This is a genomic window from Mastigocoleus sp. MO_188.B34, from assembly GCF_030065675.1.
GTDB lineage: Bacteria > Cyanobacteriota > Cyanobacteriia > Cyanobacteriales > Nostocaceae > Mastigocoleus.
The window spans coordinates 1-57,671 of record NZ_JASJDK010000009.1; the positions used below are offsets into that span (position 1 = coordinate 1).

42 protein-coding genes and 1 pseudogene (1 of these 43 running past the window's edge) are annotated in these 57,671 nt (G+C 36.3%); 23 read left to right on the top strand and 20 right to left on the bottom strand.

Translation table 11 applies throughout. The features are described from left to right. Positions 1-128: 128 nt before the first annotated feature. Entirely contained in the window at positions 129-422 is a 294-nt protein-coding gene (locus tag QNJ50_RS03425) for a hypothetical protein (protein WP_300631998.1), read from the top strand. 149 nt (positions 423-571) lie between these two features. Here QNJ50_RS03425 and QNJ50_RS03430 read toward each other — a convergent pair whose 3' ends face one another. From QNJ50_RS03430 to QNJ50_RS03485, 12 genes are all read right to left on the bottom strand, one after another. Continuing rightward, positions 572-1,999, bottom strand: a complete 1,428-nt coding sequence (locus QNJ50_RS03430; protein ID WP_300632000.1) for a sugar transferase — start codon at positions 1,997-1,999, stop codon at positions 572-574. A 79-nt stretch (positions 2,000-2,078) separates the two neighbouring features. Continuing rightward, positions 2,079-2,840 carry a WecB/TagA/CpsF family glycosyltransferase gene (locus QNJ50_RS03435; RefSeq protein WP_300632003.1) on the bottom strand — a complete coding sequence of 254 codons (762 nt, stop codon included), beginning with the start codon at positions 2,838-2,840 and terminating at the stop codon, positions 2,079-2,081. A 68-nt stretch (positions 2,841-2,908) separates the two neighbouring features. Next, positions 2,909-4,123, bottom strand: coding sequence for a glycosyltransferase family 4 protein (locus tag QNJ50_RS03440; RefSeq protein ID WP_300632005.1), 1,215 nt, complete (start codon positions 4,121-4,123; stop codon positions 2,909-2,911). Positions 4,124-4,368: 245 nt separating this feature from the next. After that, positions 4,369-5,250: a glycosyltransferase family 2 protein gene (locus QNJ50_RS03445; protein WP_300632008.1), complete on the bottom strand. Its 882-nt coding sequence runs from the start codon at positions 5,248-5,250 to the stop codon at positions 4,369-4,371. 119 nt (positions 5,251-5,369) lie between these two features. Then, positions 5,370-6,350: a glycosyltransferase gene (locus QNJ50_RS03450; protein ID WP_300632010.1), complete on the bottom strand. Its 981-nt coding sequence runs from the start codon at positions 6,348-6,350 to the stop codon at positions 5,370-5,372. 208 nt (positions 6,351-6,558) lie between these two features. Beyond that, the gene (locus QNJ50_RS03455) at positions 6,559-7,578 is read right to left on the bottom strand and encodes a hypothetical protein (RefSeq protein ID WP_300632012.1); all 1,020 of its coding nucleotides are present in this window, start codon (positions 7,576-7,578) and stop codon (positions 6,559-6,561) included. 147 nt (positions 7,579-7,725) lie between these two features. After that, positions 7,726-9,006, bottom strand: coding sequence for a glycosyltransferase family 4 protein (locus QNJ50_RS03460; protein WP_300632014.1), 1,281 nt, complete (start codon positions 9,004-9,006; stop codon positions 7,726-7,728). Between the two features lie 185 nt (positions 9,007-9,191). Continuing rightward, complete coding sequence (locus QNJ50_RS03465; protein ID WP_300632016.1) at positions 9,192-10,442, bottom strand: O-antigen ligase; 1,251 nt, start codon at positions 10,440-10,442, stop codon at positions 9,192-9,194. 38 nt (positions 10,443-10,480) lie between these two features. After that, the gene (locus tag QNJ50_RS03470; RefSeq protein ID WP_300632019.1) at positions 10,481-11,422 is read right to left on the bottom strand and encodes a glycosyltransferase family 2 protein; all 942 of its coding nucleotides are present in this window, start codon (positions 11,420-11,422) and stop codon (positions 10,481-10,483) included. Between the two features lie 210 nt (positions 11,423-11,632). After that, entirely contained in the window at positions 11,633-12,958 is a 1,326-nt protein-coding gene (locus tag QNJ50_RS03475) for a flippase (protein WP_300632022.1), read from the bottom strand. 45 nt (positions 12,959-13,003) lie between these two features. Continuing rightward, entirely contained in the window at positions 13,004-13,948 is a 945-nt protein-coding gene (locus tag QNJ50_RS03480; RefSeq protein WP_300632024.1) for a glycosyltransferase family 2 protein, read from the bottom strand. Further along, complete coding sequence (locus QNJ50_RS03485) at positions 13,926-16,193, bottom strand: polysaccharide biosynthesis tyrosine autokinase (RefSeq protein WP_300632027.1); 2,268 nt, start codon at positions 16,191-16,193, stop codon at positions 13,926-13,928. Before QNJ50_RS03485 ends, QNJ50_RS03480 begins: the two co-directional genes overlap by 23 nt. A gap of 928 nt (positions 16,194-17,121) precedes the next feature. Here QNJ50_RS03485 and QNJ50_RS03490 point away from each other — a divergent pair. From QNJ50_RS03490 to QNJ50_RS03520, 7 genes and pseudogenes are all read left to right on the top strand, one after another. After that, positions 17,122-17,343, top strand: a pseudogene (locus QNJ50_RS03490) (SAM-dependent methyltransferase); the annotation flags it as partial. Positions 17,344-17,450: 107 nt separating this feature from the next. Beyond that, positions 17,451-17,900 (top strand): hypothetical protein, encoded by a 450-nt coding sequence (locus QNJ50_RS03495; protein ID WP_300632029.1) that lies wholly within the window; start codon positions 17,451-17,453, stop codon positions 17,898-17,900. 676 nt (positions 17,901-18,576) lie between these two features. Further along, positions 18,577-19,962, top strand: a complete 1,386-nt coding sequence (locus tag QNJ50_RS03500) for an AAA-like domain-containing protein (protein ID WP_300632032.1) — start codon at positions 18,577-18,579, stop codon at positions 19,960-19,962. A 605-nt stretch (positions 19,963-20,567) separates the two neighbouring features. Continuing rightward, positions 20,568-22,331: a carotenoid oxygenase family protein gene (locus QNJ50_RS03505; protein WP_300632034.1), complete on the top strand. Its 1,764-nt coding sequence runs from the start codon at positions 20,568-20,570 to the stop codon at positions 22,329-22,331. A gap of 404 nt (positions 22,332-22,735) precedes the next feature. Beyond that, positions 22,736-28,960 carry an AAA family ATPase gene (locus tag QNJ50_RS03510; protein ID WP_300632036.1) on the top strand — a complete coding sequence of 2,075 codons (6,225 nt, stop codon included), beginning with the start codon at positions 22,736-22,738 and terminating at the stop codon, positions 28,958-28,960. 1,402 nt (positions 28,961-30,362) lie between these two features. Beyond that, positions 30,363-32,858 (top strand): CHASE2 domain-containing protein, encoded by a 2,496-nt coding sequence (locus QNJ50_RS03515; protein WP_300632039.1) that lies wholly within the window; start codon positions 30,363-30,365, stop codon positions 32,856-32,858. Positions 32,859-33,016: 158 nt separating this feature from the next. After that, positions 33,017-33,859 (top strand): DUF928 domain-containing protein, encoded by an 843-nt coding sequence (locus QNJ50_RS03520; protein WP_300632042.1) that lies wholly within the window; start codon positions 33,017-33,019, stop codon positions 33,857-33,859. A 72-nt stretch (positions 33,860-33,931) separates the two neighbouring features. Here QNJ50_RS03520 and QNJ50_RS03525 read toward each other — a convergent pair whose 3' ends face one another. Then, entirely contained in the window at positions 33,932-36,652 is a 2,721-nt protein-coding gene (locus QNJ50_RS03525; RefSeq protein ID WP_300632044.1) for a CHAT domain-containing protein, read from the bottom strand. Positions 36,653-36,953: 301 nt separating this feature from the next. Between QNJ50_RS03525 and QNJ50_RS03530 the strand changes: the two genes are divergently transcribed. Next, a complete protein-coding gene (locus tag QNJ50_RS03530) occupies positions 36,954-38,150 on the top strand; it encodes a glycosyltransferase (RefSeq protein ID WP_300632046.1) in 1,197 nt (398 codons plus the stop codon). 188 nt (positions 38,151-38,338) lie between these two features. Here QNJ50_RS03530 and QNJ50_RS03535 read toward each other — a convergent pair whose 3' ends face one another. The 3 genes from QNJ50_RS03535 to QNJ50_RS03545 form a co-directional block, all read right to left on the bottom strand. After that, on the bottom strand, positions 38,339-39,082 hold the full coding sequence (locus tag QNJ50_RS03535; protein ID WP_300632050.1) for an SDR family oxidoreductase: 744 nt from the start codon (positions 39,080-39,082) through the stop codon (positions 38,339-38,341). An 82-nt stretch (positions 39,083-39,164) separates the two neighbouring features. Next, a complete protein-coding gene (locus tag QNJ50_RS03540; protein WP_300632053.1) occupies positions 39,165-39,755 on the bottom strand; it encodes a TetR/AcrR family transcriptional regulator in 591 nt (196 codons plus the stop codon). A 172-nt stretch (positions 39,756-39,927) separates the two neighbouring features. Next, positions 39,928-40,512: a DUF99 family protein gene (locus tag QNJ50_RS03545; RefSeq protein ID WP_300632056.1), complete on the bottom strand. Its 585-nt coding sequence runs from the start codon at positions 40,510-40,512 to the stop codon at positions 39,928-39,930. Between the two features lie 299 nt (positions 40,513-40,811). Between QNJ50_RS03545 and QNJ50_RS03550 the strand changes: the two genes are divergently transcribed. Continuing rightward, positions 40,812-41,558, top strand: a complete 747-nt coding sequence (locus tag QNJ50_RS03550) for a PDZ domain-containing protein (RefSeq protein ID WP_300632058.1) — start codon at positions 40,812-40,814, stop codon at positions 41,556-41,558. Positions 41,559-41,902: 344 nt separating this feature from the next. Here the strand turns inward: QNJ50_RS03550 and QNJ50_RS03555 are convergent, their stop codons facing one another. Beyond that, positions 41,903-42,142, bottom strand: a complete 240-nt coding sequence (locus QNJ50_RS03555) for a hypothetical protein (RefSeq protein WP_300632174.1) — start codon at positions 42,140-42,142, stop codon at positions 41,903-41,905. On the opposite strand from QNJ50_RS03555, the gene QNJ50_RS03560 reads away from it, so the two are divergent. The 3 genes from QNJ50_RS03560 (at position 42,116) to cysW (ending at position 45,246) form a co-directional block, all read left to right on the top strand. Further along, complete coding sequence (locus tag QNJ50_RS03560) at positions 42,116-43,174, top strand: sulfate ABC transporter substrate-binding protein (RefSeq protein WP_300632059.1); 1,059 nt, start codon at positions 42,116-42,118, stop codon at positions 43,172-43,174. The two genes, QNJ50_RS03555 and QNJ50_RS03560, sit on opposite strands and share 27 nt — an antisense overlap. Before the next feature lie 155 nt (positions 43,175-43,329). Next, the gene (gene cysT, locus QNJ50_RS03565) at positions 43,330-44,169 is read left to right on the top strand and encodes a sulfate ABC transporter permease subunit CysT (RefSeq protein WP_300632062.1); all 840 of its coding nucleotides are present in this window, start codon (positions 43,330-43,332) and stop codon (positions 44,167-44,169) included. 249 nt (positions 44,170-44,418) lie between these two features. After that, on the top strand, positions 44,419-45,246 hold the full coding sequence (gene cysW, locus QNJ50_RS03570) for a sulfate ABC transporter permease subunit CysW (protein WP_300632065.1): 828 nt from the start codon (positions 44,419-44,421) through the stop codon (positions 45,244-45,246). 728 nt (positions 45,247-45,974) lie between these two features. On the opposite strand, the gene QNJ50_RS03575 is transcribed toward cysW, so the two are convergent. After that, positions 45,975-46,652 (bottom strand): response regulator transcription factor, encoded by a 678-nt coding sequence (locus QNJ50_RS03575; RefSeq protein WP_027846171.1) that lies wholly within the window; start codon positions 46,650-46,652, stop codon positions 45,975-45,977. A gap of 1,054 nt (positions 46,653-47,706) precedes the next feature. Here QNJ50_RS03575 and groES point away from each other — a divergent pair. The 8 genes from groES to QNJ50_RS03615 all read left to right on the top strand — a co-directional run bounded on the left by groES (position 47,707) and on the right by QNJ50_RS03615 (position 54,492). Beyond that, the gene (gene groES / locus QNJ50_RS03580; RefSeq protein ID WP_027846172.1) at positions 47,707-48,018 is read left to right on the top strand and encodes a co-chaperone GroES; all 312 of its coding nucleotides are present in this window, start codon (positions 47,707-47,709) and stop codon (positions 48,016-48,018) included. A 137-nt stretch (positions 48,019-48,155) separates the two neighbouring features. Next, a complete protein-coding gene (gene groL, locus QNJ50_RS03585; RefSeq protein ID WP_300632071.1) occupies positions 48,156-49,790 on the top strand; it encodes a chaperonin GroEL in 1,635 nt (544 codons plus the stop codon). Positions 49,791-50,191: 401 nt separating this feature from the next. Next, entirely contained in the window at positions 50,192-51,076 is an 885-nt protein-coding gene (locus QNJ50_RS03590) for a class I SAM-dependent methyltransferase (protein ID WP_300632074.1), read from the top strand. A gap of 40 nt (positions 51,077-51,116) precedes the next feature. Continuing rightward, positions 51,117-51,896, top strand: a complete 780-nt coding sequence (locus tag QNJ50_RS03595) for a class I SAM-dependent methyltransferase (RefSeq protein ID WP_300632076.1) — start codon at positions 51,117-51,119, stop codon at positions 51,894-51,896. Positions 51,897-52,209: 313 nt separating this feature from the next. Then, positions 52,210-52,596, top strand: a complete 387-nt coding sequence (locus tag QNJ50_RS03600) for a cyclic nucleotide-binding domain-containing protein (protein WP_300632078.1) — start codon at positions 52,210-52,212, stop codon at positions 52,594-52,596. A 150-nt stretch (positions 52,597-52,746) separates the two neighbouring features. Next, positions 52,747-53,574 carry an urease accessory protein UreD gene (locus tag QNJ50_RS03605; RefSeq protein WP_300632171.1) on the top strand — a complete coding sequence of 276 codons (828 nt, stop codon included), beginning with the start codon at positions 52,747-52,749 and terminating at the stop codon, positions 53,572-53,574. A gap of 62 nt (positions 53,575-53,636) precedes the next feature. Continuing rightward, positions 53,637-53,939: an urease subunit gamma gene (locus tag QNJ50_RS03610; RefSeq protein WP_027846152.1), complete on the top strand. Its 303-nt coding sequence runs from the start codon at positions 53,637-53,639 to the stop codon at positions 53,937-53,939. A gap of 241 nt (positions 53,940-54,180) precedes the next feature. Continuing rightward, positions 54,181-54,492, top strand: a complete 312-nt coding sequence (locus QNJ50_RS03615) for an urease subunit beta (RefSeq protein WP_300632083.1) — start codon at positions 54,181-54,183, stop codon at positions 54,490-54,492. 225 nt (positions 54,493-54,717) lie between these two features. Here QNJ50_RS03615 and QNJ50_RS03620 read toward each other — a convergent pair whose 3' ends face one another. Further along, a complete protein-coding gene (locus tag QNJ50_RS03620; RefSeq protein ID WP_300632086.1) occupies positions 54,718-55,314 on the bottom strand; it encodes a hypothetical protein in 597 nt (198 codons plus the stop codon). A gap of 277 nt (positions 55,315-55,591) precedes the next feature. Between QNJ50_RS03620 and QNJ50_RS03625 the strand changes: the two genes are divergently transcribed. Next, the gene (locus tag QNJ50_RS03625) at positions 55,592-55,801 is read left to right on the top strand and encodes a hypothetical protein (protein ID WP_300632089.1); all 210 of its coding nucleotides are present in this window, start codon (positions 55,592-55,594) and stop codon (positions 55,799-55,801) included. 641 nt (positions 55,802-56,442) lie between these two features. Then, on the top strand, positions 56,443-56,988 hold the full coding sequence (locus QNJ50_RS03630; protein WP_300632091.1) for a Uma2 family endonuclease: 546 nt from the start codon (positions 56,443-56,445) through the stop codon (positions 56,986-56,988). 300 nt (positions 56,989-57,288) lie between these two features. On the opposite strand, the gene QNJ50_RS03635 is transcribed toward QNJ50_RS03630, so the two are convergent. Continuing rightward, positions 57,289-57,671 carry the 3' end of a CO2 hydration protein gene (locus tag QNJ50_RS03635; protein ID WP_300632093.1) on the bottom strand. It continues 748 nt past the right edge of the window, so the window shows 383 of its 1,131 coding nt (coding positions 749-1,131); its start codon lies beyond the right edge, outside the window — the gene reads right to left on this strand; its stop codon occupies positions 57,289-57,291.

Genomic DNA, 57,671 nt, shown 5'->3' on the forward strand with positions numbered 1-57,671 from the left:
AAAAATGAGTTATTTGTATAAAATACCCCCGCGCCGCAAGCCAAAACTAGTGGAAATACAGGGTAACTTTGGGTAAGGCTGGGCAGTTTTGTCTATATTTTATTGAACCCCATAAACTTATTAAAGTAATGGATAATCCCCCTGGTTCATTTTCATTAGATCCTTATAGGGATTATCGATTTTCTTCCACCAGGCTACAAGAGGTACTCGATAACCTTCATAAAGCAATATATTATCGTCGTCAAATGCATCGTCAGGAAGTTCTTGAAAGTCTAAAGTTGAAGCAGTGGGAAGAGTGGGCTTCAGGTGCATTACAATCTGCAGAGCGCAAAGACATACTTCTAGTCACACTTTTGAAGTTAGAAGATTTGTGTTCTTATGCACTAAGCAAAGGTAAAGATATATTAGTTTGTGGTGATTGATCAAAGTTCAAATATCCAACCACTATAACTTTGAGTCCAAGCTCCTACTCTTAGATGAATAAAAAATGTGAAGATATCAATTAAATATCTCCACAAAACATATATGATAATTAATCTAATTCAAATAATTTAATTCAAGCTAATTTAAATTAATAAGCACCGGTTTTCTGGAGTACGACTCTCAAGGTCTGCAGCAAGATCCGGAAGTCAAATAATATTGACCAGTTTTCAATATATTTCATATCTAACTTTATTACATCCTCAAAGTTGTCGATATTAGAACGTCCGGAAACCTGCCATAATCCAGTAATACCGGGGAGAACTTCTTGACGAATGAAATGCTTAGTTTGAAATTTCTCTACATCACGCATCGGTAAAGGTCGAGGACCAATTAAACTCATTTCCCCAAGCAGAACATTAAATAATTGTGGTAGCTCATCTAAGCTGTAACGACGTAAGAACTTACCGATATTCGTTACCCTTGGGTCATCTTTCATTTTGAAGAAGACACCATCTTTCATCTCATTTTTTGTTTCCAACTCAGCTATTACTTTTTCTGCATTGGGAACCATGGTACGGAATTTCCAAATTAAAAACTGTTTCCCATGTAAACCAAGGCGTTTTTGACGGAAAAATATTGGTCCGGGAGAATCTAATTTGATTAGTAATGCAATGAGTAAGTATATGGGTGTGAATAGGATAATTAAGAACAGGGAGAAACAAAAATCAAATAACCGTTTGATCCAGAAATCAAGACCAGCAAGAAGTGGTGCTACTATTGTTGGGAAAGGTAGTTCTCCGATTAAACTAAATCGAGATTGGGAGAAAGAAAGTTGATTTTCTGTTGGGAGAACATGTACGGTAATTCCCGTATTGTAGAAATACCAGTAAAGGAAAAAGCGATTTTTAATTGAATCCCAGGAAATTAATACTTCTTCTATATTGCGATCGCGTAGAAATTGAAAAGTATCCTCTCTATTACGCAAGTCAAGACAGCTGGAGTCAGCAAAACCTTCGACTTTATAGCAGTTATCTTTTTCAATGATCTCGATTAATTCGTCTTTTTGTTGAGCATCTGCAATGACAAAAATTGAATGACGAATAATACCTTTGTGACGTAGAAAATTGGTTGATAAATCAAATAATAATCTAAAAGTACAAATACCAGTGATAGACGTTAACCAATATAGTAAGTAGGTAGAAGGGGGTATATGATTTGTTGGTTCGTCAAGCAAATTAATAAAGAATAACAGTATGGATGATACGGAAACTGCTTTGATGATACCTGCATAATCGCGACGGTGTACTCCAGCTCGATATACACCAGTAGTTGCAAGAATCGTAAATTGAACTCCTAAACTTACTAACAGAAATGATAAATTATTTGTCCAGTTCGACTGTGAGGAAAAAGGATAATTTACACCGAAATACCAAGCTGCACTGAGAGATAAGATGTCAATAAAAATTAGTATGGCTATACGTAACAACCGGATAAACAATCCTCGCTGTATGGTTGCACTTTTAGCCGAACGCAAGTCTGGTTTAAAATTATTTATTACTCGACTGCTGTTAAGCATGATACAAGCTCTCCTAATTTGTTAATATAAAACAAATCTGTATGAAATTTTGCGATTCAACTGCAGTATTTGAGTTTTTTCAATGAGAAAAACCCATAATTTCTTGGACAAATAATTTACCAATAAACCAAGGTTGAACTAAGTAACGTTTCCATAATCTTTTAGGCTCGCTCAATAAACGGTAAGACCACTCCAAACCGATTTTTCCCATCCATCTCGGTGGAGTTGGAACTGCACCTGCAACATAATCTATACAAGCACCGCTCGGTAAGATAATATTGGTATTTAATTGTTCTAAATTATCTAGTATCCAATGTTCTTGACGTGGCATACTCATTCCTACCATTAAAACATGAGGTTGGAAAGCATTAATTGCTGCGATAGTCTGTTGGTTTTCTGGACTATCTTTACGTACGTCAATATAACCATGAGCGCAGGTAATTTCTAGACCGGGGTATTTTTGGCGGAGGATATCTGCTCCTTTTTGTGCAACTCCTGGTTTAGAGCCTAAATAAAATATTCGCCAACCTTTATTTGCAGATTCTTCCATTAAATCCCATACCCAGTCAGCATAGGTTACCCTATGTTTCCGCTCGAGGGAATGACCCAATATCTTACCAATAAATACCAGAGGCATACCATCTATATGGGTATAATCAGCCTGAGCGTAAAATTCACGCATCTTTTGGTCGTGGTGGTAAATATAGAGGCTATGCAAATTATGATTGGCGATTATCCATTTTTGTTGCTTTTGAATGGACTCTGCAATTAATCCATTCAGTTGAGGGATGTCTAATGCATCCATTGCAACGCCAAGAAATTTTGAAGGTGAACGCTTCATATAAAGTCTCAGGATATAAGATTTAAGATTTAAGTATTAGCTTTGACAATCGATTAGTAAAAATTTATCTAGATAGACTTAAACTTAGTTAATGGCGAGGGTTTTTCGAGAATTTTCTCCATCCTTTCAACTAGAATCTCAATTCTAGAAGTCCAGCTATGATGATTTATGATTTCTGTCCGAGCTAAATATCCCATTTGTGGAAGCTTTTCTCGTTGCTGAAAAGCTAACAATAATTTACTTTTTAAATCAGCCTTGTCTTCGGGTTGAAACAAAAAGCCTATTTGACCATCCTCAATTAAACGTTTTGCATCTTCAAAAGCGGATGCAATAACTGGTTTAGCCATTGACATATACTCATAGAGTTTCATTGGAGAAAGATACATCTGACCCATTTGTAGTTGGACTTGTCCTGAATAACCAATATCAAACCCAGAAATATATTGGGGTACTTCTTCTCGAGAAACTCGACCAATAAAAGCTACATTTTCTGAAATACCCAGGTCTTGAGCTTGTTTTTCCCAAGTAGACTTCATTGCACCATCACCTACTACAACCAGTGATATATCTATACCTGTATTCCGTAATTCAGCAATAACTTCTAGTAGTAAATTTAATCCAGACCAAGCATATAAACTACCAACAAAACCGATAGTAAAACCTGAAAATATACGATAAGGTTTATATAATTTGGGATTAAGAAAATCAGTATCTACTCCATTATTTACTAAAACAATTTTTTCAGTTGCAATTCCGTAATCATGTACTAAAATTTCTTTCAGAGTTTCGCTTACACATGCTAAAACATCACATTGTTTATAGGCTTGAATTTCCATCCATTTAGCAATACCATCTAGTACTAATGCCTTTCGTTCTGCTTTCGCTTCATAAAAAAGTAAAGCTTCTACTTGTAAAATCCAAGGTATTCCTTGACGTTTAAATATCCAACCCAAACACTGTAAAGTGGCAGCATATTCATATACAAAATCAACTTTATTTCTTAATTCTCGCCAACTTTTCCAAGAATTAATAATACTGAGTCCCAAACGAACTAAATCTACAGCTAAAGTGCGAAAAAATCCCTTACTGATGACTTCACCAGAGCCTTTTGCAGACCAATTTTGTGGTACCCGATCGCCAACAATAAATTTTTCAACTTTCCAATTAAGTGTTTCAAAACCCTTAATAATTCCCAAAACACGGGAGCGAGGTCCTGACATCTCAGCATCAGGATGTGTGGAAATTCGAGGTGCTGCAGCTAAAAAACCAATTCTTGGCGACATTTTTACTCCTTATCTACTAATTGGTAATTGCTAATTGGTAATTGCTAATTGATGTTTGATAATACAGCGTTAATCATATTCTTTTGTTCTTGGTAATTTTTCAAATTGTAAAATCAACTAATTAGATGTAATTGTTTACCTTTTTATTACCCATTACCTATTACCCATTACCTATTACCCATTACCCATTACCTATTACCCATTACCTATTACCTATTACCCATTACCCATTACCCCATTACCCATTACTCATTACTCTCTACAAATGTAGGAGATACAGCCAAATTTTTATAACCAATTACAGCGCGTAAATAAGGAAGAATCCAATAAATAAACCAGAATAAGCCAGAGTGACGACGACAAAATACTGTCCAAGGTTTGATTGGAAAAGCTTTAATATGAGTTGCTTTTTTTAAACGTTCTAATACACTTAATTTTGTATCTACCCAACTGTTACGAATTGAGTTTTTACTACAGCTACCAATGTAACCAGGTGCTACCCATATGGAACAACCATTTTTTCGCGATCGCAAACCGTAATCAATATCTCCCATACTATGAATAAAAGCTGAATCAATATTTCCAACTTTTTCCACCACAGTACGAGGAATTAGTACACAGTTCCCAAAAAAGGTATCGCACTGTTGAATAACTTCCGTATAACCTAAAAAGTTATATTTATTTGAGTACCATTTCTGGGATTTAACCGAACCACCATAGGATGCTTTTGCTGTGGATATATCTCTGGTAGTACCAACCACTATAGAGTCTTTATGGTTTTGTTCTACTAGTTGTTGATATACACCGAACAAGCGCTCAATAGCATCTACTTCTAAGATTGTGTCATCATTCAACCAAAGATAATAGTCATAATCTTTTTGGATTGCTCGTGCAAATGCAAGTCTCATTCCTCCAACCCAAAATAGATTCCCATCACCTTGAAGAATATTGACTTCGGGATATTCTGAATTTACTGCATCTGCGGTACCATCTGAACTACCATCATCTGTTAAGTAAACGTCAAAATCTGAATAATTTGTTTGCTGATATAATGCATGCAAACATGAGAGAGTTGTACTCCGCCTATTGAAACAGGTCATTATGACCGCTAGTTGTGCTTTTCTCATAGGTTTTCTGATATGAAGTAAAGTAGGACTATTTATATATTTCAATTTCTAAATATCTCAGTTTCTAAATATTTCAGTTTCTAAATATTTCAGAAATTATCTGAGAGTCTGTCTGATTTTTAGAGAGAAAATCTGGCGCTAAAATCTTCGGGAGTCAATTTATGTAATTCTTCTTGTTTCACATAACGAGATTGAATCCCTTGAGGTGGAGAAAAGTATTTTTCCATCAAAGTTTTTGGATCGTGGAGATCGCCACTTTCTTGTTCAATTAGTTGAGCAATATAGGTACAATAATGTAGTCTCAAATCGTTAATTTTTTTGAGCATTTGCGCGCGAATTTTTTCTGGTTCTGGTGATAATTCCATCCAAGTCTCCACCGCTCTTCTTACAGCTTCGGCTTCTGGAGGTACAATAATTGAATTTTCAGGAGTGAAGAATTCATCTCTTCCACCTTTACTGGGAGTACTAACTACAGGAATTCCGCAAAGCAAATATTCGCTAGAAGCTAAATTAGCTCCTTCTAATGCAGACAGAATCAAACCGACATAAGCTTGGTTATATTTTTTTGCTAACTCAGGACGTGGAATAAACTTTGTATTGAAGTCAGCATGTTTTAATTCTGGACAGTAAGCATGTAGATCACCTCCATAAGATACAACCATCAACTTTTCAATATTTCTTGCTAACCAAAGGCGCTTTGATGAATTAAGCTGTGCAGTATAAATTGCATCATATACTTTAGGCTGTTCAATAATTTTATACAAATGCTCGTTAATATAAAAATTTTGATTGAAGTGCGCTCCACGAACTCGAAAGTGTTTGCGCATTTGTTCTTCATCTGCTGCATTAACCATTAAATGATGGGTTCTACCTTCAATGCTATGCAAAATCGATTTGATTTTACGTAAAAACATTTGCTTAGGAGCAGCACACCAATAAGGAGTATGCTCTAAAACATGCTTGGGACAAAACCATTTAGGTAGAGGCTTGTATGTAAATTTTTTATCCTGATAAACAACTCCACCAAAGAAAGGATAACTTCCAAGAAAGGAAATAATTAAAGGTTTAGTACTAAAAATATAGTAACCGTGAAATAACATATAGAGATTTTCCTTCTATTAACTAATGATTGATGAAAATATAGATTCTATGACTTTTCAACTAAAGTTTTTGCTCTATATGACTAAACCAAATACATTTGTATGAGGCTAAGCACAAATAAAAAATATAACTTGTAGCTTTCCCCGTTTAACAATTTACTCAGCTTATTGTGTAATTTTTGATTTCTATAAATTGGTATTGCTTACTTTAGAGGTTTGCAACTTTTTCAATCCAATTACTCACACTTATATTTAAGTTAAACACTCTCAATTTTTGTTCTATTTTCCGGACAGTTAACATATGTCTGTGTAGTACAGAGGTACGTGCCATCTGATAGGAATTTACTTTTTCACATAACCACTTATATTTATCTGAATTGAGATTGAAACCCTTCAATCTTTTAATCTGTTTGTTCCAATCGCGATAATAAAATAAGTTAAAATAGTGTATTGAAGTTAAATCATCCCACTTTTTCAAGCGCCATTGTTTAGACAAGCGATTATGTAAGGGTAATGGGTAACTATAACGATCAGAAAAATGAGATACTTTCTCTTCTAAGGCGCATAAAGTGATAGATAAAACTGATTGTTCGACAAAATAAATACCCTGGGGAGGAGTAATATCTAAATGCATTACTTTCTCAAAGTTTTCTTTCCAGGATTTAAATATACCTGCATTCTTTCTAACAGCAACTAAACCTGAGTTCCAATAAGCTCTGATTTTTTTATTTCCTATTGGGGTACTGACAAATACTTCCTGTTTCACCCCTAAGACTTCATAAAGTTTTTTCCAGTACCATTCATGGGGGTCTTCACTACCTGTAGAACCGATACCTTGACCGTATTCAGGGCGCATCCGCACGTTACAATCTACTGGTAATAAAAATTCTGTGGGTTCTGCAAAAAAGCATTTATCACTATCAAGAAAAACGAGAATTTCTGCATCTATATTCTCTTCTGCATAAGCACAAGTCAAAGGCTTATTTGCTAAATAATATTCATGAAATTCTTGATTGATTGGTATTTGCTGATGGATAACCCCTAATTCTGTAAATGCTTTTTGGGTTTCTATCGCGATCGGTTTTCCACTTCTGGGATGAAAACTATATATGGGAGTATCTTTTAAATTACCGCAAAATTTGCGAATACTCTCTGCAAGCATTAATGATTGGGCTTCTAAACGACCCGGTTCTGTGCAGATGATAAAAGCTAATGGAACTGTTGACATATTTACTTTACTCCTAATTAATTTTGATGTAAATTGCATCTAAACGATTTAATTAAAACTTTAAAAATTACTCTGTTTTTACATTCATAAACTTTAAATAAATAGAAAGTATTAACGTATGGTTTTTTTGTTTATTTTGTTTTTTCACTACGAACTAAGCTGAGGTTTATCTCCTCCATTAACTAGCTCTTTAAATAAACTCGAATAACGCCTTGCTTGTAGTTCTAAATTAAACTCTTGTTTTGCTCGTTCGCGAGCATATAAAGATAATTTTTCATATCTTTGAGGATTTTCTAAAACCCAAATAATTCCCCTAACTAAATCATCAATATCATAGGGTTTAGCTAAATAACCACATTCCTGATGCTGCACAATATCTTTTAAACCAGTCGCATTAAATGCAATAACTGGAGTTCCACAAGCTAGTGACTCAGAAGCAGTCTGTCCAAAAGACTCTTGCAAAGATGGAACCAGCATGACATCCGCAGCAGGATAAATACTAGCTAAAGAGGTATCATCATAAAAATGTCCTAAATAGTGAGTTTTAAATCCTAAATCAGGTGGGTTTTCTGGCTCAGATGCACCAAAAATGACTAATTCTGTATTATCTTTCCATTCAGTTCGACTCAATTTTTGCAGTGCTGGTTGTAATAGATGAAAGCCTTTATTGCGATCGCTAGTTGCTTGTAAAGCTCCAAACAAAATTAATTTCTTATCTTGAGGTAACCTAAATATTTCCCTTACTAATTTTTGATTTAGAGGTCGATATTTGTGAGTATTCAATCCATGGGGAATTACTTCGACTCTTGAATTTTTGAATAGTGAGCTAGATTTGGCGCATTCACCGATCCAATTACTCGGAGCAATCAAAGTTAGGTTTGTTGAGTTAAATTTACTCCAAGCTCTAGCTTTACGCTTATACACCCAACGAGATAAATCCCAATCACTACTACTATTAAGTTGAGGACAAGAACCACAAGATTGGGTATAGCGTTGACAATCTCGAGCAACGTGACATCCTCCAGTAAAAACCCACATATCATGGAGGGTCCATACTAAAGGTTGTTTTAGTTTTGCAATGGATTCAATTTGCATAAAAGCCCCACTAATCCAATGCAAATTGATAATATCCGGATTGATTTTATTTACCTGTGGTACGACCCGATCTGGTAACCATTGACTAAAAAATGTACTATTGCTTCTCTGGGGATAAAGTTTTAGGGGTAGAGTCTCAAATGTGAGTTTTGTTTTAGCTACACCTTGAAAAAGCCTAATTTTTGGTGCAATAACTGTTTGATCGCTACTTGATTTTTCTTGCACCAACATTTGTGAGTTGAGTCCAGCATCTCGTAGACCTTTATGTAAGCGGTATGCTGCACGAGCCGCACCACCATTGGTATCATGGGTACTCAAATGTAAAACTTTCATTGAACAGTTATCATTTATCGGTTATCAGTTAATTCGCAATACTTACAGTACGCTTACGCTAGACCGCGCACGCTTTGCTAACAGTTTATGGCTAACGCCACGCCCTTACGGGCTACAGTTATCAGTGAACAGGGGATATGTATTATTCACTTGCAAATATATTTTTTAGTAAGAAATTATCTATTTTAGGTTGGTGTAATATCTAGACTAGATGACACTCTATTTTTTAATCTGTGATACTCCATAGTTAAAGATAGAGATGTTGTTAAATACATCAACCAATTCCAACTAGGAACCAACAATCTAGCCTCAGAAATATTCAAGATAATAATAATTACCAACATTTGCATTGGCCAATAATCTTCCGGTTTTTTGGCTACAAATACAACCCGATTGAGTGCCATAATAAAAAACCGAACAAAACCAGTAGCAAAAATTAAGAAACCACCAATTCCTAAATCAAGTATTATCTCTAAAAATCCATTATGAGAATTACTCGCCCATTCATGGGTCAATCGAATATTAGAAGCAGATGGACTATTCCAAAAACCAGCATATCCGTAGCCATACCAAGGTCTTTCGAGAATTTTATTTAATACAGGTTCCCATAAGTCAGTGCGTCCGCTAAAAGTAAGATCCTTACCTGATGCACCAACTATATTTTCTGCATTACCTAGAATCAAAATGGAAGCGCTAATTAATAATATTAAAACAAAACTAATCGTAATTATTTGTAATTTATAGTTATTATTTTTGCTAAGTTTATATAAAGGTAAAAGAAATATCATTGTTACAACAATCATTAAAGAAGTTGTAGATCGTGAAAGAATAATTAGACAAATAGACAATCCAACAATTGCTAATCTTAGCCAGCGATATTGAGATTCGCTGAGAGCTAAATGCAAAGAAATTCCCGCACACCAAGCCATCATATATCCTAGTTCATTTTTGTGACCAAAAATTCCACTCCACATCCCGGCTAATTCTGGTGTGACATGAATCCCTCCAAAACTTGGAATTAAAGGGAATATTATCGATAAAACTGCTGTTATCCCCAATGCAAAAGCGCTGAATCTCATTTGTTCTTGGAGGGTATAACGCATTGCTAAATAAATAGCCAGCAAATATATTCGAATTAGACCTCGAACATAAGTTAAACTCGACGCCATATCTGCTGACCACAAAACAGAAAATAAAATTACTATTAACAGGAAAAATTGAAATATATTTTTACTACCAACATATGCAAAACCCTTCCAGTAATAGATAATTAAAATCAATAAGATTAAATATGAAATCATATTTAATAATTGATCTACAAATGCACCTCCAAGAGGAGATGGTGAAATTTCTATTGCAGGTTTGATCGCGAGAGCACCAACAGAAATTAGTATTAGTAGGAGTGTGGCTGGTTTTTCTAGTTGCTGAAATTTCACTTATTCACCTATCATCAATTAACTTGGATAAATGATTCTCAACAGTTAATTATTTTTTTATCCTGAAGTATTTTCTTCAACTTTTGTTTGAACATATCTAATCTAGTCACACCATATACTGTCTTTTGGATAAACTTATCAGCGGGTAAATTCCGGATAATAAAAGGTGGATGTCTTAAAGGAAATTCTATTGCTTCTGTGGGAAGATTAATAAATGAAACTTCCTGGTTAAAATTAAAATTAGTTGCATCTGTACCAAGACCAACATTTTGAACTAAATTTACATTGGGAATAATATTTAATCCACCTTGCATCCAACAAGCAAATGTCCATTGATAATCCCAAGTTATACCCGTAGGATTTTCATAAATTGAATCAAAAATACTTTCCCAATAGCTAACTGCTTGGGAATCGTTTAAAATACTATCTAAAACATTAGATTTTTTGACTTCTTGCCATAATTTAATATGTAGGTCGTAATTATTCCAAGCACGTCTCCAACTAGCCCATCCCCAACAATGACTGTAGGATGAAAAGTAATAACTATAATCGGTGCGTTTGTGTCCTAGTTGAGCATTTTGAGCCGCGATAGAAGTAATTCTAGAGTCATATCGATATTTTTCTAGTAATTCTTCACAAAACTGGAAAAATGTAATGTGAGGAATACAATCATCTTCTAAAATGATTGTTTCTTCTACATTATTGAATACCCAATCTAAACCACTGGAAACTCTGCGAGCGCAACCTAAATTAACTTCAGAGTAGTTCTTTACTACCTCACAATCCCAATCTACTTGGTCAATAATTGCTCTGGTCGCAGCACATTTTTCTGCTTCTCCTTCGCGATCGCTACGTGGACCATCAGCAATTACAAATAGTTTTTTAGGTTGAATTTGACGAATTCTTTCAAAAACTTTAGCGGTGGTATGGGGACGCTTAAAAATAATAAAGGTAAGTGGTGTTTCTAATTGTTTAGCCATAATTATTTTTCTCTATTTTGCGAAATATATTTCTCTTATATAATGTCGGTTAGTTTGAGTTTTCTTGATTTTAATCTTATTGGTTATTATGTATCCATAAACTTAAGCACAAATATAAATATAAAGATAAATGTAAAGATAAATGTAAATATAAATAATATTGTTCAAAGCCTAAAATATAAGAGATTATTATCAATTTTCATTTGATAATTAATTAGGCGAAAAAGGTAAAAAAGACTGAATTTGAATTTTGAATAATTTGTGCGTTCTTCGATCCACTGCATTACTGAAGAAAGCAGCTACAGCTTGAGATGCAATAGTCGCGATCGCCGCTCCGACTCCCCCATATCCAGGAATTAGTAAAAAATTCAGGATGACATTAAGAATTGCTCCAAATAAGGTTTTACCAAGGGAAACATGGTTTAATTTTTCTGCAACAAACCAAGGTGATGTTGCAACACCCATAAATACAAATAGAGAAGCCCAAATGTGAACTGCTAATATTGGTCCAGCATTTATATATCCACTCCCAAACATAATCCCAACGACATATTTAGAGAGAAATGTCATGGGAATAGAAATTATTAGAGAGATATATGTCAATAAGCGTAATAATTGTCCAATCCGCTTATAGTAATGATATTCAGATTTCTCTTTCGCTGCATATATACTAGGAGCCACAGAGGATACTATTGTGGTGGGAATAAAATACCACAGTTCAGAAATACGCACAGCAGCAGAATAAATCCCAACTTCAGCATCACCCTTCATTTGACCCAACATAATCTGGTCAATTTTCATAAAGATCAGAATCGCAAACCCGGAAAATATCAGAGGAAAACTCTCTCGGAGCAAACTTTTTGCTGTGGATAAATTCCACCTCCAATTCCATAATCTGGAGAATCCTCTGATGTGATAGATAAACATTAAAGCGATCGCACCGATAACAATCTCTCCGAGGGTTACCCAAGCAAACGCTATTAATGATGCTTTGCTTAAAATGAGTATCACCTTGATCAAAATACTCAGTAGATAAGCAATATTTTTCGCAATTACACTATATTTTGATTGAACTTGTGATTGAAACCATAAGTCAATCGTATCAGCAGATCGGAAAATTCCAGTTATGGCTAATATTGTCACTAGCCATATTGTCAGTATTTTATTGCTTTCCAGGAAGAAGATAGTCCCCACCACTAATAAAACAGAAACAATTCCACCGATTAGCTTTAAACCAAAAGTGGTTCCTAAAATTTCTTCCTTATTGGATGATTCTCGCACCAGATGACGTATGACAACATCATCCAAACCCAAGGTGAAAATTGGTGTGAATAAACTAACAAAAGCTAACCCATAATTTAAAAGACCATATTGTTTGGTTCCTAAATAACGCGCTACCCACACTCCAACAAACAAACCCGCACCCATGCGCAGTATGCGATCGGCAAATAACCATCCTGTATTACTGAGAATTGCGCGGAATTTAGAATGGGATTTAAGTTGGGATAGATTGGGAACTTTCACTATTCTAAGCATTAATAAATTAAGGTGATTGCTGATTTTTATATTATTTTGTGAGAATTATTTTAAATATTGAGACTTTAATTTTCCAGTTTTTAATACCTCAAAAAAATATATAAATAATAAAATAATGCCTTTAATTTTCCAATAAATATTTTTTTCTAATAAAAATATGATTTTCAAATATAAACTAAAGTCTTTAACTTTAGGATAAGGTATTGTTTTCAATTCATTGAGGCACGAATACGCTAAAAATAGTGGTAATGTTAAACTATTTTTGTGCATTAAATAGTTAAAAATTGCCGAGCGTTTTAATAATCTTTTATATTCAAAACTAATATTTATACCTGAAGATTTATTATGAAAATTATTACTCTTATGGATCCTATACATTACCAGTGGTTCAGATGTATAAAACTTCTTAGCCCCTACCACAGAAGCACCCCACACAAGACAATCATCAGCCCTAACGCGCCAGTCATCTGTATATGGAATAGGTAAAATTTTATTGGCGATTTCTCTACGCATTGATAATGTTGAAGTAATCGAACCGATCCATTCTCCCGAACATAGAGTTTTAAGTACTGAATAACCTAAATCTCGATCCAATTCATCCTCTAAAAATATCCCTTCTTCCACTCCAAATTTCTGATAAGCACAAAATAGAAAATCACACTCCCCATTGCGTTGATAAAAATTTAAAGCATGTTCTAAATATTTAGGGTAATATATATCATCTGCATCAAGAAAAAATATTAAATCTCCAGTAGCAGAAATAAAACCTTCATTAAATGAAGATAATTGTCCCTGGTTTTTATCTTTTAAAATATATTTAATATTATCTTCTTGAGCAAATTTAGTAATTACTTCTGCAGAATTATCTGTAGATGCATCATCAACAATAATAATTTCGTCAAATTTAATGGTTTGGTTTAAAGCACTATTAATAGCCTCTGGCAGAAAATATGCATAATTATAGTTATTAATTAAACAAGTTGTTTTCATCTTTTTTTTGTTGTGAATTAATATCTTCGTTTTTGTGAATAACTTTGAATATAGTTTGTTTTATTACTGAGGCTTCATTTAATGTTGTAGCTGAATCAATAGCTTCTTTGGTGTAATACAAATTGCTATTTGGTTCGTTCTTCAAATTAACCCCGTTGATAACTATCCCTAAAACTTTTTGGTTAGACTGAGTTAAATAGTCCTTAGCTGCTTTTGCACTATCTAAATCAACCACACCAGGACGTACAACTAGCAAGATACCATCTGTTAAATCGCTCAATATTGCTGCATCTGCAGTTCCTACCACTGCTGGAGTATCAAAAATAACGAAATCATATTTTTGAGTAAAATTGCTCAATAACGTCGCCATTCTTTCAGAATCAAGTAATGCAATAGGATTAGGAGGTAAGACTCCAGAAGAAAGCACATCTAAGTTGGGTATTACCTCTGTGACTGCAGCATTAAGATCGACGCGATCGACGATAACGTTACTTAGACCAATCGCATTAGTCAATCCCCAGGTATGATGCTGAATCGGATGACGCATATCTGCATCTACGAGTAGTACGCGGCGTCCCAAACTAGATATTGTTACTGCTAAATTTGCTGCAACTTCCGATTTTCCTTCTTTGCTCACAGAACTTGTAACGACAATACTTTTTAGTTGACTGTCAGAACACAAAAACTTTAAGTTCGCTTGCAATATTTGATAAGCATTTCCAACGGGAAATTGGGGAATATCTTTACCAATAATTCGGGGTACAGACCTATTAACTCCAGCGATCAAAGAGTTATGTTTATGATTTTTACCCGATGCAGGAATAACTCCAAGGAGAGTATATTTAAATACTTCTTTTGCTTCTTTAACAGTCTTAACCGAGCGATCTATAAGATCCAAACCAAATGCAGCAATTAGACCTAGGAATATACCCGCAGTAGTTCCACCAATAATAAATAGGACTTTTCTTGGTCCTTGGGGTGCATCGGGTATTAAAGCACGGGAAATTATCCTTGCGTTGGGAATTTTTTGATTTTCTGCAACTTTAATTTCTTGCTCTTTGGTTAGGAGGGTTTCGTATGTTGATTGTGCTGCTTTTAGTTCTCTTTCTAGTTGACGCTGCTTTTGCTCCAACTGTGGTAAGTAATTAGCTCTTCGCTTATAGCTATATAATTTATTCCTGAGTTTAATAATTTGTTGCTCGAAACCAACACGTTCCGCTTCCACGCGGGTAATTTCAGCAATTAAACCCTGTCGTATTTCTCCAATTTGTAAATCTCCTGCTTGAAATTGTCCGTCAGTACCCGCAACTTCAGCGGTTCTTTGTTGGAGAAGATTGTTGAGAGCTTCTAATCTTTTTTCCTGTGCTACAACACTGGGATGTCCTGCTTTAAAACGAGTTTGCTCTAGTGCTAACTGACTCTCTGCTTCTTGAATTTGAGCAAGTATTTTTTGTACTCCTGCTGTCTGACTCAAATCTGCAGATATAACTGCTTGTTGTGGTTCAACTTTTGCTCGATCACTTAAAATAGCCAAACGTGCGGTAACATGAGCTAGTTGAGCTTGAACTTGAGATATTCGTTCTTCTAACTTAGTAATTGTTTCTACTGCTGCTTGAGCTTGTTCCCGTATAGCAATAATTCGATTTGTTTCTTTAAAACGTCTTAGATTTAGTTCTGCTTTTTTAACCGATGATTCTGCTTTCGGTAGTTGTTCGGAAAGAAATTCACCTGCTGTTTTGGCTTCAGCTTGATTTGCTGCAATGTTTTGTTTGATATATTTATCAATAACTGTATTGACTACTTTGGCTGCTTTTTCAGGATCTGGATTGCTATAGGAAATTAATAAAATGTCACTACCTTTAATTCCTTCTACATTCAATCCTGCAGCTAAAGCATGAATTGGTACAAGTTTTCCTTCCTTATCCCTGAAATCGAGCGCACGAATAGCTTCTTGAAGTACGGGATTTGATGTTACTATCCTAGCTTGGGTATCCAAAGGATTATGGTTTTGAGTTAAAACTTCCAAGCGTCCTAACTCTTCTGATAATCCTGTCAAGGAAGAGGTTCGATTACTTTTAATCATTACGCTTCCCTCCGCTCTATAGCTAGGTTTGAGGGAGAACGCATACAATGAAGCTCCAGTTACCGTCAGCGCGATAGCGCCCAAAGCAGGTAACCAACGACGTTTGATAACTTGTAAATATTTTTGAATATCTATTTCTTCAATATTACTTATAGTTTCCATATTCGTAGTTATAAGAATATATAACGTTGAGAATTTATATAATTGACAGCATAGATTCAGCAAATTTAGATAGACAACACGATTAAAACATGTCTATTTAAATTAGAATCTATGATTAAGAGACTATAAATAGTTCAGATAAGATTAGAATTTAGTAAAGCAAATGTACTAAAAGTAATCTATCTGAATCTAAAATAATTAATTTAAAAGCTTTAATACATTAGTTTAGATGCTCAAATTAACTGACGAATATTTAAATTAAAGTTCCCGGAATTGGATGTAAATATTGAAGATATAGATGCTGTGATTAATTAATATTAAACAATTCCGAGCTTAACAGATTAATGTATGAATTAAATATACATAAAACTGTAATTAAATCGCTAGAGATTTTTGGCTCAGAATTTAAAAAACAAGCCATCACCAGAAAAAAAGTAAGTATTATTGGCTAATTAATAAATCAAATATAAGCAATTGATACATAATCTCCTAATTAATTTACAGCTTATAAGCCAGATTATAAGCTTAATTCATACTTCATGTGATTAGTAAAATAAAATATAGTGTCAAGTAAACAGGGCAACAAATTATATGATTTTTCTAGAAAATAAAATTATGGATATACCAATAAATGTAATTCTAGAAAGAAATTTAGGTATCAAATAACTAAAATCAAAATACTTCTGAATGACACCTCAATTACTTAGTTCCTAAAATTAGGATGATAGGGAACAGCATATAACAGTCAAAAGTGTAAATCAACTTAAACAAGACACTTTACACGAAATTCATTTATGTTTACAACTAGCTTTATGTTGTCACAAATAATACAATCATATGATGACAAAATATTTTCTAAACTTCTTAATAAACTTCAGACTGTTGAGATAATTTTCCCTATATTCTTAATTTATTTAACCTATAAAAATTTGTCGAGCACGGACTAAGTAACGAACGTGAAATTCAAGTATGGCAAAATCGATTAAATTCATTACAAAAAGTTATTGCTGATGGTTGTCATCTTAATCGTAATATTCGACAAATTATTGAACAACAATTTAAAGAGGTAAGTTTAGAGGAATTTTACGCTGATAATACGCCTAAGCTTTTAGGTTATTTGTACAAAGGAATTGCGACTAAAACAAGTTGAAATAGTATCTAGTAATGCTTTGCAGAAGTCAAAAGTTAAAATTTAAAAATTAAATGAATAGCTGCGCTTACATTTTAATTAATTAGTGTGAAATTATAATTAGTCAGATGCGGAATAAGAGTTCAAATAAAGTTAAGGGTAAAAATACCAAAAAACGACATAGGTTTTTCCTCAACCCTTACTCAGATTGTGGATTCACCAAATGTCCTAAATGTGAGACAAAAACTAAAGTTCGTAAATTCCCCTTGGTTATTCACGTCGAACCACAACAGCTATTTTTGTTAAATAAAAAGTGTAAGTATTGTCCGAGTTGCGATCTAATAATTGTCAAAAAGCAAGAACTTGAATCATTAATGACCACTGGAATGATTCAATCGAATCCTGAAGTAATCGGTAATGACTATTTAGTAATGGGAACAGTTGATAGAAAAGATTGGATAGAAGGTACTAAAAATTCACTTCCTCCTTCAGAGATAATAAAGTGTATGTATCTTTTCAGAGATATATGGGATTTTGAAGTGATTCCAGCGGGGTGGTATCCTGCTGAAGATAAATAACGTCTAACGACAAATCATTGACGAAACCTTGCAAACAATAAATCAACTTCTTTTATCCGTAGCGCGATCGCCATGAGAATAAAAACAATGGAGATACAGCAGGTGTGTTAATTGCGTGTAAAATCCCAGCTATAGATTGTGCAACCCCCCCAGGAGTTAATTGATTTAATCTCTATCTTCAGGAATAAAGTGATTGCTGATATAAATACTATTATTAGCGATACAGAGTGAATAAGTTGATATTATGAAAGATGGTAAATTTAACAATTGGTTGGGAGAATAGTTATTTTAAAATAAAAATCATTTAAAATAAAAATCATTTAAGAGGATGTTTAAAAAGTAATATTCTTTACTAATATATTTTGGAAATTCCTAAATATAACTTGGAAAGGGGTACTTATACTGCCTTTTGAAGGGGTGTCTGGGGAACTCAATCATAGCTAATTGTAATAAATAATACTTTACGGATGTCCTCTAAGGAAATGTTTGAAAAATAGTTTGAAAAATCAAAAAGCTACAGTAAATTTCACGGAAAAGTAAATATCATTCCCATATTCGGGAAACTCCAAATTAGATACCTTATCAGGCAATACATTTAAATAATAAAAGTGAGTGCCTGTCCTTGTATAAATATGAATAAAGTCAATCAAAGGCCAAAAAAACAAGTGCTATTTCTATGAACCTTGATTGTCTACTTGAGATTGTTGACAGTAAACTAATTGAAAACCAATATCGCCCCCTTAACCCCACAGAAATTCTTATCATGCGGGGTATTTGGAAGTATCGGACTTATGGTCAAATGGCTATAGAAGCAGGTTATAGTACCGGCTACTTTACTAATGTTGCCGCACCTGAGTTATTTGGGCGACTATCTAAAGTGATAGGTCAGCGCGTGACGAAAAAAAATTGTCGAATGCTGTTGGAATCTTATGTTATTGCTCAAGGTGCTTCGGAGACTCCACCTGTGAGGCAAAATTTGCCAGAATCAAAATCTAAAGTTAAACAATCTGAAGTTAAACAAAAAGATAACTCTCCTCGCTATCCTAGTGGTTCAGTTCCCCTTGACTCAGAATTTTATATCGAACGATCACCCCTGGAGGAGCAGGTTTATCAAGAAATTAGCAAGCCAGGAGCCTTAATTAGGATTAAAGCTCCTCGAGAAATGGGTAAAACTTCTCTATTGCTGAGAATTATCGATCATGCAAATCTTCTGGGTTACCGTACTATTAGCTTGAATCTAGAGCAAGTAGAATGGGGTACTTTAAGTAATTTGAATCAATTTTTGCGTTGGTTATGCGCTAACAGCGCTCGTTTGCTTCAGCTTCAACCCAACTTAGACGATTATTGGGATGAAGATTTAGGAAGTAAAATAAGTTCTACTCTGTACTTCCAAGACTATCTACTAGAGTCTACTGATACTCCCCTAGTATTAGCACTGGATGAAGTTAACCAAATTTTTGAACATCCCCAAGTAGCTAAAGATTTTTTACCTTTATTACGTTCTTGGTATGAGGAAGCAAAAAGGTTACCGATTTGGCAAAAACTGCGTTTGCTTGTAGTTCACTCAACAGAAATTTATGTTCCTCTCGATCTGAATCAGTCTCCTTTCAATGTGGGTCTTCCTATTCAGCTAGATAGTTTCAGTGAGGAGAAAGTGCAAAATTTAGCCCAACGCTATGAACTTAAATGGAAAGATGGTGAAGAAATTAAACAACTAATGGCAATGATTGGAGGTCATCCGGCGTTGGTACACCTGGCACTTTATCACCTGAGTTTAGGTAATATAAGTTTATCCCAACTGTTAGAAAATATTGCCAATAGTAGTGGAATTTATCATAATCATTTGCAGCGTCATTGGGCAGCATTGGAAAAACAGCCTGAATTAGCACAAGCTTTGGATACCATTCTCAATACTAATGAACCTGTTCTTTTAGATCCTATACTCAGTCATAAATTAAGTAGTATGGGGCTAATTAAAAAATCAGGAGATAAGGTAGTGGCTGGGTGTGAATTGTATCGGCAGTATTTCTTGTCAGTTTTCAATAACAAAGGAGTGAAATAGTTAAGATTAACCATATCAGTAATACTTAATTTTAAATTCTTATTTGAAATCTTTTTAATTAATTTAGGACTTACGCAACTGGCATATTTTTCCCGTAGGGTGTGTGACGCTGTGAAAATATCTGAACGTAAGAATCAGACTTATAGCGTCACGTACCAACCACCAATTGTGACACTTGCGTAAATCCTGTAATTAAGAAAAATTACAATCAGACAAGATTATACTTAAATAAGTTGAATGTCATTATACTGCCATAATTTTAGTGTGATAATTTAGTGTGATAATTTTCTATCAATAAAATTCGTATTAGTAAGATTAATAACTTCATAGCTTCCTATTTAGAATTTATTGTCAGTTTTTCAGCATTTTTCACTAAAAAATAAATATTTTTTATCGCTACTGGCTCTTCATAACTACTAGTTCTTCATCACCACTAATTTTTATAACCACTAAAATTTTGTCACTACTAAAAAAAATAGAGCTATAACTGCATAAGTTAATTCTACGTATACCTATTGATAAAAAAAGTAAGCCTGGGAAAACTTAGCAAGTAGAACCAATTTTTTACAGCTACGTAAGTTCTATAAATTTTAGGAGTAATTTTTATGTCACTTGATATCAATAAGTTACGAGGTTCTAGCAAATTAGCCAATTTATCTCAAGATGTAGAAATTTCAGAAGGAACGTGGCCAGAAAATTTATCTGGTCATGTTTTTATTATTGCTCCTTTTCATCGCAAAAGTGACACACACTTATTTACTGGTGAAGGTGTAATTATTAGGTGGAATCTTAAATCTGAAGATGGGAAAATCAAGGTTAACAGCAAAAAATTAAAAACTTGGGATAGTTTATGGTACGCATCGCTGTTACCAATTAGTAAACTTTTTCCAAAAACATTTTTCCCTGCGCGAACTGGTCTTTGGGGGATTTCAGAGATTGCTAATACCGCCATTGTCAATATGGATGGAAGGCTAATTCTCACAGCAGATGCAGGACGTTACTGGGAAGCAGACCCAAATACTCTTGAGACTCTTACCCCAATTGGACGCTTCGATGAACATATCGTTTCTGTTCCCATGTCATTTTTCCCGATGGTGGCTAATACTGCTCACCCTTTTTATGATGAGGAAGCTAAAGAACTTATCACCTGCGAACTAAGGACTACACCTCGTCAAGAAAACTTTATTGCTGATATGACCAGTGCTCCTTATATTACTCGTTGGGATGGTGAAGGGACTTTAAAACACTGGGAATTAGAGGGAACAGTTCTCGATGGTAGTCCCCATACAGCCATAGTGACAGAGAAATTAATTATGATTCCAGATATGCCCTTCCAAACGGGTGTAGCAATGTTATTAGGGCTAAAAATTCCACCTCGCAAAGCTTATCCAAAAACACAAATGTATATAGTTAAGCGGAAGGACTTGGAAGCAAATAAGGGAACTGTTCCATCCCGCTTAGTAACCTTTGGCGGTGATAGTTATCACTTCGTATGTAACTACCGTCATATTGATCAAAAAATTCATTTTGTTGCGGTGCAGCAAGGAACGATCAGCTTAACCGAAGCAATAGAACCAGATGATGTTAAGCATTTTAGCGGTGAAAGTTATTGCAAAAAATACTATGGTGTGCCTTGGATGTTTGCTTTCGACCCTGGGGTCTTACGTAAGGTAGTCATCAACGAAGATGCTCAATTGCTTAGCGAGGAAGCATTCATCCATCCAGGTTGGTATACAACTGTTCTCTACACAGCAGATCCGCGAGAACTGAAGGAAGAAAATGGTTACTCTGCCATTTACCAAGTTTATGGAGGATTTCAGCGGGATTTAGTCTGTCGCCGTCAATATATGAGTTTCCGAGACCATGGAACTCGAGTTTTTACAGATGAGCAACTTCCTCAACATGATCTTCCTTGTGTTTTAGCTAAATTACCTACAGATCTAAATTGGAAAGAACTTACCGAGAAACTCGAGATAGAACAACAAGCAAATCCTGATACCCATTTATCTGAGTTGGGTAGAGAACTACTTGATTTTTATGTTTGTCCCGAAGGATATCTTTTAGATAGTATTCAATTCATTCCCCAAGAAAAAGGGTACCTGTTTATCAGTGTTGTAACTCCGACAGGTTCGGAAATTTGGCTGTTTGCTGCCGATTGTCTAAAGCAAGGACCAATAGCTAAAATTAATTTATCGAATAAAATTGACTTTGGTTTTACCTTACATTCAGAATATTTTGATCATCTTTCTGAGCGAAAATCAACATATAAAGTTAATAGACTTGCTTCTGCTTTGGGTAGTTTAACCAAGGTTCCTTATGAATTTTTCCTCAATCCACGTAGTGATATTGTTAACAGAAAGGTAAGGTAGAGGATTTCCAAGTAAAAAATATATAGCTTGTCAGGGTGCATGTCGATGCGCCCCTATGAGCAACAAATAGCACTATGTTTACATTTTTTGAAAAAAGCTATTTTATTTTTGTATATCTTATTAATATGAAACTTACTAGCACAATTTTTATTTTCTGAATTTAAACTGCTCGATATGGGCAGTATTATTTTTTGTGAGATATTTTTGTTGTGAGATATTTACAGCGTATTGCAGGTTTATGAGGTACACCAAAATAAATCCCTATAAATCCCTCTCCCTCTTTCCCTCTCCCATAATTGGGAGAGGGATGTCCGTCAGGATAGGGTGAGGGCGTACCTCATTTACTTGCAAAGTGCTGTATCTGAAATAAACTTTCATCAGCTTAAAATTTTAATTGGCTTATCATGGTGACTCTGGCTGGCTACCAAATTCTGACCCAAATCTACGAAAGCTTTAACTCACAAGTATATCAAGCGATTCGCTCCTCAGATAATCGTTCTGTAATCCTTAAGGTACTCAAACAAGAATATCCCACAGCGCAAGAACTTACCCGTTACAAACAAGAATATAAAACTATCCGTAGCCTTAACTTTGATGGAGCGATAGAAGCTTACGGTTTAGAACCTTATCAAAAAACATTAATCCTTATTTTAGAAGATTTTGGAGCAATATCTCTAAGAAAATGGATTGAGGAAAAACCTTTATTGTTAGAAGATTTTTTCCCACTTGCTATTCAGATAGTTGAAAATTTGGGTAAAATTCATGGGGCTAAGATTATTCACAAAGATATCAATCCTGCCAATATTATCTTAAACACCACAACCAGACAAATCAAAATCATTGATTTTGGTATCGCTACTATCCTTAAGCAGGAAAATCCCAGCCTGAAAAGTCCCAACGTTCTTGAAGGAACTTTGGCTTATATCTCCCCAGAACAAACAGGACGGATGAATCGTAGTTTAGATTACCGTACTGATTTCTATTCCCTTGGAGTTACATTTTACGAACTACTTACTGGATTATTACCTTTTGATGTTAGTGATCCCTTGGAATTAGTTCACTGTCATCTCGCAAAACAACCCGTATCACCTCATCAAGTTAATTCCGATATTCCTCTGGTTCTATCTCGGATGGTGATGAAATTAATTTCAAAAACAGCCGAGGAACGATATCGCAGCACCTATGGGATTAAAGCTGACTTAGAAGAATGCTGGAGACAGTTAGAAACTACGGGACAAATAGAAGATTTTGCGATCGCAACTCAAGATTTGGCAGATAAATTCCAAATTCCTCAAAAACTATACGGTAGAGAGGAAGAAGTTGCCACATTACTTGAAGCATTTGAAAGAGTTTCAGGGGCAAAATCAAACTTATCCCAGACGGAAATTATGTTAGTGAACGGATATTCTGGTACGGGAAAAACAACACTCGTTCAGGAAATCCACAAGTCAATTGCCGAAAAACGAGGATATTTTATATCTGGAAAGTTTGATCAGTTTCAGCGTAATACGCCCTACTCTGGAATTGTTAATGCTGTTACTAGTTTAGTAAAGCAACTATTGGGTGAAAGTAAAATAAGACTGAATCTATGGCGTCAAAAGCTTTTAAATGCATTGGGAGTAAATGGTCAGGTAATTATTGATGTTATTCCCGAAGTAGAATTAATTATTGGTAAGCAACAAACATTACCAGAATTAGGAGCAACCGAGACGCAAAATCGCTTCAATTTAGTATTTAAAAATTTTATTCGCGTCTTTTGTTCTTCAGAACATCCTTTAGTTCTATTTCTTGATGATTTGCAGTGGGCTGATTCTGCAAGTATGAATTTAATAGAATCAATTATTCTAGATGTAGATATTAAATATTTATTCTCGATTTGGTCTTATCGAGATAATGAAATTAGCCCCACCCATATTTTGAGTATTATTCTGGAAAATTTACGTAGAGAAGGGGCAATAATTAACCAAATTATTTTAAAATCTTTAAAACTTAAGCATGTTAATCAGTTAATTACAGACACACTCAATAATACGGAAAAAGAAGTAAATCCACTAGCAAAATTAGTTTGGCAAAAAACCAATGGCAATCCTTTTTTTGTGAGTGAATTTCTCAAAACTATATACTCAGATAATTTACTAGTATTTACCCATTCTCATAATGAGAATAGTCGAGGTAAAAAATCCCAGGGGTATTGGCAATGGGATCTGAAAAAGATTAAAAGGATTGCAAGCACAGATAATCTCCTAAAATTTACGATCGGTAAAATGCAGAAATTGCCTAGGTCTACTCAATATATTTTGAGTTTGGCTGCTTGTATTGGTGCAGAATTCGATCTAAATACTATTTCAATTATCAGTGAAAAACCAGCTACTGAAATTTTTCACTATTTAACTCCAGCGATTGATACGGGTTTAATCATTACTTTATCGGAATTAAATGAACAGCTATTAATCCAAGATTATAAATTTGGACACGATCGCATCCAGCAAGCTGCTTATACTCTAATAGAACCGACAGAGAAACCACTCACTCATTTAAAAATCGGTCGTTTACTTTGGCAAAACACTCAACCGGATGAGTTATCAGAGAAAATATTTAAAATTGTCGATCATCTTAATTTGGGTTGTGAATTAATTACTGATAAAGCAGAACAAGATGAAATTGCTAAATTAAATTTATTAGCCGCAGAAAAGGCAAAAGTAGCTAATGCTTATGAAGCAGCATTAAAATACTTGAAAACAGGTCAAAAACTCTTAGCAGAAGATAGTTGGGAGACTAACTATAAACTCACATTAAATCTATATTCAGAGATAGTAGAAGTTGCTTATTTAAGTGGCAATTTTGAAGAAATGGAAAATTTTTCTTCACTAGTACTGCAAAAATCTCAAACTTTACTGGATAAAGTCCAAGTTTATGAAGTTAAGATAGATGCTTATCATTCGCAAAATAAAGAGTTAGAATCTATTCAAATCGCCCTTCCAGTTCTACAAAGATTAGATTGTATTTTTCCTGAATCACCTCAATTATTAGATATTCAACAGGAACTAGAAAAAACTCAAAGCCATTTAGCAGTTAAGCAAATAGAGGATCTAATTAATTTACCTCCAATGACCGATCCAGAAAAATTAGCGGCTATAAAGATAACAAGCTCTATATTTTCTTCTGTCTTTATTGCTGCTCCTGAAATGTTACCGCTATTGGTATCTAAACAGGTTAATTTGTCTGTCCAATATGGGAATACTTCCCTATCTGCTTTTGCTTATGTTAATTATGGACTAATTTTATGTGGTTTGTTAGAGGAATTTGAGCAAGGGTATCAATTTGGATGTCTGGCTGTGAACCTTGCTGATAAATTTCATGCCAAAGAACTTATTCCTAGAATAACTGCAGTATTTATAACATCAATTAGTATCTGGAAAAAACCTCTCAAAAACTCATTAGTATCGCTTCAATCTGGTTATCAGATTGGTTTGGACGTAGGAGATTTATATTATGGAACTACCTGCGCTTATCTTTATTTGTTTCATTCAGCTTTTGTTGGTAAAGAGCTAGGTGAGTTATCATCAGAAGTCGCAGCCTACGAGTTAGCTTTCAGTAAACTCAAACAAAAAAATACCCTTAACTATCTAAAAATATACGGTCAAGGTGTTTTAAATTTAATGGGTCGCTCAGATGATCCCTGCTATTTAATTGGGGAAATTTACCATGAAAGTATTATGGTACCGCTTCATCTAAAGGCAAACGATCGCTATGCACTTGCGGCTTTATATGTTAATAAATTACACCTGTGTTATCTGTTTGGAGAATATCACCAGGCTGTTGAGAATGCCATAAATGCTCAACAATATTTAGATGGAGCAACTTCAACTTTATTAATTCCCCTGTTCCATTTTTATGATTCTCTAGCTCACCTTGCTATTTATAGTTCTGTTTCTAATTCTCAAGATTTTGATTCTCAAAATTCTGACTCTCAAGATTCTAATTCTCAAGGTTTTAATTCTCAACAACAGCAAATTTTAGCAAGAGTTGCTGTAAATCAAGCAAAAATGCAGAAATGGGCGGATAATGCACCAGCCAATTACCTGCACAAATTTTACTTAGTAGAAGCAGAAAAGCATCGAGTTCAAAACTCCTATGTTGACGCAATGGATTTCTATGACCGTGCAATCGCCGCAGCAGAGAAACATGAGTACATCAACGAAGAAGCTTTAGCTAACGAATTAGCAGCAAAATTCTATCTGGATTGGGGCAAAGAAAAAATTGCTAAAACCTATTTCAATGAATCACACTACCTTTATTCTTTATGGGGAGCTACAGCAAAAGTTAGGGACTTAGAAACTAAATATCCCCACTTGTTAGTAAAATCCTCTGCTTCTATTTCCATCGCAGATATACTAACAACAATGACCAAAACCACCAGTGGAACTCGTTCGGGAGAAATCTTAGATTTTGCTACCATCATGAAAGCATCCCAAGCTATTTCTAGTGAAATTGTTTTGGATAAGCTATTGGCGACCTTGATGAAAATTCTCATCGAAAATGCTGGGGCGCAATTTGGTTACCTAATATTAGAAACGGAAGGAAAACTCTTCATTGAAGCTTCTGGTTCTATTGATGAGGATGATATTACTGTCTTAAAGTCAATTTCTATTAATAATTATTTACCCATATCAGTTATTAATTATGTTGCTCGTACGCGAGAAACAGTTCTCAAAAATGATGCCGTTAATCATGGCAATTTTACTAACGATCCTTATATTAAATTTCATAAAACAAAATCTCTGTTATGTACCCCATTGCTCGACCAAGGAAAGCTGAGGGGAATTGTCTATTTGGAAAATAATTTGACTGTAGGAGCTTTTACCCAAGATCGGTTGAAAATTCTTCAGCTTTTATCTAGTCAAGCTGCGATCGCTATTACCAATGCGAAACTCTACACGGAGGTACAGGAAAATCAAAACCGACTCAATCAGTTTCTAGAAGCAATGCCAGTGGGTGTATCTGTTTGTGATTCCACGGGTAAGATTTACTATTCCAATGAGATATCCGACAAGTTAGCACAACAAAGTAATACTTCTTCAAAAATCAATATTAAGGAATTACCCGAAGCCTACCAAGTATATAAATCGGGAACCAAAGAGTTATACCCCGCACAGCAATTGCCAATTGCGCGAGCACTTTCTGGCGAGACTGTTAACAAAGAAGATTTAGAACTTCATTTGCCACAGAAAATTATACCCCTGGAAGTTTCCGCCAAACCAGTTTTTGATGAAAAGGGCAATATTGTTTATGCTATAGCTGCTTTTACTGACATTACAGAACGAAAACAAGCAGAAGCCCAGCGGATTGAGTTTACTCGCGAACTGGAACTCAAGAATGCTGCTCTGCAGCAAACAAAAGATGAGTTAGCTGAGTCTAATCGCACTTTGGAACAAAAAGTCTCAGAACGTACCCAAGAATTATCACAACTTCTAGAAGTTCTTAAAGCAACCCAAGCCGAACTATTGTTTGAAAACGAGTTACTCAGAAACGCCGAACAACCTTCAAACTTTGATTATCAGGTGGGGGGAAGTTTACCTATGGATGCTCCAACTTACGTAGTACGTGCTGCAGACCGTTATTTATATAAAGCATTAAAACGTGGGGATTTTTGTTATATTCTCAATCCCCGACAGATGGGTAAATCAAGCTTGATGGTGCGAATGATGCATCAACTCCAGCACGAGGGTTTTAAATGTGGGGCGATTGACTTAACTCGTATTGGTTGTGAAAATATTACCCCCGAACAATGGTACAAAGGATTCGCCGTAGAACTGTGGCGAAGTTTTGGTTTGCTCAAAAAGGTAAAAATCAAAAACTGGTGGAATGAACGAAATGATGTTTCTCCGGTTCAGCGATTAAGTCAATTTATTGAAGAAGTTTTACTGACCGAAGTCACTCAAGAAGATGATGTTTCACCAAAAAAAATAGTTATTCTTATCGATGAAATCGACTGTGTCTTAGGACTGAATTTTCCCGTTAATGACTTTTTTGCTTTTATTAGATCCTGCTATAATCAGCGTAGTATAAATCAGAAATATAAATGCTTAACATTTGCTTTTTTTGGGGTTGCTACCCCCAGCGACTTAATGAGCGATATTCAAACTACTCCATTTAATATTGGTCAGGCGATTCAACTGGAAGGATTTAGAGAACATGAAGCCCAACCCCTATTACAAGGGTTAGCGGAAAAAGTGAGTAATCCTCAAACAGTTCTCAAAGAGATATTATCTTGGACGAGCGGTCAACCTTTTTTAACGCAAAAAATTTGTAAACTCATCCGCAGTGCTTCATCATCTATTCCTACTAATAAAGAAGCAGAATGGATTGAAAATCTGGTACGGACAAATGTCATAGATAACTGGGAATCACAAGATGAACCAGAGCATCTGAGAACTATTCGCGACCGACTGCTTAAAAGCAAACAATCGCAGCATTTGCAAGAAATCTACCGAAAAATTCTGGACAAGGGAGAGATTGCTGCGGTTGATAGTTCAGAGGAAAGGGAATTACTTTTATCGGGTTTGGTTGTTAAACAAAAAGGAACCTTAAAAGTTCAAAATAGAATTTATAGATCGATTTTTGTTTAAACTGATTTTTGCTTGATTATAATAAGATATTAGGGAAGTTAAGGAAGGTAGATTAAATAAAGTACAAAAGTAGGGTGCTGTTAGCATCGCGTAACGCACCATTACAAATTTCAGAGTTGCAGTTTATTAAATTCTCATTCCTAAGATTCTGGATTATAGGGAACAGTAAACGGGGAATCACAGAAATATATTTGATTAATTATGGCGGTTTTTGGGTTCAATTGTTATATTTGTGGAGTTTAAATCATTTTTCGCTACAAGACCCCAAATCTAAAGTGATATTGTTGCATATGGGCAAATGATCCTTGCAAATACCCATAAGCAATAGTAGGTGAAGGTTTGAAGAGATTATATTTTGGGAAAATGTTTGGGTATGGGTATGGAGACCAAAAAAAACTCATACATACCTCATAATAAAACTCATATCTTTGTGGTAAATATCTTATGAAATTTATATGAGTTTTATGAGTTCAAAATCTAAGAACAATCAATTATCGTAGTAAAAGAATTAAATTTAATTACCAAGCTTGTATACATAAAAGTTAATTTCAAAAAAGTTAACTTCAAATTGGTACTTACAAATATTTTATTCTAACTAGTTTTATGTAAATAAGTTTGCTAAATCACAGGAAACTGTGTTTGTTTTGAAATTATAGGGTCGAGCATAAAACTCACATCTTTTGAGAAAGGAGTGCAAAATATTTTATGCAAAAGTATCGAAAGGAAAGTTTTAATTTAAGGTTGCAGTAAGTGCTGAAAATCCAGAGAAATGGAAACCATCACTTAGTAAATACACAAAAATGTACTTGAAATACCATAAATTACAGTTGATTTCCTTAAGTAGAAATCCTTATTTTACTAATTAAATCAGTGGAGAACTGAAAAGATTTGATATTTAAAATTTGATATTTAAATTTATGTAATACTTTAAGTTTTCTCCGTGTGATTTAGCTGTTGTGTGGAAAATATATACAATTAAATAGCATGTACATTTTGTGTCATTCATTAAATTACAGAGCAGGGAAAGATAAATATGAGACTATAAATTTGTTTAAGTTTATACTATATAATTTAATGCCATCTAAATCTAAGAATTTAAGTCTGAGAATTAAGACTGAGAATTAGAATTATCGTGCTCCAGCAGTTCATAGATAAGCTTTCAAAGGTATCCAAATTCCTAAACAATATTTTATAGCCCAGCATATACATACATAAGAATTTACCGATAAATAGTATTTATTATTACTAAGGTGACCTCAGCTATTAAACTGACAGTTGCCAGTATGAAATAAAACCCAATTACATAGTAAGAAATAGGGAGGCTTGCTCTTATACCAATCAAAACTAAATTTATTGCCCATCAAATGCTATCAATCAACACCAAGTAAGAGCGGAATTAGCAATGACTAAGTTAGTTGTTATTAATCTGGGGGAAGGTAGCTTAAATCAAGGATTTCCAAGAGTTACAGTTCAGCTTTGGGAAACTAATAATTCTCGCCCAACACAATTCTATGGCGGTTTACCCTCAGCGCCAGAAATTTACGAATTATATAAACGCTTTAAATCAATATATAGCGCACTTTATCAGTCTCTAAGAAAACGTACCCCCTTAACATTAGTCAAAAAGCCCAAAATTGAAACCAGTACTGAATTCGCAAATAATATTAAACTGGATGTCGAGGCTAATACTTTATCAAATTCTGAGGCTATAGAATCAGGAGATCTAGAATCAGAAGATCTAGAATCAGAAAATCTAGAATCAGAAGATTTGGAAATAGACACAGAAGGTTTAACAAACGTTAGTGAATCAGATTTTAATGAAGTTTGTGAGTGGTTATGCGAACACATTAACATCTGGCTAAACTCCACTTCATTTCGCCCGATAGATCGAAATTTAAGATCGCGATTATCTTTAGATGAAGATTTTCAGGTCATTATTGAAAGTAATGACTACACCATAAGACGACTTCCTTGGCATTTATGGGATTTCTTTGAGGATTATCAAAAAGCAGAAGTGGGTTTAAGCAAACTTAATTACGAGCAAGTTCAAAAAAATTCCCAAAAAAATATCAAAAAGGTAAGAATATTAGCTATTTTAGGTAATAGTCAAGGAATTGATGTTCAACAAGACCGAATTTTGTTGGAGCAATTACCTGATGCATCAATGAAGTTTCTGGTAGAACCTTCACGTCGAGAATTAGATAAATGGCTCTGGGATAAACAGGGCTGGGATATTTTATTTTTTGCTGGACATAGTCACAGTCAAGAAGATACAGGAAAAATACATATTAACCGGAAAAACTGTTTAACAGTTGCTGAATTAAAAAATGCTCTCAAATATGCGATCGCTCGGGGCTTGAAACTGGCTATTTTTAACTCGTGTGATGGTTTGGGTTTAGCGAAAGAATTAGGCGATCTAAATATTCCCCAGACTATTGTCATGCGGGAAAATGTACCAGATCTTATCGCTCATGAGTTTTTGAAAAATTTTTTGACATCATTTGCAGCAGGGGAGTCACTACATTTAGCAGTGCGTTATGCACGCTTACAGTTGCAAGGTTTAGAGGATAATTTTCCTGGAGCTTCTTGGTTACCAGTAATTTGCCAAAATCCAGCGGAAATAACGCCCACTTGGGAAGAATTACGCGGTCGTAAAAAACGCGATATTTTCTCTAGGTTTAATCGGGTAAACCTACAAACAGCATTAACTATAAGTGTTATGGTAACTGCTTGTTTGACGGGAGTCCGAACTCTAGGATTGATGCAAAAATGGGAATTGTCAGCTTTTGACTCGATGACGCGGATCAAACCCGCAGAAGCTCCAGACAAACGCATTTTGGTTATTACACTCACGGAAGCGGATATTCAAGCTCAACGGGAAAGACAAAAATCTTCCCTGTCTGATCCAGTATTACAAGAACTATTGGAAAAATTAGAACTACATCGACCAAAAGCAATTGGCTTGGATATTTATCGTGATTTTTCCGTAGACACTAAATATCCTAACTTAGCAAATCGTTTGAGAAAGAATGACAACTTCTTTGCAATTTGTAAAGCTAGTGGTCAAAACCAACATTCACCTGGTACTTCACCTCCTCCAGAAATTCCTGCACAACGTGTAGGCTTCAGTGATGTTGTTGAAGATAGTGATTTTGTTATTCGTCGTCAGTTGATTTCCCTTACTCCAGAACCTGATTCTTCTTGTAAAACTCAATATTCCTTCAGCCTACAATTGGCAAAAAAATATTTGGAAAGTCAAGGTATTAAGCTTCAATTTAACAACAAAGGTCATTTTCAATTTCGTGATGTTGTCTTTAAGCCTATTGATGTTCCCACGGGTGGTTACCAAAAATTTGATTCAGCAGGTCATCAAGTATTACTAAATTATCGCCTTTCACCAACGGTTGGGAAACAAATTACCCTTGCACAAGCATTAAACGGAGATTTCAATTCTGATTGGATTAAAAACAATATAGTCTTGATTGGAGTTGAGGCGGAAAGTGTTAGAGATACTTTTTTAACACCCCATGGAAAACTATCAGGGGTAATTATTCACGCTCACATGGTGAGTCAAATTCTTAGTGCTGTTTTGGATGGGCGTTCCTTATTGTGGGTTTGGTCTGGCTCGGGAGAGCTTATATGGATTTGGTTTTGGTCTTTATTGGGAGGGGTGATCGCTTTATACAATGGTTCCCAATTACAACGATCTATTTTCATCGGTAATGCACTTTTAACTCAGTTTTTAGTTTGTTTTCTTTTGTTATTACAAGGTGGTTGGATACCAATTGTACCTTCAGTATTATCCTTTTTAATTACTACACTTTTTGTCAAAATATACACTGACTTTTCCGTTCAAAAGAAAGCATTAGGCTCTGTCCAGCAACCTGTACGCTATTGATATAAAAATTAATTTGTAAGCATCGCAAGAAGTTCAGTTGACCTTATCTTTATTGCAATTAATTTTTGTTGCACTTTCTTTATTGCAATTAATTTATTGTATTTTCTTTATTGCAATTAATTTCTTGCATTTTCTTTTATTGCATTGTGTAATCCCTAATGACTAAGAATAAGCTTTCTTTTTTACAGATGCTGCTTCCTTGCTTGCTCGCTTTGACAATTATTAATGTTACGCGATCCCCAGCATATTCTAATCAGTCAGATAGCAGCAGAATCCGCTTTATTGAACCAACTTTAAATAAAAAACCAGCAAATAGAGGCGCACCAAAAGACCGGAAAGGAGCAGGAACTCGTAGTGAAGAATGTCCTGCAACTAAACCCGATTTTACTGCTTTAGTACCATTAATGCAGATTGGTGAAAAACCAGATCCCCAAAAAATTGCAGATCCATCGTCAAAATCGGGTTTGGGGTTAACAACCTTAGAATATCCAACCTTTTGGTTTTATGTTCCTCATACATCCGGTAAAATCAATTCTTTAAAGTTTGTGTTGTTGGATGAAGCCAAGAACCCTATGACAAAAGAGCCGATTCGGGTTGATATACCTCAAAAACCGGGAACGATTGGGATCAAGCTTTCTAAAACAGCAAAACCTTTAGAAATCGGAAAGTACTATCACTGGTATTTTTTAGTAGATTGCAATCCGCGAAGTATTTCTGAGGATATGGCTATTGAGGGTTTTGTTAAAAGGATCCCTCTACAACCAAATTTAAAACAAGAATTGGAAGGTGCTACACCACAGCAAAAAGCAAAAATTTATGCTCGAGCAGGTATTTGGCAAGATGCGATCGCAATATTAGCTAAACTTCGTCGTAATAAACCACAAAATACCTTATTTTTGAATGATTGGAAAGATTTATTGCAATCTGTTGACTTGGACGAGATTGCTAATGAACCAATTCAAGATTGTTGTAGTAATGCGAAACACATTAGTAGTAAGTAATGAGTAAGAATTAAATGATAACAGTTAACTGTAGCCCGTAACGGCGTGGCGTTAGCCATAAACTGATAACCGTCAAAACCAATTTCCCACCAAAACATACGGAGCCCAATAAAATGGGTGTGGTTGGTGTTTTCGAAAAACTAACCTTTGAGCTTCACTTAAAGCTTCCGCTTTGCTGATGTTTGGATTTTTGGCTAATTGCTCATAAAATTCTGCCATCAGCACAGAGGTAGATTCATCGTCAACTCGCCATAATGAAGCAACTGTACTACTTGCTCCCGAACGTACTGCGATTCCCGCTAACCCCAAAGCTGCTCGTTTATCTCCTGTTGCGGTTTCGCAAGCACTGAGGACTAGTAGTTCAATTGGATTAAGTTTGCGAAATCTTTTCCCTTGTAACTCTTCTCTACTTTGGAGTACTTCTTTTAATTCCTTAGCATTAATTCTCTCGTTCCAAGTAAGAATAAACGTGTCTTCTACTTGGGAACTGAATTTACCATGGGTTGCAAGATGAATAATGGGATAGGAAACAGAAGTAACCTGTTTTTCGATGTTTTCATTTGTAAATGAATCATTGAGAATTTTTATCGAGGGAATTTTAGATTGAATTTTTTCTAACTCTGTAGCGACGTGAGGTAAAGCACGAAAACCTCCACGGGGTTCTGTAATTCCACCGGTTAAAGCTCTAAGTTTTTTGTCTTCTTCGGAAGGTGTTACCAATTGCAACCCAGGAGCTAAAGCAAGGCTGTATTTTTCCATGAGATAATGTTTCCCATCGTACAACGCTGCCATGGGAATATTACGTAAGAAATCATCCAAAACAAATACTAAATTTTTAATTTTATGTTTTTCTAAGTCTTTTTCTATTGGTTTGATTAACCAGTTGTATACTTCTTGGGAAAGTTGTTCGCGATCGCTAAAGGTAAAGCGTTGTTGTACTTTTTGACGCAGTAGTTTTAGGGTATTTTCGACTTCGCTTTGTGGTTTTTTGGTTCTGTAATGGCGAAGTTCTTTGACACGAGATAATTTAACCACTGTTTCGATGTGATCGGGCAAAATAATTGGGTAGATAACTGCTGTGGGGATTTTTCCATCATCTACAATTTGGTCGATTCTTTTCGGTTGAGCGATGGAACAAGCATCCCGGAAAAAGTTATCGATTTGAGCTAATTGTAACGCTTCAATGACGTCGCGGGCTTGCTTTAAATTTTTTGAAGGAACATTAGAAGGTTCTAAAAGTAAACTTACTAGCTGTCGATACAACGGTTCTACTTCATCTCTAAAGTCAAACTGAGTATCGGGATTGAGAGCTACTAAATCGCTGCGTAAGGATTGGAGGGATTCTATGGCTAGGGTATAAGCTTTAATAGCTCCCTGTGCATCTCCTTGCTTCAAAAGTATCCTTCCTAATTGCCATTCCCACTGATATTTAATGTCTGACGCATTGATATTCTGGGCTAAAAGAAGAGCTGATTTTGTATATTGACTGGCAATTTTCGATTGTTTGTTGTATTCATATACCCGAGCTAGATTCCCCAAAGCATAGGACTCAGAACGAGTATCTCCAAGCTCTTTGGCTTGTTTAATTGCTTTTGTTAGTAATCGAGCCACATTTTCCAGATTCTGATAATTTTTTTCCTGGCTGGGGTTTTCTTGTTGTGCAAAACATACTAGGCTTTGGGCAAAATTCACCTTTGCGTAAACTGCACTCCGACTAGGGCTTAAACTATCAATTTCTGTTTGCAGCGATCGTAATTCTTCTACTTTTGGTTGCTGCTGTAGTTCTAGTAAAGCCCTCAAATAATTTAATTTTGCCTGTACTTCGCCGATTTTTGAAGTTGATTTACTGGCACTTTTTTGATAAAAATTAGCTGAATTTCGATAATGACCCAAGGCTTCAGATTTCTTCGTAATTCTGCCACAAGAGAAAGGTGAAGACTTATTTCCATTCCCCGCATCTCTTAGCTGACTCCTTCTCCCAAACAAGAATTCTGTGTTACCTAAACTCAATAAAGTTGCGCTTTCTTCTTGGGGGGATCTTAATTTTTCCGCTACAACCAAACTCTGTTTTAATAATTCTGTGGACTCCTTTAAATGTCCATTTGCACGTTTAATATCACCCAAACTACGCAACCCTGCAACTTTAATCCCAAGGTTTGGTTGTTTTCGTAAAGTTTGTTCTATTTCCTTGAATATTTTTTGCGATCGCTGGTAAAAACCTAAGCTTTGTAATGCCGTTATTTCATTAATTTGGCTCCCAATTTTACCGGTTTCATCATTAACTTCACCATAGATTTTAGCGGCTTGATTCCAAGATTTAATTGCTTCTTCTGCTTTTCCCTGAGTTAATTGCAGATTTCCTTGGGTATTAAGAGTTAAGGCTAAAATCTTTTTTACGGGATCGGAATTAAGTTTTAAACCATTAAGCAAATTAAGGCTATTTCTTACATTTTCAGTTGCTTGGGTTAAATTTCCCTGTTTTTGCTCGGTTAGGGAAAGATAGTTCAACGCCAAAACTTGATTTAAAATATCGCCTCGGGATTGATAGATATTTGCTGCTTGCGTTAACAACTTTGCAGCGAGGGGAAATTTTCCTAACTGATAGAAATTTTTGCCCTTTTGCAGCAATCGATCTGGGTGTGTTGTTAATTCTAGTTGTTGTGTGAGTTTCGTATGTTTGGGGAAGGAAGTTATTTGGGAATTTGCCGGTATCATATCGATACCTAAACTAAAAAATAGTCCCAACAAAACTAAAAGGACAACTTTTAATCGAAAAGTCCAGGTTCTAACCATGAATTGCTCAGCTGTTAATTAATCCCCATTTTTAAGGGATCTTGGGGGACCTAATGGAAAATTTTATCTTTTAGCAAGTTCTGTGGACACGTAAAATTAAAAATTTGGGTTTATGCATCTTTTTTTTTTGAAAACCAAAATAATCGAGTTCTCTAAATTCACCTGGAGAAGACTTTGATTTATTTTCGTAAATAATGCAAGCAAAGCATATGATAATTCTTCTACCCGATTGCGATTTTGACTGACAAAATATAAAGTAACTAAGATTTACCTTTATATAAAAAGTAGAAGAATTAAAACTATGACACTCAGCCTGTGCATGATTGTCAAAAACGAAGCACAAGCATTGCCCAGATGCTTAAAAAGCGTTAAAAATGTTGTTGATGAAATCATAGTGTTGGACACTGGTTCAACCGATAAGACGCCACAAATCGCTAAAAAATTAGGAGCCAAGATTTACCAATACGAATGGTGTAATGATTTTAGTGCGGCTCGAAATCAAGCTTTAAAATACGTTACCGGTGATTGGGTTTTAATTTTAGATGCAGATGAAACCCTAAATCCAGAGGTTATCTCGCCTTTGCGCGAGGTTCTTAAAATGGAAGAATACTTACTAGTTAATCTTCTGCGTCAGGAAATAGGTGCAAAGCAATCTCCTTATTCTTTAGTTTCCCGTTTGTTTAGAAATCATCCAGGAATTCGTTTTGACCGTCCGTATCATGCTTTAGTAGACGATAGTATTACAGAGATTATCGCTGCTGAGCCACAATGGCAAATTGGAAGACTACCAGGAGTTGCAATTTTCCATACAGGATATCAACAAACTGCGATCGCAAAACATAATAAATACGAACGAGCACAAACAGCAATGGAAGCATTTTTGGCTCAGCATCCAGATGAACCTTATGTTTGCAGCAAATTAGGTGCATTGTATGTCGAAATTGGAAAACTACCTCAAGGAATAGAATTACTGCGTCGGGGACTATCTGCGAAAGATGCAGAAGATCAGGTTTTATATGAACTACATTATCATCTGGGAATTGCTTACACCAGAACTGATGATATTAATAAAGCAATTTCTCAATACAATTCAGCTATTAAATTACTCATAGATCCCATGCTCAAACTGGGAGCATATAATAATCTGGGTAACTTGCTCAAAGAAACTGGGAATTTAACCGGAGCCAAAGCGGCTTATGAAACAGCAGTAAAACTAGATCCCAATTTTGCTACCGGATATTTTAATTTAGGGACAACACTCAAAGCAATGGGTTCATTAGCAGAAGCAATTAAGGCTTATCGTCGAGCAATTTTGCTTCAACCCGACTACGCTCAAGCATATCAAAACTTGGGGGTTCTACTTCTCAAATCCGGTTACATAAAAGATAGTAAAGTTGCTTTTAACAATGCCATAACCCTTTATAAACAGCAAGACCCCGAGCAAGCAAAGGAATTATTTGAAGGTTTAAAAGATATGGGTGTAGCAATTGAAAATTAAATAGATCCGTCTACATATCCTCATCCATAATATTACTGTGATTGGATGTGCTCAAAGTAATATTTTAATATATGCTTTAATTGCGTAAATACTGTTTTTGTATTACACAATCAAGCTGCGTACCAGATCACCCAGCCGTTATGGCTGGGTTGAGGGCTGAAAACGTCCCATATTTATCTTGTAAAAAATTAACCTTCGGACATATTTGCCTCGACAACATTTGCTGCAAAACTTTGGTAAGCACTGCCAATCTGCTTTGCCATTGAGCCAGGGAAAACATGAAAATCCCCATTCTCTAAGGCTTTGATGATACCTTCGGCAACTAATGTGGGAGGTTCTGCAATAGATGTCAGTCCTGCGGCATCACCCATATCCGTAGCAATGGGGCCGGGATGAACGCTCAGCACAATCGTGCCTTGCTCGCTCAATAGCTCCCGCAAGGCCTGGGTGATGGAATAAGCTGCAGCTTTGGAAGCAGAGTAAGTGGCAAAGTTGGAGAATGTCTTCATTGAAACAACAGAGTTAAGTTGGGCAAATACTCCACCTCCGTTGGCTTTAAGCACTGGCGCGAACGCACTCGCCATGTGAATCAGACCATACACATTGATATTCATCTGGAATTCTAGGGATGCGATCGCATCACTTGCCAAAGGAGTACCACCTTTAAAGGCTCCCGCGTTGTTAACAACCACTTGCACATCAAAAGCAGTTTTAGCAGCAGCAGCAATAGATTGGGGGTCGCCTAAATCAATCTGAATTGGAACTACCTTTTCGCCGTATTTTTCAACTAGTGGGGAAACACTTTCTGGTTTACGAACTGCGGCATACACTTTCTTCGCTCCACCTTCGATAAAGGATTCAACCAGCACCTTGCCGATACCGCGATTTGCACCTGTAACCAAAATGATTTTGTTGCTGATGTCGTAGGCCATTTAAATTTCTCCTTATTTATTTGCGATGAAAAAACTTTGAACGATTGGTTTAAGTTAGATCAAAAAAATTAAACAACAAAAATTAGCTGTCCTCTAGAAGAGAGATTGTGGCTTCTACCGCCCCTTCTAAGGTAGTGTGGTCATCCATCACGCGACCGAGCAACGCTATGCCCTGAGTCGTACAGAGCAACAAACGAGCCAGATTTCTCGGATTTGTCGCAGAACTCAATTCTCCTGCTGCTTGGGCGCGCCTTAGAGTTGCCGTGAAGGCATCTTCCACCTGTTTTAGATAGACCCGCATGACTTTAGCTATCGCCGGGTTGTCTGTATTGAAATCAGCAATGTTGGTGCCGAGCATACAGCCGCAACTGCCGGGTTGGCTATGCATCTCCTGCCATTCCATCAGCAATTGCTTCAGGTTTGTCAAAGGAGAACCATCGGCACAAAGGCGATCGCATATATCCCTCAGATTAGTGCGACCATAGTACTCCAACGCTTTGAGGAAAAGCGACTGCTTATTACCAAAGGTGTCATACAAGCTTTTTTTACCAATCCCCATATTTTTGAGCAATTCAGAAAGGCTTGTGGCTTCATAGCCATATGCCCAAAACACCTCCATCGCCTTACTTAAGGCTACTTCTGTGTCAAATTGCTTTTCGGGACCGCGAGTCATTGAAAACCTGCTGTATGTTTAACCATGATGTAAAGTTAACACAACTTAAACCGCTCGGTCAAGGTTTATTTAAAAGATATATTCGGTGTGCTCATCCATACTTCAATAATCAATAAAACTGAACAATGTACAAATGATGTGCCAAATTAATGCTTTGACATTATTTGGCGTATTATGCTGAACTACTACTTTCCCCTTTTATAAAAGCAGCACAAATCAAATGCGCTAAACGTAAAGCTTCTGGAACTTTCCCACAGTCCGTTAATCGTTGCAATACTTCTGCAACTATCTGTGGATCTTCACCGCAAACCTGAAATACGAAAGGTGGATAACTATAAATCTCACCTGCAAGCTTCAACAACTCAAGTCGTCTTTCTAGGTTTGGTAAGCGACTCATAGCATCTTTAACAGCATCCAAGTTGGGTTGACGACGCATTACAGCAACGCAAGGAAGCTTTAGTTGTGCGTTTAATTGCGGTAAGTTCACCAAATTAAAGCCGCCAAACCCAATACCATCAATTAAAACAATATGTAATTGTGGTAAAAACTTGCTACCAACTAATAACTTACAAATAGTTTCAGTTGCATTCCAGCCATCTTGTTCTAGTTCTCCCCACACCATCCCTTCAATACGAGTTCCAGCACAAACTATTCCTGCCAAATTAACATTTTTCCCACTACCACGAACGAAAGGTGCATCATCAAAACCGATCACTCGGATTGTACGATTAAGTTTTAGCAGCGATTCAAGATTCAAAACCCATACCTCAAGCAAAATTTTTATTTTAAGAACAGATAGCCATACTGGAAAGCATGGGGACCCACAAGAGAAAATTTTAGAAATTGCTGCAGATGTGAAGCTACGAGATGAATATTCCTTGAAAGATGGAGATGGTATATGTGGAAGTTAAAGATGGTGAGGTTAAGCCTTATATGTAAGCGATCCCTCCTTCAGAAAAATATGTTGCTAAAAATGAAACGATTGGCAGCTTTTTAAGAGAAAATCTAAAAATTGAATTCGAGTATCACCCGTAGTTTGTGAGACTGATCGATTTTATGAAACGCCTATTTATTTTGCCTGCAACCATCTTATTGACGACAGTATTGGGAAGTTTCTTATCTACAACATTTGCTCAAATTTCAGAAAACCCACAACAAAATTCTCCAAATTCTACTGAGACTGAAACTCCAGTAGAACCTAAGCAAAAAGATTCTTCAACTCCCAATGAAACCGAAAACCCACTAGAACCGGAACAGCAAAATTCCCCAACCCTTAACGAAACTGAAGTTCCAGTAGAACCCAAACAACAAGATTCTTTAACTCCTAGTGAAACCCAAAACCTAGAAGAACCAGAACAACAAAATTCTCCGATAATAGACGAGACAGAAACTCCAGCAAGATCCGAACAAAAAACTTCCCCTACTGAGGATAAAAACAAAGAACCAGAAACGCCTGAAGCAAAAAAAGGTGCTTATGTCGGAATTCAGATGATTATTCTTACTCCCGAAATCGCCCAACAATTTAATAATGATCCAAGCACTAACTTGAAAGTCGCGGAAACCAAAGGAATACTGATCGTCAAAGTTTTTCCCAATTCACCAGCAGAAACTGCAGGTTTACGTCGGGGAGACATAATTACAGAAGTTTCTGGAAAACCAACTACTGACGCAAAAGAAGTGATTGAAATTGTCAACAATAGCAATGTTGGTGAATCTTTACCCCTTACCGTAACTCGTGGGGATAAAACAAATTCTGTATCAGTTCGCTTAGGAGAAAAACCATCTGAGGAACCTGAAGATTAGAGTCTGAAAACTAAAACCTAAAAATTTAGACCTTGACAGACAATTAAACTGTAATAAATTTTAACCATTTGTAAGTCTCTGATTGTAGAGTTAGTTTGGTTGGGTTTAGTTCGCCCTGCAGTCCAAAATAAGATAAAGGGCAAAGAGAAAGGAAGTACTGTTCCCCTTTGCCTAATTGCTCTACGTTAGCGTTGCGTGACCACGAGGTCACAGTTATCTTTGCCTTGTTAAGAATTAATAGTCGCCAAAAAAAATAACATATGCATTTATGGTGCTACGAGCGAGCAAAAAATAAGCCTATTTAGAATGCCGTCTCTCCTGTTAGCGCCTAGCGTTAGAAGCATCTACGATGTTAGTGACAGTGACGTAGTTATGGCTTTGCCGTGTTCTAAGCGTACCAGACCTTGGTTATAGGTATTGCGTGTTTTAACTTTTGAATTCCTCAAAATCAACTGTACTGAATTCTTAAATTGTTTTGATGTCCCCTTAAGGTATAAAATTAATATGAATAATCCGGAATCCCGACCGATAAACCGGAGATTAATAGGAGAATACTCATGGGGTTGTGGCGCTCTATCGTCCATCTCATTTTTAGGGGGAGATTTAGTAGATTTATATTCCTGATGTTTTTGGGGATCAATTTGAGCTTAGCTGTTACTTCATGCTCTATGTCCAATGCTCAGAATTCCGTTCCCGAAATAACTCTGGTGTCCTATGCAGTGACTAGACCTGCATACAAAAAAATTATTCCTCAATTTGTAGCCCAGTGGGAGCAACAGCACAATCAAAAAATCCGCTTCTATGAAAGTTATGCTCCTTCTGGTGCACAAACCCGTGCAGTAATAGATGGTTTAGACGCAGATGTAGTTGAGTTAGCCCTAGCGCTAGATATGCAAAAAATAGAGAACGCAGGTTTAATTCAACCAGGTTGGGAAAATGAAGCTCCCAAGAATGGAATCGTCACGAAATCTGTTGCGGTACTAGTTACCCGCGAAGGAAATCCAAAGCAAATTCAGACATGGGAAGATTTAACAACAGATAACCTGGATATCATTACGGCTAATCCCAAAACTTCTGGTGTTGCAAGGTGGAATTTTTTAGCATTGTGGGGTGTCCAAAAACAGATTGGAATGACAGATCCCCAAGCTTTAGAATTCACGAAAAAAGTTTATCAAAATGTACCAATAATGCCCAGGGATGCTCGGGAAGCAAGTGATGTATTTATCAATCAAAATCAAGGAGATATCTTAATTAATTATGAAAATGAAATAATATTAGCCGGGTTAAGAGAGAAAAAACGTCCTTATATTGTCCCCGAGACTAACATTTCTATAGAAAATCCGGTTGCTGTTGTTGATAAAAATGTTGACAAACATGGTAACCGGGAAATAGCGGAAGCCTTCGTGAAATATCTCTTCACCCCCACAGCTCAAAGAGAATTTGCCAAAATTGGATTTCGACCTGTAAATTCCAACGTTGCTCAAGAGTTTGCAGATAGATATCCACCAGTCAAAAAATTATTTACGGTACAAGATTTAGGTGGTTGGGATAAAGTTCAAAGCCAATTTTTTGATAATGGAGCCGCTTTCGACAAAATCCAAGCAAGTATTAGGTGATATTTGAGTCATGAGTAATGAGTAATGAGTAAGAAGTAATGATTGACTGATACTGGTAACTGGTAACTGGTAACTGATAACTGATAACTGTAGCGTAGCCTGCGCGTTAGCGTAGCGGGACACGTAAGTGTACACAGCGCATTAACTGAGAACTGATGAATCCTGCTATATCAAATAATCAAAATCAAAAAACTAAAATTCCTCGAATATCTTTACCTTGGGGAATCACCATTGGCTATCTCACAATAATGCTTTTATTGCCGGTTGCGGCATTACTTTTGCAAGCAAGTAGAGTAAAACCAGCAGAATTTTGGCAAATTGCAACGAGTCCAATTGCTCTTTCTGCATATAACGTCACATTTCTCACCGCATTATTTGCAGCGACCATAAATGGAGTATTTGGAACTTTAGTTGCTTGGGTGCTAGTTCGTTATGACTTCCCTTTGAAAAAAATAATTGATGCAGGGATTGATTTACCATTTGCTTTACCAACAGCAGTTGCAGGTCTGACTTTAGCAAATGTCTATAGCGAAAATGGTTGGATTGGTTCTTTACTAAAAAATGTAGGCGTCAAAGTTGCGTTTACGCGTTCCGGTGTACTCGTTGCAATGTTATTCATTTCTTTACCCTTCATTATTCGAGCATTACAACCAGTATTACAAGAAATGGACACTGATATTGAAGAAGCTGCATGGAGTTTAGGAGCATCAAAATTTCAAACCTTCTGGCGAGTAATCTTACCTCCATTATTTCCTGCATTGCTTACAGGTATAGCCCTGGGATTTTCTCGTGCTGTTGGTGAATATGGTTCGATCGCAATTGTTTCATCAAATATTCCTTTTAAAGACTTAATTGCATCTGTCCTGATTTTTCAAAAGTTGGAGCAGTATGATTACGCTGGTGCAACTGTCATTGGGACTGTTCTCTTAACAATTTCCCTATTTATTTTATTGCTAATTAACCTATTACAAGCATGGGGAAAAAGATATCAGTGAAAAGTTGCCAGTTAACAGTTACCAGTTAACAGTTACTAGTTAACAGTGAACTGTTCATGGTTAACACCACGTCTTCAGAGACCAGTTTTTATTCCCATATGACGCTGTGTACACTTACGTGTCCCGCTTTGCTAACGCGTCACGCAATACCTAGAGCCTGCGGCGACGGCGGAGCCTCTAGCTGCGCTACCTGCGGATCCGCTAACGCCAGTCCCTAGTCGCCAATCCCTTATTGCTCCCTTTTAGCCAATGAAACAGTCGATAAACCAAAAATCAAATAGAACCAAATTAACTTTAATTTGTTCTGCCGTTATATATCTTTTATTGATTTTATTTATTCCAGCGATTAATGTTTTCTACCAAGCTTTTAAAGATGGCTTCGGAAATTTTATTAGCTATATAACCACTGACGAATTTACCCATGCGATTCAATTAACCTTGTTGATTGCATTAATTGTGGTTCCCATCAATGCAATCTTCGGATTATGTGCCGCATGGGTGATTGCTCGACGCAAATTTCCCGGTCGCGCCTTAGTTATTAGTATTTTAGACGTTCCATTTTCTGTGTCACCTGTAGTTGCAGGCTTAATGATGGTTTTACTTTACGGGCGTAATGGGTGGCTTGGTTCAGTTTTAGAATCTATCAATTTCAAGGTCATCTTTGCTCTACCTGGCATGATTTTAGCAACAGCTTTCGTAACTATGCCTTTTGTTGCTCGTGAAGTGATTCCAGTTCTGGAAGAAATTGGTCCAGATCAAGAAGAAGCAGCTAGGACTTTGGGAGCTAGTCAGTGGCAAACTTTCTGGCGAGTTACTTTACCCAATATTCGTTGGGGTCTGCTTTATGGATTAATTTTGACTAATGCCCGAGCGATGGGAGAATTTGGGGCTGTTTCCGTAGTGTCGGGCAATATTATTCGTAAAACTCAAACTTTACCTTTATTTGTAGAACAAGCTTATAAACAATATGAGACTCAAACAGCATTTGCTGCTGCTGTTTTGCTTGCTTGTCTAGGTTTTGTCAGTCTTGTTTTAAAAGAGATTGTTGAACGCAAAACTCATAACAAAACAAGTTGAAACTGACAAGCCTCCATCGAATTAATTTGACGCTTTGTATAGACGTAAATTTTCCAGTAACAAGCGTTAATTAACCTCCAAAGAACAAAAATTTATATCATCGGGAACATTCCGAGTAGAAAAATTTCTGAAACAAATTTCTATATTTTTGAGTCTTGTAGAGACTTACCTTGGTATGTCTCTACAGATTTTTGATGACGTACATATCTCTCAGAATTGAGACGTTCTAAACCCTTGGAGATATTTATCTAATAACTGACAGTTCCAGAATTTATTTGTTCTGAAATCGCTTACAGCTTGTAAACTCTTAGGAGCCAAGGGAAAGCACCCCCTAACAACAAATTATATTTGCGAGCGAGAAGGGAACTTTCCTTTAGTTGCCAAAACCTAGGTAGGACTGAGATTAGCCCTAATTGTGGTGAGGATTTAAGAGAATATCAAACGTTGGCAACTCAAACTTGAAAACTCAAACTTGAAAGCTCAAACTTGAAAACCTAAATGGTAACCGTTAAAGAAGTTTTAAGTTTTAATAGCCTAAGGATACAAGGCAAGATTTTAATTGAGTCTTTAGCTATTAAGTCATACTTTCTCTTTCGGCTAGCCCTGAAATCCCAAATTTCCATAATTCCAAACTTGAAATTTAAAAATTTGAAATTTAAAAATTTGAAACCTAAAAATTTGAAATTCAAAAGCTTGATGTCAAAAATTTGAAACCAAAAGTTTGTGGTTTATGCCATTTGGTTCTCAATTGCCCAGCGAGCTAACTCAGTACGGTTATGGAGATTAGTTTTGCCTAACATGTTGGAAACATGGCTTTCAACAGTACGTTGAGACACGTTTAGCTCTTCAGCAATCTCGCGATTAGCTAAACCTCTAGCTACAAACTGCACCACTTTAAGTTCCGTTGGAGTAAGTTGCACATCGAAAGGAACTTGAATCCTGGAACCATTATCTCCGCCTTTAGCTTGGTGTTCTTTCCAACGGATAGTTTGCTTGAGTGAAGATTCTACTTGGGCTACTAATTCTTCCGGTTCGAATGGTTTGACCATGTAGACATCTGCACCCTTGTTCAGACCCTTTACTCGGTCTGCACTTTGCCCCTTGGCTGAGAGGAAAAGGACAGGGATCCAAGCAGTGCGTTCGGTTTGCCGAACTTGTTCGACAAAGGTATAACCATCCATTTCCGGCATCATTACATCGCAAATAATCATGTCTGGAATATCTTGCTCCAAGATATCCAGAGCTTCCCGACCATTTTCGGCTGTAATGACTTCATAGCCCCGGAACTCTAAATAATCCTTCACCAGCAAGATGAGGTTAGGGTCATCATCAATCAATAGAAGTCTTTTGTGATCTTTCATGCTGGGTTCTTTCATAGCAGTGGCACTTGTCGCGCTTCGGTCCATCAAGGTCTTGTGTAGTTATCGTCTATGGTGGATTATTGAGATGTTGTTGTTTTTTCTTACATGACTCACCCTTGCTTGCACTAAATCTCCTTGAGTGTCAGCCACTCTTAATTAGACCCAGTGTGCAATGGCTTAAGTCTCGTAAGGATACGTAGAGCAGTAGTATCTATAATGCGCTATTATATATCGCTTTGAAAGTGGCAGGCTAAAAAACACCGAATAAATAATAATCTTTCAGATTTATATCTAAATGTTCGCCCTATACGCTCTCAAATCTAAACATATGTCGCTTTTCTAATTTCTACCGCTTCTCATACCCTATAAATGTTAAGCTTCCATAAGTTGCTTTTTCCTTTATAAGATTTTTTGCGGTTGAGATGAGCTTACAGCCGATTCTTTTTACCCTTAATTACCTATATTAATAGTTATTGGATTTTGGGTTCTATTACTTTTGGATTAGCTTTGCACTTAAATCATTTTTCATAAACCTTCAAAGTAAGTTATTCGGCTCGATCCCCATAAATAAACTTGCAACCACTTGGATTTAGATACTCCCATGCAGTAAAAACGAGTATATTGATGTTGACCATACCTTAATCGACCGACCTGTTTTTTTAAGTTTCCCCAAAATTCAAGGTCAATTCGTTTTAAACAAATTTTTCGATTTGTCTGCTCAGTACAGATAAAAATTTGAGACTGACTTTTTGTGAGCCGCGAACTTTCTACACAAATATTCGGGATTTTATATCCCTTTTGTTGGATTGTTTTCGGTATTCGAACATTTAAGTTAATCACTTTATTATTACCCGTAAAGGCAGATCTATGTTTACTGTTCTATAACAATTTTTTCGCTTTGCAAATATTGCCTAGGTAAAACTATCCCAAAGACACTAAAAAAAACAAAAATAATATTTTTATTAAGTATTTTTACTTACGATGACTAACACTTTTCAAGTTCGGGAACCCGTACTAAGTTAATTGTTGCCATCACAGGCTTTCCTTCGGTAAATTAGCACTCAGGAGTCGAGAGTGCTAACAAGGCGAGTAAATTTGTATGGCAGCAGTATCTCTAAGTGTTTCTACAGTTAAACCATTAGGCGATCGCGTATTTGTAAAAGTGAGCGCCTCGGAAGAAAAAACCGCTGGTGGTTTGTATTTGCCTGATACAGCAAAAGAAAAGCCCCAAGTTGGTGAAGTAATTTCTGTTGGTGACGGTAAGCTTAAAGATGATGGTAGCCGCATGGCTATGGATGTAAAAGTTGGAGATAAGGTTCTTTACTCCAAATATGCTGGTACCGACATTAAGTTGGGTACAGATGAATATGTATTACTTTCAGAGAAAGATATTCTGGCGGTAGTTTCGTAGTTTTCTAAATTCATGGATTAAGAGTTAGAGGCGAAGATCGCTCAAAAGACGATCAGTCAAAAACTCTTAATTCACACCTCATCAAATATTTTGACAGTTAATTAAAAACCCAGAGCTTACTAACTTCTTCCACTACTATGGCTAAGCGAATTATTTACAACGAGAATGCGCGCCGTGCCTTGGAAAAAGGTATGGATATTTTAACTGAGGCTGTAGCGGTTACTCTTGGTCCCAAGGGTCGCAACGTAGTTTTAGAGAAAAAATTTGGTGCACCACAAATTATTAATGATGGTGTCACAATTGCGAAAGAAATTGAGTTAGAAGATCACGTAGAAAACACCGGCGTTTCTTTGATCCGTCAGGCTGCTTCTAAAACTAATGATGCTGCAGGTGATGGAACAACCACAGCTACTGTTTTGGCTCATGCGATGGTTAAAGAAGGCATGCGCAATGTTGCAGCTGGTGCGAACGCGATTCAACTTAAGCGTGGAATTGACAAAGCAGCAGCTTTCTTGGTTGATAAAATCAAAGAAAATGCTCGCTCAGTAGAAGATTCTAAAGCTATTGCTCAAGTAGGATCGATCTCTGCTGGTAACGACGAAGAAGTCGGTCAGATGATATCCCAAGCAATGGATAAAGTTGGTAAGGAAGGTGTGATTTCCTTGGAAGAAGGGAAGTCCATGTCTACCGAACTAGAGATTACTGAAGGGATGCGCTTTGACAAAGGCTACATCTCTCCTTACTTCGCTACTGATACTGAGCGGATGGAAGCAGTTTTTGACGAACCTCAAATCCTGCTGACCGACAAGAAAATTGCTCTCGTACAAGATTTGGTTCCAGTTCTGGAGCAGGTTGCTCGCGCTGGTAAGCCTTTAGTAATTATTGCTGAAGATATTGAAAAAGAAGCTTTAGCAACTTTGGTTGTTAACCGTCTACGTGGTGTACTCAACGTTGCAGCGATCAAAGCTCCTGGTTTTGGTGACAGACGCAAAGCGATGTTGGAAGATATCGCAATTTTAACCGGTGGTCAAGTAATTACAGAAGATGCTGGTTTAAAATTAGAAAATACCAAGATTGATATGCTTGGTAAAGCTCGCCGCATCACTATTACCAAAGACAACACTACAATTGTTGCTGAAGGTAACGAGCAAGGAGTTAAAGCTCGCTGCGAACAAATTCGTCGTCAAATGGATGAAACCGAATCTTCCTATGACAAAGAGAAGCTTCAAGAGCGTTTAGCAAAACTTTCTGGTGGCGTAGCTGTAGTTAAAGTTGGTGCAGCTACTGAAACTGAAATGAAAGATAAGAAATTGCGTCTTGAAGATGCGATTAACGCAACTAAAGCTGCAGTAGAGGAAGGTATAGTTCCTGGTGGTGGTACAACCTTGGCTCACCTATCTCCTCAATTAGAAGAATGGGCGAATAGTAACCTCACAGGTGAAGAGTTAATTGGTGCATTGATTGTAGCTCGTGCTTTATCTGCTCCTTTAATGCGAATTGCTGAAAATGCAGGTCAAAACGGTGCAGTAATTTCCGAACGCTTGAAAGAGAAGCCTTTTGCTACCGGCTACAATGCTGCAAATGGTGAATTTGTTGATATGTTTGATGCTGGTATTGTCGATCCCGCGAAAGTAACCCGCTCTGCTTTGCAAAATGCTTCATCTATCGCTGGTATGGTCTTAACAACCGAATGTATCGTTGTTGATAAGCCCGAACCAAAAGAAGCTGGTGCTGGTGCTGGTGCTGGAATGGGTGGCGACTTCGACTACTAATATTTCTTCGCCCGATTATTCTAAATAAAAAAGCAAGCAAAAAAGCTGTCTCTTGGAAGGAGGCGGCTTTTTTGTTTTGAGGATTGGGGATTGGTGACCTGATAATATCTTTCTTTAGATGGTTGGTTTGTTGATATGTATTTGGAGAACATACTAAGCGTGCTTCTACCAACTCAGATTTATTGACATTAAATGTCTCAATTCACTGATACGCAAGCCCAAAATGACTTGCCGCTTCCGTTTCTATTAACGCAAATGGTAACGGGTTATTGGGTTTCCCGTGGTGTCGGCGTTAAACCTTACGGTATTGCGCTTACGCCTTTAGGCGCGTCTTAGCCTAAGCGCGTGTCCCTAGGACAAACGGGATTTAGCAATCTTTTAACCTTACCATGTAGTGCTATATGACTCATAGCGAAGCTCTATACAACCTCAATCCTTTAAATCGTTTCACTGATAAAGTTGAAAACTATGCCAAATATCGTCCTACTTATCCAGAAGAATTAATTGATAAGATTCTTGAAGGCTTAGCATCACCATCTCAAATTATTGCAGCAGACATTGGTGCAGGTACGGGAATTGCTGCACGTCAGTTAGCTGAACGTGGTGTAAGAGTAATTGCAATAGAACCGAATGCGGCGATGAGGGATGTAGGTAAAAATGCAATATCTCTAAATATAGAATCTAAAAGTACAGAATCTGAAAGTACGAGATCTAAAAGTACAGGATCTACACACATAGATCAGACATGCCCTGTATCTGCAAAATCAACATCATATTTTAATGTTGAATGGAAAGACGGAACAGCAGAAATAACAAATTTACCTGATGCATCTGTCGACCTCATAACTTCTTTTCAAGCTTTTCATTGGTTTAAACCCAAACCAACTTTATTGGAGTTCAGCCGAATTCTTAAATCATCTGGAAGATTAGTGCTAGTTTTTAACGATTTAAATCGGGACGATAACTTTACGAAGGAATATCACAAACTAATTTTGACTACAGCAAATAACCGTCTTGCTACAGATTTTAATGCTAAAGTTCAACCCCTGCGAGAAAATCCAAAGTGGTGCTACCTTCAAAATCATATATTTGCATATCAACAAGAATTAGATTTAGCGAAATTAATCGGTTTAGCAAAAAGCGTATCATTTATCTCTTCAGAAGAAACAATACAAAAACAATTAGTTGCTGATTTAGAAGATTTGTATCGAAGTTTTACTAACGAAGATGGGTTTGTAAATTTACAATATCGTGCCAGCCTACATATCGCCGAGCTGACTCCTTAAACTTAAATTAACCTATTTGTAGATATTTTCAATTAAAACTATGGATAAAACACCTTTACATGCTCTTAATCCCTTGGGTCGATTCTCCGACCGAGTCGAAGACTATGTAAAATATCGTCCAAATTATCCCGAACCAGCAATCGATTTAATTCTCGAAGGTTTAGCCTTACCATCTCAGCTAGTTGCAGCAGATATTGGTGCAGGTACAGGTATTTCTACACGTCAGTTGGCTGAACGTGGGCTAAAGGTAATTGCAATAGAACCCAACACTGCGATGAGAAATGCAGCTATGGACGGGACACCAGAACATAACATCGAATGGAGAGATGGAACAGCAGAAGAAACAAATTTACTTGATGCATCTGTAGATTTAGTTACTTGTTTTCAGGCTTTTCATTGGTTTGACCCAGAACCAACCCTGCTGGAGTTCAGACGGATTCTCAAAGAGTCAGGAAGGTTCGCAGTAGTATGGAATAACCGCGACCGCAACGATAGATTTACAGCCGAATATAGTCAAATTATTCGAAGATCATCGAAAAATCATCCTGCAGAGTCCCGAATGAAAAAGCTTGAACCCTTGCTAGTAAATCCCTATTTTGTCAACTTTAAGGAATATACTTTTACTCATAAACAAGATTTAGATTTGGATGGACTGATTGGACGGGCTATGAGTAGTTCTTATCTTCCCCGTGAAGGTAAAGAACGTGAGGAACTTGTTTCTGATTTACAAGATTTATTTCAAAATTTTTCTCAACAAAAAAATTATGTTAGTCTAGTTTATTCAACCAGCGTACATATTGCTGAGGTTGTTAAAAATTAACAGTTAATATATTGACAGCTAGCTAAATATTGGTATTTTGCTTTGATATAAGGCTAATTGCCAAATATATTAACTTGAAGAAATTACAGCTTCTTACTCAGGAATTTATGATATATTATACTCTCAACACTTAAAGATTGAATAAACAAATCCTACAAAACTAGTCATTATCTTACATCTCTATATCTATTTCACTATTAATAAAAAGTTGCAGGAAGTAGATTATTTGTAAACTAGATTTTGTAGAAACTAGATTAGTTTACTCTTTTTTTAGATTAGCTTAACCTTTTATTAAATAAAACTTATTTTACCAGTGTCAGAACCAGTCAAAACAGTTGAAATTTTTCAAAAATCATCTTCTCCCCTTACTTATGTCGCCGGTCAGACGATATTTCAGGAAGGAGAAACTGGGAGTGTGATGTACGGCATTATTGAAGGTGAGGTCGATCTGATAGTTGATGGAAAAGTTGTAGAAACAATTACAACAGGCGATGTTTTTGGGGAAGGAGCTTTAGTTCAACCAAAACACGACCGAGCATCAACAGCGATCGCTAAAACTGATTGCATAATCGCATCTCTCGACCGAGAACGTTTTCTTTTTGCAATTGAAAATACTCCTATGTTTGCAATAGATGTCCTGAGAAGTTATTCTAACCGCGCTCGACGGTTGAAGCGTATGGTTGCTTTCTATCTCCAGTAGGTTTAAATTTATATAATTAAATTTATATTTACTTGATCCACATGATTTGTGATTCAGCCTTCAGATCTTAACCCTGAAGTACTCAACTCTGAAGTACTTAATCCTAAAATAATCAATCCTAAAGAACCATGCTCGGAAAACTGGCATGGGATGCTCAACTTAACTTATGCTCCTCGTCAGGGAAAAACAGTTATTGTTGAACAAAAAAATCAAGCACCATTAAAGGTACAGCGTCCATTATATCCAGAAGCGCAAACTCATGCAGAAGGACAAAAGATTTGTCACAGCATAATTTTGCATACTGCTGGTGGTGTGGTTGGTGGCGATCGCCTATCGTGTAATTTTGACTTACAACCCAATTCTCAAGCATTAATTACAACAGCCGCAGCAAGTAAAATTTATCGCAGCAATGGAATCCAAGCAAGACAAAAGATTGAGATAAATATTGATGAAAGAGCTTGTTTGGAATGGTTACCCCAAGAAACAATAGTTTTTAATGCTGCGGACTATCATCAAGACCTACGAGTAAACTTAGCAAGTAATGCTAGTTTTTTAGGTTGGGAAATTAACCGATTTGGACGTACCGCTAGGGGAGAAAAATTTGTCCAGGGAAATTGGCGATCGCACACAGAAATTTACCAAGAAGGTACACCCCTGTGGATAGATAGACAATGGTTACCGGGTAGTGAAGAAATTTTCCATAGTCCCAACGGTTTAGCAGGACAAGCAGTTATTGGAAGTTTGATATTTGTTGGTAATACCATTTCTAAAGACATAGTCGAACAAGTACGATCGCTTTGGAAGTCCAATCCCCAGTCCCCAACCTCAGGTGTTACTCGTTTAAATAATGGATTTTTATGTAGATATCGGGGTAATTCTACTGCAGAAGTGCGAAACTGGTTTATTAGTGTCTGGTTATTATTACGGACATCTTTTTTAAATCGTGGTAGTTCTGTTCCTCGGGTTTGGTTGCTTTAAAGCGATCGCACAAATGCAAAGGGTGCAGAAAAGATTGATTAACGGTTTTAGACACAAAGAAAATGCAATTAACACCGCAGGAAAAAGATAAGCTGTTGATTTTTACCGCTGCTTTATTAGCAGAAAGGCGTAAACAACGGGGTGTAAAGTTAAATCATCCTGAAGCGATCGCTTTTATTTCTGCTGCAATTTTAGAAGGTGCGAGGGATGGACGCACGGTATCAGATTTAATGAGTTATGGAACTACTTTGTTAACTCGGGATGATGTTATGGAAGGTATTCCAGAAATGATCAATGAAGTGCAGGTGGAAGCTACTTTTCCTGATGGAACGAAGTTAGTTACGGTGCATAATCCGATTCGGTAATGAGTGATGAGTGATGAGTAATGAGTAATGAGTAATGAGTAATGAGTAATGAGTGATGAGTAATGAGTAATGAGTAATGAGTAATGAGTAATGAGTGATGAGTAATGAGTGATGAGTGATGAGTAATGAGTAATGAGTAATGAGTAATGAGTAATGAGTAATGAGTAATGAGTAATGAGTAATGAGTAAGGTTATTTCTTCTGATTTCTGACTTTTAACTTTTGACTTTTGACTTTTTTTTATGGTTCCAGGTGAAATTATTACCCCAGAAGGGGAAATCGAATTAAATGCAGGTCGTCAACCAGTAAGATTACTAGTTGCAAATACAGGCGATCGCCCGATTCAAGTTGGTTCCCATTTTCATTTTTATGAGGTCAACGCAGCTTTAAATTTCGACCGAGAACAAGGACGGGGAATGCGTCTTGATATTCCTGCTGGAACTGCTGTTCGGTTTGAACCGGGTGATGAGAAAGAAGTTACAGTTATTCCTTTAGCTGGCGATCGTCAAGTTTACGGTTTCAACGCCAGAATTAATGGACGATTAGATTCTTGATTTTTGATTTCTCCACAGCACGGTAGGTAGCAAAGTAGGGTGTGTTAGGCGCGCAAAAGAATATTTTTTAGGTTACTTTTACTATGTCGCGCCGTAACGCACCGTCATGAAGATTAATATACAACAGTGTTTTAGACGGAAGATTAACGACACCAAAAGATTGTGGATGGTGCGTAACGCTTGCGCTAAAACACCCTACTTTTTTCCAAAATTTTTTCAAAAAAATTACGCATTACGGAACTCGTTTCTACGTTTGCTTGGTTCATCAATACCATTGAGTAACTGTTCAATATTCCTTTCTTCAGTAAGTCCTGGTGGGATGAAGTCCCTAATACCTTTTCTTTCTAAATTTAATAACCACTGGTAATCTACTGGGGAAGTTTCTGGACGGTCTAGCAAAGGTACTTTTTCCTGTGGAGTAATACCAGGAATAGTTGTATGAATATAGTCAAATTGAGAACGAATTGCACTCAAAAGATTGCGTCTGGTATTTTCTGGACCTTTAACACGAATAATAATTTTCTTATCTTCTCTATCAGCTTTGACTAAAGCTTTATTCTTTTCATTTTCAATAATCACTCCGTTACGCCAATAAGTTTTTTGAGAAATACAATGATTCATACCTTCAACTGCTTCCTCCCCAATTTTGTATTTACCATTACCCCACTGAGGATTAAATAATCGTTTTACTTGATCTAATGTTACCTTTGCTTCTTCTCTAATATTTTCATAAGTATATTTATTTATTCTTTTTGCTTCCTTGAGTTTCTTAACTCCCTCCACCGTGGCGAGATAACCACCTCGTCTTTTGTTGGTACCCATCAGCAACTTGCAAGCTAGTTTTTTCTAATGTAGCGAAAGAGTGCGTTTAAGTGTGCGTGGTAGTGCGTGGAAGTATTTTAAATAGTTGTAATTCCGTAGAGACCTTGGATGCAACGTCTCTACAAAAGCTGATAATTTTAGGTTTTTAAAAGATTAGTACGATTTGATGATTATTAATGCTCGTATTAAGTCGCTTTAAATCGCTTTTACTCGCTCTCACGCTTTAATACTCTACTTTGTGATTATTAGGGAGACAAGTAAACCAGCAAAGTGAAACATGTTAACAAAAGCTAAAACTGTTAAAAACTCCCGATCGCCCAAATCACCAAAAAAGCCTAAAATCAACCCGTACTTACTAAAGGCGATCGCTTTTATCTTTACGACTCTAATTGCTTGGTTGCTACCGGAAGCGCCAGTTGCGATCGCGCTAATAAAGCTACTATTCTTTATCCTAGAATATTTAAATCAAAAACGTAATTCTGAATAGTAATTTATCTAAGTTTTTAGGAAATACTTAACCATAGCAAGGATAAGTTATTTCATACCATGAGTTAGCATGCGGTGCGTTACGGCTTGCACCTAACACACCCTACTCTGGTATTTTCTTATTTTTCTAGAAGGCTTGAATTAGAAAAATATAAATTCAACAAATAATTTTTATCTTTAGAGGCGCACTAAAATGCGTCTTTTTTGATTTTATATATTTTTTGATTGAAAATCTCTTAACTAAATTATCAATATTAATTCAAATAATTAGTCAATACTAAATACATAACAATTTACATTATGAAATATGTGATGATTAATATCACTTCAAAGGTGATATTAGTTAACAGACATGATTTCATGATAATGCATCGGAAATATTCAAATGTTCAAAAAGCACAGTATTTTATCTCCACATAAGTAATACTTATAGAATACTCAGAATTGAACAATTTCCAAGCGTTGTATAGACAAATAGAAATAACAAATAATAGAATAGACATCCTTAGTGAAATAGCTACGGAAAAATTAAGGTTACAATGGAACCTTAGATGCACTGTTTGAGAGAAACAGTTTTTTACCAGGTTGTGTGGGGCAAGTTGAATAGCGCATGAAAAAATAGCAGAAGCGAGGCGAGATATTATGCTATTCGTTGATAGTGGCATTAAATTTATACGTCAACAATTAGCTGCAGAATTAGCTGACTGGAATCATTATAAAAAGGCTGGGTACATCTTTGAGAATCAAACACAGTTCAAACTACCCAATGGTTCTCATATCTCTCCAGATTTATCTTGGGTAGTATTAGAGCAATGGGATGCATTATCTCATGAAGAAAAACAATCAGTTCCACCTGTATGTCCCGATTTTGTGATTGAAATTTTTGAAGGGGATACATCTCTGGAACAATTGAGACTTCAAATGCGCGAATATATCGAAAATGGAACCCGTCTCGGTTGGTTAATTAACCCCCAAAAATCATCAGTAGAAATTTATCGCGTTCGTGATGTTCAAGAACGTAATACTCAAAAGTGTGACATTCTTGAATATGACATTCGAGAAATTGTTGCTTTTGGTTTTAGAAAAGCTCCAACTCTTCTTGGCGAAAATGTTTTACCAGGATTTTCTGTAGATCTCCAAGATCTATTTAATATTCAACTCAATTATCAACTCCAACATGTTGCTTGAATCAATCATTTAAGTACCAAAGAAATTTGATAATTTTTCTTTTGATGGAGTGAGGAAAAGTAAACAACCAAATTGAAATAAACAGCAGAGACGCACCAGTGCTATTGGTGCGTCTTTAAAAATATAGCGGTAGGCGCGAGCCAGAAGTCAGAAGTCAGAAGTCAGAACAGACCGCGCCTACGGCGAGCAGAAGTCAGAACAGACCGCACCTACGGTGAGCAGAAGTCAGAAGAAGTAACCTATTACTTATTACCCATATTACTCATTACTTATTACTCATTACTCATTACTCATTACTTATTACTTATTAACGTTGTGTAAACGAGAATTAATCAATCGATCCATCCATCCTTCAAGATAAGCTTGGTTTGCTTTCTGTTCTTCTGGATCTTGAGTATCAGGAGAATGGGGCATTAATCCAACAACTGCAGCATTAGTAACGCAATACATTGATTTTTGGAAAGTTTCACAAATTTTTACCCGTAAATCATCTTCTCCCCGGAGGGTTTTCTGATAAAATTCGTGTAAATAATCTGGTAAATAGTGACGCATATCTTGCATCAGCAATGTGGGAGGAATCCCAGAACCACCAATAGGTAAAGGATCTGCATACAACGCCCCATATTGGAAATTCCCTTGAACCGGAGGAATTTGACGCGCTTGAGCATTATAAGAGACAGTTC

Bases quoted from the DNA above. Each gene is read 5' to 3' on its own strand.
- QNJ50_RS03510 (WP_300632036.1), top strand. From the start codon at position 22,736: ATGGTGACTCTGGCTGGCTACCAAATTCTGACCCAAATCTACGAAAGC.
- QNJ50_RS03450 (WP_300632010.1), bottom strand. From the start codon at position 6,350: ATGTTATTTCACGGTTACTATATTTTTAGTACTAAACCTTTAATTATT.
- QNJ50_RS03475 (WP_300632022.1), bottom strand. From the start codon at position 12,958: ATGCTTAGAATAGTGAAAGTTCCCAATCTATCCCAACTTAAATCCCAT.
- cysW (WP_300632065.1), top strand. From the start codon at position 44,419: ATGAAACAGTCGATAAACCAAAAATCAAATAGAACCAAATTAACTTTA.
- QNJ50_RS03515 (WP_300632039.1), top strand. From the start codon at position 30,363: ATGACTAAGTTAGTTGTTATTAATCTGGGGGAAGGTAGCTTAAATCAA.
- QNJ50_RS03520 (WP_300632042.1), top strand. From the start codon at position 33,017: ATGACTAAGAATAAGCTTTCTTTTTTACAGATGCTGCTTCCTTGCTTG.
- QNJ50_RS03590 (WP_300632074.1), top strand. From the start codon at position 50,192: ATGACTCATAGCGAAGCTCTATACAACCTCAATCCTTTAAATCGTTTC.
- QNJ50_RS03615 (WP_300632083.1), top strand. From the start codon at position 54,181: ATGGTTCCAGGTGAAATTATTACCCCAGAAGGGGAAATCGAATTAAAT.
- groL (WP_300632071.1), top strand. From the start codon at position 48,156: ATGGCTAAGCGAATTATTTACAACGAGAATGCGCGCCGTGCCTTGGAA.
- QNJ50_RS03535 (WP_300632050.1), bottom strand. From the start codon at position 39,082: ATGGCCTACGACATCAGCAACAAAATCATTTTGGTTACAGGTGCAAAT.
- QNJ50_RS03505 (WP_300632034.1), top strand. From the start codon at position 20,568: ATGTCACTTGATATCAATAAGTTACGAGGTTCTAGCAAATTAGCCAAT.
- QNJ50_RS03605 (WP_300632171.1), top strand. From the start codon at position 52,747: ATGCTCAACTTAACTTATGCTCCTCGTCAGGGAAAAACAGTTATTGTT.
- cysT (WP_300632062.1), top strand. From the start codon at position 43,330: ATGAATCCTGCTATATCAAATAATCAAAATCAAAAAACTAAAATTCCT.
- QNJ50_RS03440 (WP_300632005.1), bottom strand. From the start codon at position 4,123: ATGTCGCCAAGAATTGGTTTTTTAGCTGCAGCACCTCGAATTTCCACA.
- QNJ50_RS03625 (WP_300632089.1), top strand. From the start codon at position 55,592: ATGTTAACAAAAGCTAAAACTGTTAAAAACTCCCGATCGCCCAAATCA.
- QNJ50_RS03470 (WP_300632019.1), bottom strand. From the start codon at position 11,422: ATGGCTAAACAATTAGAAACACCACTTACCTTTATTATTTTTAAGCGT.
- QNJ50_RS03610 (WP_027846152.1), top strand. From the start codon at position 53,637: ATGCAATTAACACCGCAGGAAAAAGATAAGCTGTTGATTTTTACCGCT.
- QNJ50_RS03500 (WP_300632032.1), top strand. From the start codon at position 18,577: ATGAACCTTGATTGTCTACTTGAGATTGTTGACAGTAAACTAATTGAA.
- groES (WP_027846172.1), top strand. From the start codon at position 47,707: ATGGCAGCAGTATCTCTAAGTGTTTCTACAGTTAAACCATTAGGCGAT.
- QNJ50_RS03630 (WP_300632091.1), top strand. From the start codon at position 56,443: ATGCTATTCGTTGATAGTGGCATTAAATTTATACGTCAACAATTAGCT.
- QNJ50_RS03425 (WP_300631998.1), top strand. From the start codon at position 129: ATGGATAATCCCCCTGGTTCATTTTCATTAGATCCTTATAGGGATTAT.
- QNJ50_RS03435 (WP_300632003.1), bottom strand. From the start codon at position 2,840: ATGAAGCGTTCACCTTCAAAATTTCTTGGCGTTGCAATGGATGCATTA.
- QNJ50_RS03495 (WP_300632029.1), top strand. From the start codon at position 17,451: ATGCGGAATAAGAGTTCAAATAAAGTTAAGGGTAAAAATACCAAAAAA.
- QNJ50_RS03530 (WP_300632046.1), top strand. From the start codon at position 36,954: ATGACACTCAGCCTGTGCATGATTGTCAAAAACGAAGCACAAGCATTG.
- QNJ50_RS03560 (WP_300632059.1), top strand. From the start codon at position 42,116: ATGGGGTTGTGGCGCTCTATCGTCCATCTCATTTTTAGGGGGAGATTT.
- QNJ50_RS03445 (WP_300632008.1), bottom strand. From the start codon at position 5,250: ATGAGAAAAGCACAACTAGCGGTCATAATGACCTGTTTCAATAGGCGG.
- QNJ50_RS03460 (WP_300632014.1), bottom strand. From the start codon at position 9,006: ATGAAAGTTTTACATTTGAGTACCCATGATACCAATGGTGGTGCGGCT.
- QNJ50_RS03575 (WP_027846171.1), bottom strand. From the start codon at position 46,652: ATGGACCGAAGCGCGACAAGTGCCACTGCTATGAAAGAACCCAGCATG.
- QNJ50_RS03455 (WP_300632012.1), bottom strand. From the start codon at position 7,578: ATGTCAACAGTTCCATTAGCTTTTATCATCTGCACAGAACCGGGTCGT.
- QNJ50_RS03620 (WP_300632086.1), bottom strand. From the start codon at position 55,314: ATGGGTACCAACAAAAGACGAGGTGGTTATCTCGCCACGGTGGAGGGA.
- QNJ50_RS03550 (WP_300632058.1), top strand. From the start codon at position 40,812: ATGAAACGCCTATTTATTTTGCCTGCAACCATCTTATTGACGACAGTA.
- QNJ50_RS03595 (WP_300632076.1), top strand. From the start codon at position 51,117: ATGGATAAAACACCTTTACATGCTCTTAATCCCTTGGGTCGATTCTCC.
- QNJ50_RS03540 (WP_300632053.1), bottom strand. From the start codon at position 39,755: ATGACTCGCGGTCCCGAAAAGCAATTTGACACAGAAGTAGCCTTAAGT.
- QNJ50_RS03480 (WP_300632024.1), bottom strand. From the start codon at position 13,948: ATGAAAACAACTTGTTTAATTAATAACTATAATTATGCATATTTTCTG.
- QNJ50_RS03485 (WP_300632027.1), bottom strand. From the start codon at position 16,193: ATGGAAACTATAAGTAATATTGAAGAAATAGATATTCAAAAATATTTA.
- QNJ50_RS03555 (WP_300632174.1), bottom strand. From the start codon at position 42,142: ATGGACGATAGAGCGCCACAACCCCATGAGTATTCTCCTATTAATCTC.
- QNJ50_RS03430 (WP_300632000.1), bottom strand. From the start codon at position 1,999: ATGCTTAACAGCAGTCGAGTAATAAATAATTTTAAACCAGACTTGCGT.
- QNJ50_RS03525 (WP_300632044.1), bottom strand. From the start codon at position 36,652: ATGGTTAGAACCTGGACTTTTCGATTAAAAGTTGTCCTTTTAGTTTTG.